Source organism: Mesorhizobium ciceri biovar biserrulae, assembly GCF_001618845.1.
Classification (GTDB): Bacteria; Pseudomonadota; Alphaproteobacteria; order Rhizobiales; family Rhizobiaceae; genus Mesorhizobium; species Mesorhizobium ciceri.
On the sequence record NZ_CP015064.1, the window covers coordinates 6120648 to 6175920 of the forward strand.

The window sequence follows — 55273 nt, forward strand, 5'->3', positions numbered from 1 at the left end:
CTGAAGCAGATCCTGACCGGGTTCGGGCTGGGGCGCGCAAGGGTCGGCGTCGACCTCGATTTTGTTCCCGCCGCCGATTTCTCGGTCATGCAGGCGCTGCTGCCAGCCTGCACGATGGTCGACGGCTCGGCCGTGCTCGACAGGTTGCGGGCCATCAAGTCGCCGCGCGAGATCGACCTGCTGCAGCAAGGCATCATCCTGTCGGAAGCCGGGCTGGAGCGGCTGCAGGTCGATGCGATGGCCGGCATGCGCCAGGCCGATCTCATTGCCCTCTACCGGCAAGGTGTCGCCACGGCCGCGGCCGGACTGTCCCATCCGGTCCAAACGGCCGAATATGTGACGCTGGGCGCTCGGGCCAAAGATGCCGATGCGAAAGCGATGCCTGGCGATCCGCTGAAGTGCGACATGGTCTGCACGGTCGGCGGCTACGCCTCCGACATGTCGCGCAACTTCACCTTCGGGCCGCCATCCGCCGAGCAGGCCGAACTGCACGCCATTGCCGAGCGGGCCTTTGACGACGGGCTGGCGTCCCTTGTTGCGGGAACCACGCTCGCCCACGTGCATCGCGGCGCCACCGACAGCCTGGCGCGGCAAGGGCTGCGCACCTACCGCCGCGGCCATTTCGGCCATGGCGTCGGCCAGTCGGTGTTTTCCGAACAATGGCCGTTCATCGCCGCCGACAGCGATGTCGTGATCGAAGCCGGCATGGTGCTGGCCTTCGAGATCCCGCTCTACATAGACGGCCTCGCCAGCTTCAATCTCGAGGACCAGTTCCTGATCACGCCGGACGGGCCCAAGCCGATGAACAGGCTGCCGCGACGGCTGGAGAGGATTGGATAGCGAGGCGGGTCACTGCAGGGACAGCGCTCTACGCCCCCCTTGCCCTACCGGGCATCTCCCCCTCAAGGGGGGAGATTGGCAGCTTCGCCGTCTCGCCCACCTTACCGTGTAGATGATTTGGCGAAGGCTGTTGAGCGCGTAATCTCCCCCCTTGAGGGGGAGATGTCCGGCAGGACAGAGGGGGGCGCCACGGAACTCGGCGGTGGGCTGCCAAGCACCTAACCACTCACCGCCGGCCTTCTCCCCCTCCACGGCATCTCTTGCTCCAGCTGCGCCGACGCGGCCAGCACCGTTGCCTCGTCGCCGTAGCGGCCGACCAGCTGCACGCCGATCGGGACGCCGTCTTTCGACCAGCCGAGCGGCAGCGAGATCGCCGGCTGGCCGGAGATGTTGAAGGGAAAGGCAAACACCGCGTCCGTCCATTTGGCATTGTAGCGGTCGATATCGGTTTCCGACATGTCGTAATAGCCGAGCGGGCGCGGCAGCTGCGTCAGCGTCGGGGTGATGAAGAGATCGTAGGCGCCAAGGTCGCCGACGATGTCGCGGCCGACCTGCCTGAGCTGCTCGACATCGGAGATGTGCCTGGTGCCGCTGGTCGCACGGCCACGCTCGATGATCGCAAAGGTCACCGCCTCGACATCGCCCGGTGTCACCGGCCGCCCCATCACCGTTTCAAGGTAGTCGAAGGTCGCCGCCGTCTGCACGCAGGTCATGTTGGTGTAGGTCTTCCACACAGCATCGGCGTCGAGCGGCATGTCATGCTCCTCGACATGGTGGCCGAGCCGCTCGAGCGTCCCCACGGTCTCCAGCACCGCCGCCTTCACCTCCGGATCGATCGCGGTGCCGTTGGGCGGCGTGACGGAAAAGCCGATGCGCAGCTTCGTTGGCGCCCGCGCCGACAGGCTGAGCCAGCTGCCATCAGGAACCGGCGGCGTGTAGGGGTCGCCCGGCAGCGCGCCGGCGACCGCGTCGAGATAGGCCGCCGTGTCACGCACCGTGCGCGAGCAGCAAAGAAAATAGGCGCCGCCATACCAATAGTCGCCGAACGGCGCGAGGCTGACGCGGCCGCGCGACGGCTTCAGGCCGACGATGCCGCAGCAGGAGGCCGGGATGCGGATCGAGCCGGCGCCATCGCTGGCTTCGGCGATCGGCACCATGCGCGAAGCAATCGCCGCGGCCGCTCCGCCGCTGGAGCCGCCGGGCGTGATGCCTTCCTTCCACGGGTTCTTCGTCGCGCCGTAGAGCTTTGGCTCGGTGGTGATCGACCAACCGTTCTCCGGCGCGTTCGACTTGCCGACCAGCACCAGCCCGGCCGCCTTCATGCGGCGAACCACTTCGGTGTCGAAATCGGCGACGACATCTTTCAGGTAGAATGAGGAGTTGGTGTTCGGCGCCCCGGTCCAGGACGAGGCCAGCTCCTTGAGCAGGAATGGCACGCCGGCGAAGGGCGCTGATGTGTCGACCGTCTGCGCCTGGGCGCGCGCCATGTCGTAGAGGCGATGGATGACCGCATTGAGCGTCGGGTTGAGCCGATCGACCAGCGTGATCGCCGCTTCTACCAGCTCCGCCGGGGTAACGTCGCCGCGCTTCACCAGCGCCGCAAGGTCCAGCGCGTCGGACTCGGCATAGGTTTTCAGCAGACTGTCGGTGACGGCGGCCATATCTCTCTCCTTCGGCGGATAGCTTGTGTTGATGCTGCTCCTGCGGAGAACTGTATTGGGGCATCGGCCCCCTCACCCAGCCTCCGCTTCGCTCGGCTGACCTCTCCCCGAGGGGAGAGGAGACTTGCAGCGCCAGCGCCACCCTCTTCTCCCCAACGGGGAGAAGGTGGCCGCGAAGCGGCCGGATGAGGGGGCTGGCGCGACTTCAGGCCAGGTCGATGGTCCGCCCCAGTGCGATGCTCTGCTCGGCGGCCAGCACGATGCGCAGACTGTTGACCGCCGCATCCATCTGCTCGGTGAGGTCGAGATCCTCGCGGATGGCGCGCAGGAAGAAGGCCTGCTCGCGATCGCACAGTTCCTGGTGGCCGGGTTCGTCCTCCATGCTGACGATCTCGTCGGGTTTGGAGAAATTCTTGTCGCCGTCGACAGCGGCATAATGGATCTTCAGCGCATCGGTCTTGGTGTGGCGGTCGATGTCGGCGGAATTCGAAACCTCTGCCAGCTCGGCAACACTGCTTGCCTGCTGGCCGGCGACGATCGACACCGCGCCCTTGGGGCCGACGACGTCCTTCACGAAATAGGCCGTCTCGCTCATCATCGGGCCCCAGCCCGCCTCGTACCAGCCGACCGAACCGTCATCGAAGGTGACGTGCAGATGGCCGTAATTCTGCTTGTCGGCTTCCGCCCAGAGCTTGGCGCCGATGCCGTGCACGCGCACCGGCTTGGCGCCAGTCAGCTGGCACATGACGTCGACATAGTGGACGCCGCAATCGACGATCGGGATCAGCGAATCGATCAGGTTCTTGTGCCAGTGCCAGGCGCTGCCGCTGCTCTGCTGGTTGAGGTTGAGCCGCATCACCAGCGGCTTGCCGAGCGTCTTGCCGACCTCGATGAACTTGATCCACGACGGATGCACGCGCAGAATATAACCGAGCACCAGCTTGCGGTTCTTGGCCCGCGCCGCCGCGACCACCTTCTCGGCATCCTCGTTGTTGGTGGCGAGCGGCTTTTCCATGAACACATGGCAGTTGGCGGCGATTGCCTTCAGCGCGTATTCGGCGTGGGTGTTCGGCCAGCTGTTGATCGAGACGGCGTCCGGTTTTGTTTCCTTCAGCGCCTGGTCGAAATCCTCGTAGAGGGGGTAGCCGGCTAATTCTTCCGGAATCTTCGTGTTGCTCTTGATCGACCGGCTCATGATGCCGACGATCTCGAAACCGTCGAGCCGGTGATAGGCGCTCGCATGCGACGCACCCATATTGCCGAGACCCACCACCAGCACTTTCACCTTGTCGGACACCGAATATCTCCCAGGTTTTGATTGAATTGTGCGCGGCGATCGGTTGCCGCTCGTATGTCTATTCGAGACAATCACCTCAGGTCAGCGCCGCCGCTCATTGCCCGGCCCTTTCCTCTCCCCCGTCGATCGGGGGAGAGGTGTCGAGCGAAGCTCGACGGAGTGGGGGTCGACCCTCGCCGCGCGCCTGAGGTCTCTTGCTCGTCAGATTGTGCCTGTCTTGCGGCGACTGCGCGTTTGACGAACGCCTTCCCCCACTCCGTCGCCGCTTCGCGGCGCCACCTCTCCCCCCTCCGGAGGGAGAGGAAAGGAGCCAAGGCAGGGTAATGGAGGGCGGCGCCGACATGACCCGTTGCGCAGCCCTACTTCACCGCCGAATCGAACAGATGCGCCTTGATCTTCTCGACATCGAGCGCGGCAAAACCTTCCGACAGCTTGACGCCGTCGGCATCGGCCTTGACCTTGGCCTTGTCGAAATCATTGGCCGGGCCGATCAGATCGTTGGTGCAGACATCCTCGGCCTTCACCGGGGCGGTGATCTGGCCGATCTTGTGGATTTCGTCGAAGAAGCCCTGCCAGCTCGCCATGTCGTGCGAGCCCCAGCCGCCGCGCTTGTCCATGTCGCCGCGGAAAACGTTGATCTGCTGCAGGATCGAGGTGGTGCCGAGCTCCGGCCCGAGATTCTTGGCCAGCGTCGGGAACTGCTCGAACACCGCTTCGACCGCCGCGCGTGGATTCTGGTAGCCGAATTCGAGGCCCATCGCCCAGCCGCGCAGGTACTTTTCCAAAAACGCCTTGCGGTCGGAATCCTCGAGATCGGCGGCACGCACGACGAAGGTGTTGGCCGGCAGCTTCGAATTCTGCACGCCGAGCCAGTATTCGAAGTCGAGCCCCTTGGCGATCCATTCGGCGCGCAGCCCTTCCCACGACAGGGCGGCGTCGCCCTGGCCGCCGGCCAGCGCCGTTCCCCAGGTCGGCCAGCCGGCCTCGACATATTTCACCTTCTTGATGTCGACGCCCTGCGCGGCCAGCAGCGGGTCGGTGATCGACTGCCAGGCGGCAGAGCCGAGCAGGATGGTCTTGCCTTCCAGCTTCTTCAGGTCGTTCGATCCCTCGCCCTTGCGGAAGGCGATGCTGAACGTGTCGCGCGCGCCCATATGGAACACCGACTTCAGCTTCATGCCGTTCTGGATGGCGAAGGAGAACACGCCGGGCGACGGGAAGCCCATATCGGCCTGGCCGACATCGACGAACTTCACCGTCGCGGTGCCGTCCGATGGTCCCGGCTGCATGTCGGTGTCCAGCCCGTCGAAATAGCCGGCCTTCTTGGCCGCCCAGTAGGGATAGTCGTCGAGCACTTCGAGCGTGCCGCGCGGCGAGATCCAGGTGAATTTTCCGTAGGGTTCGGCCCTGGCCTTCAGGCCGGTGGCGCCAAGCGCCGTCGCCGTCACCAGCCCGGCGCCGGTGACCTGCAGGAAGTAGCGGCGGCTGATCCCCGCCGGGTTGATCGAGTTCTCTTTGGTCATGGCATTCCCCTTTTTGTTTGATGTCAGTCTCTTGCCGCCCGCCTCCCGGGCGCCGTCATATCCCTGTGTTCAAGCCTCCCAGCTCGCCCATTTCTTGCCGATCAGGAAAAACAGCACGTAGATCAGGATGCCGAGCGTCGACAGGATCAGCACCACCGCGAAGAACTGCGGCATCTGGATCATCGACGAATAGGTGGTCAGCCGGTTGCCGAGGCCGAAACCGCCGCCGACCATTTCCGCGCCGACCGCGGTCAGCAGGCCGAAGATGGCGCCGATCATCAGCCCGACCAGGATCATCGGCAGCGCCATCGGCGCACGGATCTTCCAGAAGATCTGCAGGGTGCTGGCGCCATAGGAACGCGCCAGCGCAATCTTGGCGCTGTCGACGCGGCGAAAGCCTGTCGCCGCATTGATCATCACCATCGGCCCGGCGGCCAGTGCCACCGCGATGATGCGCGGCGTGTAGCCGAAGCCGAAGCGCAGGATCAGAAGCGGCACCAGCGCCAGCATCGGCGTGGTGACCAGAAGCAGGATGTAAGGCGCGACGATCTTCTCTGCGAACGGGAATTGGGTGATGACGGCGGCCAGCACCAGGCCGATGATGGCGCCGATGGTGAAGCCGGACACCAGCTCGACCAGCGTGTAGCCGAGATGCGGCGCGATCAGCGGAAACTCGTCGAACAGCGCATAGGCGATCGAGCTCGGCGGCGGCATGATATAGAGCGGCACGTGGAACAGCCGCAGCGCCAGTTCGATGCCGCCGATGATGATCACCGCCACGGCAAGAATGGCCGCCACCTCCTTGCCCGACTTGATGCCGGGGCCGCTGGCGAAGGCGGAAAGGTTGGTCAGGCTGACCTCATGGCCGTCGCCCGCCTTGGCGCCCGACTTGGACTTTGAGAATTCCGGAATGGCATCGCCCCCGCTCACGGCCTGATCCTCACGATTTCGGCGCTCGGGCGCTCCGGCGCTTTTGGCCGCGTGCGTTCGCCGACAATGTCCATCTTGATCCGGTTGGTGAGGTCGAAGACCTCCTTCGTCGCCATGATCTCCAGCGAACGCGGCCGTGGGAACGGCACGCGGTATTCCTTGGCGACGCGGCCAGGCCGGGCGCTCAGCACCACCACCCGGTCCGAGAGAAAAATCGCTTCCTCGATGCTGTGGGTGATGAAGACGATGGTTGTCTTGGTGTCGAGCCAGATCTCCTCGACCAGCCGGTTCATCTCCTCGCGGGTGAAACTGTCGAGCGCGCCGAACGGCTCGTCCATCAAAAGCACCGAGGGCTTTAACGCCAGCGCCCGCACGATCGCCGCGCGCTGCTGCATGCCGCCCGACAGCTCGCGCGGAAACTTGCCGCCGAAGCCATCGAGCCCGACCCGGTTGAGCAGATGCGCGATCCACGCCCGGTCCGGCTTCTCGCCCTTGATCTCGAACGGGAAGCGGATGTTGGCGTCGAGGTTGCGCCACGGCAGGAGGTTCGCCTCCTGGAAGACGATGCCGATATCGGGATGCGGACCGGTGATGGCCTTGCCGTCGAGCCGGATCTCGCCACTGGTCAGGCTGTGCAGGCCCGACATCGACCACAAAAGCGTGGTCTTGCCGCAGCCGGAAGGGCCGACGATCGAGACGATTTCATTGACGCTGACATCGAGGCTGCAGCGGTCCAGCGCCAGCAAGTCGCCGGAGGCCGTGTGATAGATCTTGGTCGCTGCCTGCACGCCAAGCTTCGGCTTTTTTGCATCGCCCGTGTTCATCTGCCCCCCGGGAAGATTGCGCGATGATCCATTGGCTCATCCCCAGCGAAAATCAGTCTGTAACTATCCTACTTTCCTGTCAAGCACCGACGATAGCAGCCGTATCACGAAAATCGATTAGTATACCTATCATGTTGTTTTAATGTCTGTTTTACGGCCTTGAAATGCATGTTGCTTTCCTACATACTTCGGAACTGACGCAGACCGGAGAGGAACGGAGGAAGGTGAGCTTTCCCCAACGACACGCTGCGGTTGCGATCCGGTCGGGCACGTGGAGCCAGGGCGTGCAAACATGCTAAGACGACAGCCTCGCAACCCAGGGAAAGACCAGGACCCCATGACCGACGCTGGCAGCCAGGACGAGCCTGTTCCAGGCCCCGATACCGAGGGACGCGATCCTGTCCGGCGCATCCCCGACATCATCTCGCTGGTCAAGGATTCCTACAGCGAATTGCGCCCGGCCGAACGGCGTGTCGCCGATGTCGTTCTCGACGACGTCAAATATGCCGTCGACGCCTCCAACGCCGCCCTTGCCCAGCGCGCCGGGGTCAGCGAACCGACGGTGACCCGGTTCTGCCGCGCCATCGGCTGCGAGGGCGTGCGCGATTTCAAGCTGAAGCTGGCGCAGAGCCTCGTCGTCGGCGCGCTCTACCTGGCCAAGTCGCCTTCCGTCAGCAATGACAATGGCATGCCGTTCTGGAACGCCGTGTTCGGCGAGGCGCGCCGGGCGCTGCAGGAGGCCGAGCGGCAGCTCGACCCGGCCCAGCTGCAGAAAGCCGCCGAGCTGATCGCCAAGGCGCGCCAGGTCACGGTCTTCGGCCTCGGCGGCAGCTCCTCGGCGCTGGCGCAGGAAACCCAATACCGGCTGTTCCGCTACGGCATCACGGTCAGCGCCCAGTGCGATCCCTATCTGATGCGCATGACCGCCTCGACGCTCAAGCCCGGCGATCTGGTGATCGCCATTTCGGCGACGGGACGCACCCGCGAGGTGATCGAGGCCGTCGAGCTCGCCAAGCATTACCGCGCCAATGCGATCGCCGTGACCGCGCCCGACACCGAGCTCGCCCGCACCTGCGACGTCAGGTTGACGGTGGCGGTCCCGGAATATCCCGACACGCTGAAGCCGACGGCCTCGCGCTTCGCCTTCCTGGCGGCGATCGACCTGCTGGCGGTGGCCTCCGCCTACAAGCTCGACGGCTCGGCCCGCGAGACGGTGCGCCGCATCAAATACAACGCCCAGATCCACCGCACCGGCAAGGAGATGGAGCCGCTCGGAGACTAGCTCCCTTCTCCCCGTTGACGGGGAGAAGGTGCCGGCAGGCGGATGAGGGGCAGCGCCGAGTTCGACAGTTGCCATTCCAACACAGATTAGACGCACGCAGGAAGAGGAAAGAAATGCTCGAAATAGCACCATCGAAACAGGCAGCCGCATGGCTCGAATCCCTGGCGCAGGCGCTCGCAGCCGGCGACGCTGCGGCGGCGAGCAACCTGTTCGTCGACGATTGCTACTGGCGCGATCTCCTGACCTTCACCTGGAACATCACGACCATGGAAGGCCGCGCGGCGATCGCCGACATGCTGGCGACGACGCTGGCGACGGCCAAGCCGAGCGCGTGGCGGCTGACCGGCGAGGCGACCTCGGACGACGGCACCATCGAGGCCTGGTTCAGCTTCGAAACCGTGGTGGCCAGGGGGGAGGGCATCATGCGGCTGCGCGACGGCCGCTGCCGGACATTGTTCACGGCCATGGCCGACCTCAAGGGCTTCGAGGAGCGCAAGGGCGCGGCGCGGCCGCTCGGCGTGCGCCACAAGGCCGATCCCCAGCGCGAGACCTGGTCGGAGGCGCGGGCGCGCGAGACACGCGAACTCGGCACTGATGAACAGCCCTACTGCCTGGTCATCGGCGGCGGCCAGGGCGGCATCATGCTGGGGGCGCGACTGCGCCAGCTCGGCGTGCCGGCCATCGTCATCGAGAAGAATGCCAGGCCGGGTGACTCCTGGCGCAACCGCTACCGCACGCTCGTGCTGCACGATCCGGTCTGGTACGACCATCTGCCCTACATTCCCTTCCCCGAAAACTGGCCGGTGTTCACGCCCAAGGACAAGATGGGCGACTGGCTGGAAATGTATACGCGCGTCATGGAGCTCAACTACTGGGTCGCCACCAAATGCCTCAGCGCCAGCTATGACGAGGCCGAAAAAGTCTGGACCGTGGTCGTCGATCGCGTCGGCCGGCAGATCACGCTGAAGCCCAAGCACATCGTCTTCGCCACCGGCGCCTACGGCCCGCCACGGCGGATCGATCTGCCGGGTGCCGGCCGGTTCAAGGGCGAGTTGCTGCACTCCAGCCAGTATGCCAGCGGCGACAAATTCCGCGGCAGGAAAGTCGCCGTCATTGGCGCTGCAAGCTCCGGCCACGATGTCTGCGTCGACCTCTGGGAGAGCGGCGCCGAGGTCACCATGATCCAGCGTTCGCCGACGACAGTGGTCAAGTCGGACACGCTGATGGAAGTCGGCTTCGAGATCTTCTCGGAAGACGCACTGGCGCGCGGCATCACCACCGAGAAGGCCGACATGATCGTCGCCTCGACGCCGTTCGCGCTGGTGCCCAAGGGCCAGCAGGCGCTTTACGAGGTGATCAAGGCGCGCGACGCGGCCTTCTACGACCGCTTGCGCGCCGCCGGCTTCGCCATCGATTTCGGCGACGACGAAACCGGCCTTCTGATGAAGGCCTACCGCACCGGCTCCGGCTACTACATCGATGTCGGCGCCTCCGACCTGATCATCGACGGCAAGATCGGCATCCGCAGCGGCGTCGCCATCAAGTCGCTGACCCCGAGCGGCATCCTGTTCGAGGACGGCAGTGAACTCGCCGCCGACGCCATCATCGCCTGCACCGGCTATCAGTCGATGACCGAGAATGTCGCCGCGATCGTTTCGCGCGAAGTCGCCGACAAGGTCGGCCCGTGCTGGGGCCTTGGCTCCGGCGTCAAGGGCGACCCCGGCCCCTGGCAAGGCGAGCTGCGCAACATGTGGAAGCCGACCGCCCAGGAAGCGCTCTGGTTCCACGGCGGCAATCTGGCGCTGTCGCGCTTCTATTCGAAATATGTGGCGCTGCAGATCAAGGCGCGGATGGAAGGCATTGAGACGCCGGTTTACGGGGCGGTGAGCAACGCCGGGTAAAGTCGACCCCCATTCGCCAAGCGCACAGTCCCAAGACAGGCACAAGCTGGCGAGATCAGCTAGTCGTGCCGATGCCCAAAGTGCCTCGCCGCAACCTCGACATGGGTATGCGCGGCATGCGCCACAAACCGCTCAGTCTCGCTGACATCGTTGACCGCATCGTTCGGCCACCAGGTGCCGCCGATAACGATGCCTTCGCACACCAGCCTCTGGTCAGCGACCAATGACGCGCCGACCGCGTCGACGAAGGTGAAGCGGCCCGGGCGCTGACGGAGCACGGCGACGTCGCCGACCGTGCCGATGGCCAGTGTGCCCAAGTCAGGCCGCGCGATCGCCTGCGCCGGCGCTTGCGTGGCGGCGCGCAGGACCTCGACCAGCGGCATGCCGAGCGCCAGGAGCTTCGACATGCAGACGAGGATGTCGAAGGCGGGACCGTCGACGCAGTAGAGATGCACGTCGCTCGAGATTACGTCGGGCGCCAGCCCTTCTTCGAGCATGGCGCGGGCGACGGCGAAATCGAATGAGCCCATGCCGTGGCCGATGTCGAAGATGACGCCGCGCTCGCGCGCCAGCCGCATGTCGGGCCGCACCGCGCCGGAAGCGAACACCGGCGCATTCGGGAAAGGCCGGAAGCAATGGGTGAGAATGTCGCCCTTGCGCAGGCGCGGCAGCACTTCCGAGCGGCCGGGCGGCGGTTCGTCGATATGCGCCATCAGCGGCAGGCCGGCCTGGTCGGCGGCCTCCAGCGCCAGATCCACCGGCGCGATGCCGCTGGTGCCGCCGGCATGCTTGCCCGAGCGAACCTTTACGCCGACCACGACATCGCGGTGCTCGCGCACCGCAGCCACAACCTCGCGCGGTTCGCAGAGCCTGAGATCGCTGCACTCGCCCACCGACACCGTCTGCGAGAAGCCGAAAATGCCGGCAAAGGAAATGTTGACATAGGCCAGGATGCGAACCTTCGAGCGCTCCATGACATGGTGGCGGAAGCCGAGGAAATTGCCGGCGCCCGCACTGCCGGCATCGATGAAGGTGGTGGTGCCGCTCTTGGCGGCCAGCCGGTCGGCATCGACGCCAAGCGACGTGCCGCCCCAATAGACGTGGCTGTGCAGGTCGACCAGGCCCGGCGTGACGATGCAGCCGGCGGCATCGACGATCTGCGCGGCGCTGTCCGCCGGGATATCGGCGTCGACCGCGGCAACGCGGCCATTGGCGATGGCGACATCGCGCAGCGCGTCGAGGCCAGCGGCCGGATCGATCAGCCGTCCGCCCTTCAGCAGGAGGTCGAATTGCATGGGGTAACCTCCGCTCGTTGCTTTGCTTACAGAGGCCGATAGGCGACCGCCTCGACCTCGATCTTGATATCGATCATCAGCCGCGATTCGACCGTGGTGCGGGCCGGCGGGTTCTTCGGAAAGTGCCTGGCATAGACCGCGTTGAAGGCGCCGAAATCGCGCGCGTCTTCCAGCCACACGGTGGTCTTCACCACATCGTCCATGGTGCAGCCGGCCAGCGCCAGCGCGGCCTTGACGTTGGCGAGCACCTGCTCGGTCTGTTCCGATATGCCGCCCTTGACCACGATGCCGTCGCTGCCGACGGGAACCTGGCCCGAGACATAGACGAGATCGCCTGCCCGCACGGCGGGCGACAGCGGCACATGGGACGTTCCAAAACACTGTTTCGGCAAGGGACAAGCCTCCTCTGAGACAGGACGGGGTGCCATTGCGGCGCCCGCTTCGATCGACATTTACGCCGATCCGGCCGATCCTCATAGGGGCCTTGTTGGAAAGCAACATTCTTGGAAATCTGCGTTGCTTTATTACAAGAGCCCTTGCATCGTACGCGCTGACGGGCGGCTTGGAAGCCGCACCGCACAGACGCATTTGCCAGAGCGGAGACACCAGCAATGACCTACGACAAGAACCCGTTTCCATCAGGCGATGCCGATCGCCACGCGCTCTGGGAAATGCTGGTGCGGCGCGACATCGACGCTTTCATCGGCCAGGACTGGGCCATGGTCGAGGATGATTTCGTCGCCGAGAGCTTCTTCGGCATGCATGCGCATTTCCTGCACAACGCCGACGCCTGGCGGCTGCAGTTTCCAAGGCTCGACGTCTATCGCGACGAATGGCTGCGCCAGGCCAAAGAGACGGCGGCGACCAAATTCGCCGAGCCGCTGCGCGAGGCGCTGTTTCGCGTCACCAACATGCGAGACATCGACGTCGACGGCGACCGCGCCGTGCTGCACAAGAAGTTCGACGGCTCGGTCGCCAAGGCGGACGGCAGCGTCGACCGGCTGAAATGGCAGACGCTGTATTTCTGCAGCAAGGTCGGCGGCAGCTGGAAGATATCAGGCTTCGTCGGCTACATGCCGCATCCGCTCGGCAGCTAGAGCCAGCTGATCAGTAGAGCGTGACGAAGGCCGGAAACAGCATGCCGGTCGCCCGGAAATGCTCGACCAGTTCGATGGCCGGGAAGATGGCGAGGAAATAGAGCCCGTCGAAAAACGTGCGCTTCAAAGCCCGCGTCGAGAACTGCAGTTCGTCATCGTCGCGGTAGAGCAGCGGGTTTGGCCAGAACCGGGGCGTGCTCTTGGTGTAGGCAAGATAGGCTGGGCCGAACTTGCCGAGCAGAAATTCGGCTTCCTTGCGCGCCGTGACGCGAAAGATGAAAAAGCTGGCAAGGCCCAGCGCCACGGCCGTCATCAGCGAGCCGTAGAGCAATCCAATGCCGACCGCGCCGACCGTCGAGAAGAAATAGAGCGGGTTCTGCGTGGTCGAGAACGGTCCCGTCGAGACCAGTTCCTCGTTCTTCTTGCCGCCGACATAGAGAATGCTCCACAGCCGCCCGACGACACAGACGAGCACCAGGCAAAAGCCGAAGAATTCGAGCGTTTCGTGCCCGTCGGAGCCCTCGCTCAGCCCCGGCTTGGTGAGAAACAGCAGCAACACCGCCAGCGCCGCCGCAACCCGCACGAAGATCAGGCGCTTGCGCTGGTCGAAGGCCTGGGAAACCGGCTTGAGGGTAGCGTAGGTCATTTGGTGTTTCCTGGGGCACTGACGAGTGCCCGTGAGCAATGGGCATGACATTGATGGCGGATGAAAGGCGCACGCCCTCTATCGGCGCAGCGCCGGGCGTTCGTAAAGGACTTTGCGCGGCCCACGCCCATTCTTACGAATTTGTATGCCGCCGGACAGGCCGGCGTGAACTCGTTTGCTTACGCTGCGCGGATCGCCACCGCCGCAACCGTCGACCTCAGGACTTCAGCCATGCTCGCGCCCAACAGGCAACAACCCGCCCCACCGAGCCACAACAGGGTTCCCGACGTCACTCTCGATTTCTGGGTGATCAAGTTGATGGCGGTCACCACCGGCGAGACCGCGGCGGACTATCTTGCCGACACGATCGGACTTGGGCTGACCGTCACCTCGCTGATCATGACCGGCATCCTGATCGCTGCCCTCGTCCTGCAGTTTGCGCAGAAGCGTTACGTGCCGTGGGCCTACTGGCTGGCGGTGGTGCTGATCAGCATCGTCGGCACCCTGGTGACGGACAATCTCGTCGACACTTTCGGCGTGCGCCTGCAGACCACGACCATCGCCTTCTCGGTTGCGCTCGCCGCGACATTCGCGGTCTGGTACGCCAGCGAACGGACGCTGTCGATCCACACCATCTTCACCACCAGGCGCGAAATCTTCTACTGGCTGGCGATCCTCTTGACCTTCGCGCTCGGCACCGCCGCCGGCGATCTCGTCGCCGAAAGCTTCGACATGGGCTACCTCACCACAGGCCTGCTGTTCGGCGGCGCCATCGCGCTCATCGTGCTGGCCTACTGGCTGCTCAATCTCGACGGCATCCTGGCCTTCTGGCTCGCCTATATCCTGACGCGGCCGCTCGGCGCCTCCTTCGGTGACCTGCTGTCGCGATCGGCCAGGCATGGCGGCCTGGGCTTCGGCACCATCTTCACCAGCCTGCTCTTCCTCGGCTGTATCATTGCGCTCGTCCTGCACATGACCCTGAAGGGGACAACCGACGAAGCCGATGAACTGTTGCTGGACCTGGACTAGGTGCAGGGCGGATGCGCTAGCATTGACAATTGCCGAAAACCCCACCGCTTCGGCCAATCGTGAACGTTCTAGCGCCACCATCCCTGCGCCTTCGTGACATCCTAGGAACAAGCCCGTGCCGGTGATAGCCTGTCCATCTCGGCAACGGACCGGACCTTTCATGCGACTGCTTCTCGTCGAGGACGACCACAGGACGGCCGACTATATCGTCAGGGGACTGACCGAGGCCGGCCATGTCTGCGACCTCCTGCGCAACGGCCATGACGGGCTGTTCGCGGCGACCCGGGGCAAATACGACGTGATCGTCGCCGATCGGATGATCCCCGGTCTCGACGGCCTGTCGATGGTCAAGGCGGTGCGCGCCGCCGGCGTGCGCACGCCGGCGATCTTCCTCACCTCCGTCGGCGGCATCGACGACCGCGTCGAGGGGCTCGAGGCAGGCGGCGACGACTATCTGGTCAAGCCCTTCGCCTTTTCCGAACTCCTCGCCCGCATCAACGCGCTTGGCCGGCGGCCGGCGGCGCAGGAGCAGAAAACCGTCCTGCGGGTCGCCGACCTCGAAATGGACCTGATCATGCGCCGCGTCACGAGGCGGGGCCAGCCGATCGACCTGCAGCCGCGGGAGTTCAGCCTGCTGGAAGTGCTGATGCGCGGCGAAGGCCGCGTCATCACCCGCACCATGCTTCTGGAGCGTGTCTGGGATTTTCATTTCGATCCCAGGACCAGCGTCGTCGAGACCCATATCAGCCGGCTGCGGGCCAAGGTCGACAAGCCCTTCGAAACCCAGCTCATCCACACCGTCCGCAACACAGGCTACAGCCTGCACGCGCCATGACCGGAACCTGGTCCCGCCTGCTGCGCAGCACGCCATTCCGGCTTGCCCTGACCTTCGCCTTCCTGTTCGTGCTGGCCTTCGTCCTGTCTGGCGCCATCGTCTACCAGATGATGAGCGCCGATCTTGCCGAGCGGCTCGACGACACCATCAAGGAAACCTACGCGGTCGTCGCCGCGACCTATGCCGAGAACGATCTCAAGGAGCTGGTTGAGACCGTCGGCAGCCACTCCCTGCGCAGCCTCAAGAAGGAGCAGCTGTTTTCGCTGACCGACGCAACGGGCAATCGCCTGGCCGGCAACTTCACCGCCGCGGGGCTCCCCGACGGCTTCTCGATGTTCGACACCGAAATGCCCGGCGTGCCGCCCGGCGCCGAGTACCGCGCCTATTCCGGCCCGGTCGGCGGCAACACGCTGACCGTCGCCTTCAGCCTTTCCGAGACGGAGGAGCTGGAGAGAATCGTGCTGATGAGCTTTGGCTGGGGAACCCTGATCATCACCGGGCTGGCGGTCGCCGGCGGCGCCCTGCTCGCCTCGCGCGTCCAGCGCCGTCTCGACGGCATCGCCGCCACCATGGTGGATGTCTCGCATGGACGGCTGGACACCCGCATTCCGCTGACCGGCAAGGGTGACGACATCGACATCGTCTCCAGCCAGGTCAATGCCGCGCTCGACCGCCTGTCGGCGCTGGTCGAAGGCATGAAACAGGTCAGCGCCAACATCGCCCACGATCTGAAGACGCCGCTCAACCGGTTGCAGATGATCCTCGACACCGCGTCGGAAAAGAACCTGTCGGGCCGGAAAATCGCCGCTGAACTGGCGGAGGCGCATGCCGAGAGCCTGCAGATCAACGAGACCTTCGATGCCCTGCTGCGCATCGCGCAGATCGAGGCCGGCGCCCGCCGGGCGCGGTTCACCGATGTCGATCTGGGCGAGGTGCTGCAAACCATCGCCGAGATCTATGCCGATGTTGCCGAGGACGACGGAAAGTCGCTGTCGTTGGCGCAACCACAGGAAACGACGGACCGGATCCATGGCGATCGCGAGCTGCTGACGCAGATGTTCGCCAATCTGGTCGAGAACGCGTTGCGCCATTGTCCATCGGGCACGACGATAAAGCTGTCGGTAGCGCGCCAGGACGAACGCGTCGTTGCGGGCGTCGCCGACAACGGTCCCGGCATTCCGGCGGCAGAGCGCGAGAAAGTGTTCCAGCGGCTCTACCAGCTGGACCACAGCCGCTCGACATCAGGCAGCGGCCTCGGGCTCAGCCTTGTCCGGGCCATAGCCGATCTGCACGGCGCATCGATCACGCTCGAGGATTGCCGACCGGGACTTGCGGTGGTGGTGCGTTTTCCGCTGGCTATGGATTAGCCGGCGAAACGGCTGGTGCTGTTCAAGCCCAGCTTGGGTTGAGAGGTCCCCTCACCTATCTATCCGCGTCGACAGGATGATCGATGACAGCGTCCGCTCGACTCCGTCCATGGCGCCGATCTGGTCGAGCAGCATGTCGAGGTCGCGGATCGATGGCGCGTCGACGATGACGATCATGTCGAAATTGCCGCTGACCGAATGCAGCGTCCGGACCGTCGCCAAACCGCGCAGGCCGCGCACCACCTTGTCGGCAAGCTTGGGCGTCACGGTGAGCAGCACATGCGCCCGCACCAGCCCCTGCTCATAATCCGGCGCCAGCCGCACGCCGTAGCCTGATATGATGCCGCGCTGCTCCAGCCGTTCGATCCGGCTCTGCACGGTTGTCCGCGAGACGCCAAGCCGCCGCGCCAGCTCGGCGGTCGAGGCGCGCGCATTCTCGCGCAGCAGCGAAAGCAGGGTCTGTTCGGCATCGCTGAGCATTTCGACGATTCTTCTCGGCGGACTGACCAATCAATGGGTTCGTTTCGTACAGAACCACGCTTCCTTTCGACGGGCAAGCTGCGAATCTGTGCTCACAACCAGTGAGGGATTTGTCATGAAGAAAATTGTCGTTGTCGGCGCCGGCAAGATCGGCTCGACCATTGCCGAGATGCTCGCCGCCACGGGAGATTATCAGGTCACGCTCGTCGACCGCTCGGCAGCACAGCTCGCTGCTGCCGAAGTCCCGGCCACGGTTGCGACGCTGGAGCTCGACATCGAAGCATCCGGCACGCTTGAAGCCGCACTCGCCGGCAAATTCGCGGTGCTCAGCGCCGCTCCCTTCCATCTGACCACCCGCATCGCCGAGGCGGCGGCCAGTGCCGGCGTGCACTATCTCGACCTGACCGAGGATGTCGTCTCGACCCGCCGCGTCAAGGAACTGGCGCGTTCGGGCAGAAGCGCCTTCATTCCGCAATGCGGCCTGGCGCCGGGCTTCATCTCGATCGTCGCCAACGATCTCGCCAGCCGCTTCGATTCTCTGGAAAGCGTGCGCATGCGCGTCGGCGCTTTGCCGCAATATCCCTCCAATGCGCTGAACTACAATCTGACCTGGAGCACCGACGGCGTCATCAACGAATATTGCGAGCCCTGCGAGGCGATCGTCGAGGGCGAGCTGGTCGAGGTGCCGCCACTGGAGGAGCGCGAGGAGTTCTCGCTCGACGGCGTCACTTACGAGGCATTCAACACCTCCGGCGGGCTCGGCACGCTGGCCGAGACGCTGAAGGGCAAGGTGCGCACGCTCAACTACCGCACCATCCGCTACCCCGGCCACGCCGCGATCATGAAGGCGCTGCTCAACGACCTCGGCCTGCGCCATCGCCGCGACGTGCTGAAGGACATTTTTGAAAGCGCCCTGCCGGCGACATTGCAGGACGTCGTCATCGTCTTCGTCACCGTCTCCGGCCGCAAGAACGGCCGCCTGCTGCAGGAGACCTACGCCAACAAGGTCTATTCCCAGCGTATCGGCCAGGTGGTGCGCAGCGCCATCCAGATCACCACGGCGTCCGGCATCTGCGCCGTGCTCGACATGCTGGCCGACGGCAGCCTGCCGGCGACCGGCTTCATCAAGCAGGAAGACATCGCGCTGGACGCATTTCTAGCCAACCGTTTTGGCCGCGCCTATGCCCAGCACGAAATGGTGAGCCGGCTGGCGGGGTGAAGCGCATAATCTCCCGCTTGAGGGGGAGATTAGCATCGAGCTATTTCCGCAAGACCATCGGCCGCCCAAGCAGAAACCGGACAAAATTGCCGGCGTTGCGCGAGGCCTTGGCCGAAGTCTGCGGCATCTGCTTTTGCGTAGTCTCTTTTCGAGCCGGCGCGCGCGCATTTGTCTCGGCACCGGGCCGGCCCACGGTGAAAGCCGGCTCGGCGACCGGCTTGCCGCGCAAGACATTGGCTGCATTGTTGTCATGAATGACGATGCACCATTGAGCCTCCTTCGAGGCCGCCCCGACAGTGTTGAAACGCGTCGCCATCTTCGTGTGCTCGTCGCAATAGACCCCGTTCATGGACGGTGATCGCTTCTCGACCAGAGTGCCGAAGGCCGACGTTGGATATTCGTGCTGCGTGTAGTGGTTGGTTGCCGCATCGAAATTCTGGCCGTGCGGAAAGGCGATATAGAGCGGTTGCTGGTTCACCTCGCCCTTGGCGATTTCCCGGCGCGCGTAGAAATCGACACGCTCCATGAAGGTCGGCGCCAGCGCGTCATCGCTGTCGAGCCGAGTCAGCAAAACAAATTCGGCATCCGTGTCGCTTTGGACAAACGCATTGAAGGCGACATTGTAGTTCTCGCCGGCCTTGATGAGAACCGGCCTGACATCAATCCCGGCCGCGCAGCCGCAGACGATCCGGATGTAGTTCTCATGTGTTTCGGAATCGAACGCAATCAGGACCGTAAAGTCCTTCTGCGACTGGCCCTCGAGCGACGGCGCGCAATAGGTGTCGAACAGCGCCAGCCGCTCGACCAGCCACACCGGGTCGAGATTGGCTCTGCCGTGTCCATTCCATTGGCTCGGCATGAAGCCGGTGGCGGTGTTGTAGCGAATCGCCACGTATTTCTTCAGGTCGGTGCTCATGGGAGGAGACTAGAGCATGATCCCGAAGGGTGGAATCCGGTTCTCGGAAAACATGGTACGCGGCACTTTCCCGCCAATCGCTTTGGTCGCGCCTAGATGAGCGGCTGGCGAGTTGATCGATGGGCTGGCGAGGGAAGGAAGAGAGCTGGCTCGAACAGGTTCGCCCCTTTCCTCAAATATGCAGCGCGTGTCCCAGCGCCTTCAGCGCTGCTTCCTGGAATCCCTCGCCCTGCGTCGGATGCGCGTGGATGGTGCCGGCGATGTCCTCCAGCCGCGCGCCCATCTCCAGCGCCAGCCCGAACGCCGCCGCCAGTTCCGACACACCCTGCCCGACCGCCTGGATGCCGAGCACCAGATGGTTGTCGGCGCGGGCCAAGACGCGGACAAAGCCGTCCTCGCCCAGCTTCGTCATCGCCCGGCCGTTGGCCGCGAACGGGAACATGCCGATCTTGATCTCGCCGCCGAGCGCCTTGGCTTCTTCCGGCGAAAGACCAGCGGTCACCAGTTCGGGATCGGTGAAGCAAACGGCGGGTATCGAACGCTTGTCCCAGCTGCGCTTGTGGCCGGCAACGATCTCGGCGACCATCTCGCCCTGCGCCATCGCCCGGTGCGCCAGCATCGGCTCGCCGGTGACGTCGCCAATGGCGAAGATGCCGCGCATCGAGGTGCGGCACTGGTCGTCGATGCGGATGAATTTGCCGGCCATGTCGAGGTCGATCTGCTCGAGCCCCCAGCCTTCGGTCACCGGCTTGCGGCCGACCGTCACCAGTATCTTGTCGGCTGGGACCTTGACGCTCTTGCCGTCCGAGGTCTCGACCAGCAACGCGTCACCCTTGGTTGAAAGCCCCTTGGCCTTGGCGCCCAGCATCACCTCGACGCCGAGCGCGGTGAGCCGCTTGACCACCGGCCGGGTCAGCTCCGCATCATACTGCGCCAGCACGCGCGGCAAGGCCTCGATCACGGTCACCTCAGTGCCCATCTTGGCAAATGCCATGCCGAGTTCCAGCCCAATATAGCCGCCACCGACGACCGCGAGATTTTTCGGCACGTCGCTGAGCGCCAGCGCCTCGGTGGACGAAATCGCCCGACCGCCAAACGGCAGGAACGGCAGCTCCACCGGCGCCGAACCGGAGGCGATGACGATCGTTTCGGCCCGGATCACCTGCACGCCCGTCTCGGTCTCGACCGCGACCGTCTTGCCGTCGCGAAAGCTCGCCCAGCCATGCACGGTTTTCACGCCTGCCTTCTTGAGCAGGCCGGCGACGCCACTGTTGAGCCGGCTGACGATGCCATCCTTCCAGGCGACGGTCCGGGCAAGATCGAGCGTCGGCGCGGTGACCGAAATGCCGAGCGGGCTCTTGCCGCCCGCCATGTGCGACACCTTCTCGAACTCCTCCGCCGCATGGATCAGCGCCTTGGACGGGATGCAGCCGACATTGAGGCAGGTGCCGCCCGGCTTGCCGGCCTCGACGATCACCGTATCGACGCCGAGCTGTCCGGCCCGAATAGCGCAGACATAGCCGCCCGGCCCGGCGCCGATGACGAGCAGCTTGCAGGAGATTTCTTTCATGATGGCACGCTCTTTCTGGTGGCGAAGGCCCCCTCATCCGGCCGCTTCGCGGCCACCTTCTCCCCGGTGGGGAGAAGAGGCGAGCACAGACGCCGGCGACCTCCTCTCCCCTCGGGGAGAGGTCGGATTGCCCCGAATTGCCCTTCGCAATTCGGTTTTGGCAATCCGGGTGAGGGGACCCTTGCGACCGTTCTCATCCCCTCAATCCACGAAAATCAGCGCCGGCGTTTCCAGCAGCGTCTTGATCCGCTGGATGAACACCGCCGCATCCCACCCATCGATCACCCGATGGTCGAAGCTCGACGACAGGTTCATCATCTTGCGCGGCATGAACTGGGTGCCGTCCCACACCGGCCGCACCATCATCTTGTTGACGCCGACGATCGCCACTTCCGGATGGTTGATGACCGGCGTCGTCGCCACGCCGCCCATGGCGCCGAGCGAGGTGATGGTGATGGTCGAGCCGGACAGCTCGTCGCGTGTTGCCGTGCCGGACTTGGCCGCCTCGGCCAGCCTGATGACCTCGGCGCCGCAATCCCAGATGTCGCGCGCCTCGGCGTGCCTGACCACCGGAACCACCAGCCCCGACGGCGTCTGTGCGGCGATGCCGATATGGATGCCGCCATGCTGATGGACGATGCCGGCCTCGTCGTCGAACAGGGAGTTGAGATTGGGCTGGTCCGCGATCGCCTTGACCATCGCCCGCATCAGGAACGGCAGCAGCGTCAGTTTCGGCCGCTCCACGCCAGGACGCTTCTCCTTGTTGAGCGCCGCGCGCAATTCCTCCAGTGCGGTGACGTCGATCTCCTCGACATAGGTGATGTGCGGAATGCGCGATTTGGACAGCGACATCTTCTCGGCGATCTTGCGCCGCAAGCCGACCACCTTGATATCCTGCACAGCATCGTTGCGGGCGAGGCCGGATGCCTTTGCGACCTGCGGCCCGCGCGCCAGGAACGCTTCGATGTCCTCATGGCCGATGCGACCGGCCGGACCGGATCCGGCAACCTGCCTGAGATCGATGCCGGCTTCTTTTGCCCGCAGACGAACGGCCGGCGACGCCAGCGGTCTTTCGCCTTCAGGCCGCGGCGCGCCGGGGACGGAAGGCTGCGCCGTGCTTTTCTGTGAGGCTGCCGGTTTCGCCTTGGGCTCGTCGCTCTTTGGCGATGTCTTCACGACCGGCGCAGCAGCCTCGGGCTTCGGCGTCGGAAGTTTTGCCGGAGGCTCAGCGGACACCGCTTCCGCTTCGGCGCCTTGCGGCTTGGCGTTGCCCTCGCCCGCCACCTTCAGCCGCACGATGGGCGAGCCGATGGCCACCGTGTCGCCGATCTCGGCGCCCAGCCACAGGATCTCGCCATCGATCGGCGAGGGGATTTCAACCGTCGCCTTGTCGGTCATGACGGCGGCGAGCACAGTGTCCTCGCGGACGATATCGCCGACCTTGACGTGCCATTCGACCAGCTCGGCCTCGGCGACGCCTTCGCCGACATCGGGCAGCTTGATGATGTGTTCGCCCATCTCAGGCTCCCATGGTTTCAAGCAAGGCACGGCCAACGCGGGCGGGACCGGGAAAATAATCCCACTCCTGCGCATGCGGATAGGGCGTGTCCCAGCCGGCAACGCGAGCAACCGGCGCTTCGAGGTGATAGAAACAGTTTTCCTGCACCAGCGCCGACAGCTCGGCGCCGAAGCCCGAGGTCAGCGTCGCCTCATGCACGATGACGCAGCGCCCGGTCTTTTTCACCGAGGCGACGATCGTATCGAGATCAAGCGGCAGCAGGGTCCTGAGGTCGATGACCTCGGCATCGATGCCGGTTTCTTCGACAGCCGCCTGCGCGACATAGACCATGGTGCCGTAGGCGAGCACGGTGAGGGCCGAGCCTGCCCTGCGGATCGCCGCCTTGCCGAGCGGCACCGTGTAGTGGCCGTCGGCCACCTCGCCCAGCTCATGCTTCGACCAGGGCGTCACCGGCCGGTCGTGATGACCATCGAACGGACCGTTGTAGAGCCGCTTCGGCTCGAGGAAGATCACCGGATCCGGATCCTCGATCGCCGCGATCAAAAGCCCCTTGGCGTCATGCGGGTTGGACGGCACCACCGTCTTCAGCCCCGACACATGGGTGAACAGCGCCTCAGGGCTCTGGCTGTGCGTCTGGCCGCCAAAAATGCCGCCGCCGGTCGGCATGCGCACCACGATCGGGCAGGTGAAATCGCCGTTGGAGCGGTAGCGCAGCCGTGCCGCTTCCTGGGTCAGCTGGTCGTAGGCCGGGTACATGTAGTCGGCAAACTGAATTTCCACGCACGGCTTCAACCCATAGGCGGCCATGCCGATGGCCGAGCCGACAATGCCGGATTCGTTGATCGGCGCATCGAAGCAGCGGCTCTTGCCGTATTTGGCCTGCAAGCCCTGCGTGCAGCGGAAGACGCCACCGAAGAAGCCGACATCCTCGCCGAACACGACGACTTTCTCGTCGCGCCCCATCGACACATCCATGGCATCGCGAATGGCCTCGATCATGGTCCGTCTCGGCATGGCTTCAGACTCCCGCCTGTTGTCGCTGGCGTCTGAGATGCGGCGGCATTTCGGCGTAGAGCCCTTCGAACATGTCGCGCGTCGACGGCTTGCCGCCGGCATGCAGCGTGCCGTGGCCTTCGGCTTCCTTCTGCGCCGCGATAACCGTGTCGAGGATTTCCGCCTCGGCCTGCGCGTGCCGCTCGTCCGACCAGACGCCGAGCGCGATGAGATGGTTCTTCAGCCGCACGATCGGGTCGCCGAGCGGCCAGGCGTCGGATTCGGTCTTCGGCCGGTAGGCGGACGGGTCGTCCGAGCTCGAATGTGCGCCGGCACGGTAGGTGACATATTCGACCAGCGTCGGCCCGAGATTGCTGCGCGCCCGCTCCGCCGCCCATTTGGCCACGGCGTGGACGGCGAGGTAGTCGTTGCCGTCGACGCGCAGTGACGGGATGCCGAAGCCGAGGCCCCTGGCCGCGAACGTGCCCGAACCGCCGCGCGCGATGCCTTGAAAGGTCGAGATCGCCCACTGGTTGTTGACGACATTGAGCACGACCGGCGCCTTGTAGGTGGAGGCGAACACCAGCGCCGAATGGAAATCGGACTCGGCCGTCGAGCCGTCGCCGATCCACGCGGCTGCGATGCGCGAATCGTTCGATATCGCCGAGGCCATCGCCCAGCCGACCGCCTGGATGTACTGCGTCGCCAGATTGCCGGAGATCGAGAAGAAGCCGTGCTCCTTCGACGAATACATGACCGGCAATTGCCGGCCCTTCAGCGGGTCGGCTTCGTTGGAATAGATCTGGTTCATCATCGTGACCATCGGGTAGCCATCGGCAATCAGCAGCCCTGCCTGGCGATAGGTCGGAAAGTTCATGTCGCCCGGCGCCAGTGCCTTGCGGAAGGCGCAAGCCACAGCCTCTTCGCCCAGATGCTGCATGTAGAACGAGGTCTTGCCCTGCCGCTGCGCCATCTGCATGCGCGCATCGAAGGTCCGCAGCGTCATCATGTGGCGCAGGCCGGTGAGAAGCTCGTCGCTGGACAGCAGGCCGGCCCACGGGCCGACGGCCTCGCCAGTGCGGTTCAGCACGCGGATGATCGAGAAGGCATGATCGCGGATGCTGCGCGGATCGACATCGATGTCAGGACGCGGCACCGAGCCGGCCTTGGGGATCGGCACATTGGAAAAGTCAGGCGTGCCACCCGGCCGCACTTCCGGCTCCGGAACGTGGAAACGCAACATCCCAGCATCGGCCATGACCTTTGTCCTCCAATGTTGCCCGGAACAGATATTTGCATATCTGCGCCGCCAGTGCGAATTCGTCGGGTAGCCTGCGGACGTCGGTCCCGGCCACGCCGGCCGATCCAGCCTCCCGCACCCAAGATGAAGATATGTCCGCGAAATTTCTTGTCGATGTTGGGCGGTGGCGCGCAATTAGAGGGAAGGTTGGGCGAGGTTTGCCGGCAGATAAGGTGATTGGGCGACGAACTCGCGCCTTTCCTCTCCCCCGTCGATCGGGCGAGAGGTGTCGAGCGAAGCTCGACGGAGTGGGGGTCGACGGTTCGCCCAAGCTGGATGCCGCCCCCACATCATGCTAACCAACCCGCCATGGCACAGAAGAAAGCATATGAGGTCGATGGCTGGCTCGCGAAGCCGGACCAGCGGATCTCCATCGTCCTGCTTTACGGCCCCGATCGCGGCCTCGTCTCCGAGCGAGCAAAGGCCTTTGCCGGCAAGACCGGCCTGCCGCTCGACGATCCCTTCTCGGTGGTCAGGCTGGAGGGGTCGGAGGTTGACCGCGACGAGGGCCGGCTGCTCGACGAGGCCCGCACCGTGCCGATGTTTTCCGACCGGCGCCTGCTGTGGGTGCGCAATGCCAGCGGCCAGAAGGCATTGGCCGACGACGTCAAGGCGCTGACGGCCGAGCCCGCGCGCGATGCGATCATTCTCATCGAGGCCGGCGACCTCAAGAAAGGTGTCGGCCTGCGCGCCATCGTCGAGGCGGCCGACAACGCCATGGCCCTGCCTTGCTATGCCGATGAAGCCCGCGACATCGACACCGTCATCGACGGCGAACTGGGCAGGGCCGGCATGTCGATGACCATGGAAGCGAGACAGGCGCTGCGCCGCAATCTCGGCGGCGACCGGCTGGCCTCGCGCGGTGAGATCGAGAAGCTTGTGCTCTACGCCCATGGCCAGACCGAGATCGGCCTGGAGGAGGTCAAAGCGATGTCAGGTGATGTCTCCGGCGCGTCTTTCGACGACGCGGTCGACGCGCTTCTCGAAGGCAAGATCGGCGACTTCGACACCGCCTTCACCCGCCATTGCCAGTCCGGCGGCCAGCCCTTCCTGGTGCTGTCCTCGGCAATGCGGCAGTTGCAGCAGATCCAGATCATGCGCGGCCAGATGGAGTCCGGCAACCGCAACGCCGCCACGGTCGTTGCCGCCGCTCGCCCGCCGGTGTTTTTCTCGCGACGCAAGCTGGTGGAGAAAGCGCTGGAGCGCTGGAGCACCGAAGCGCTCGGCCGCGCACTGACCCGGCTGCAGACGGCGGTGCTGCAGACCAGACGGCGGCCGGATCTTTCCGTGGCGCTGGCAAGACAGGCGCTGCTTGGCATTGCGGTGGAGAGCAGCAGGTTGGCGCAGAGGTAGGAGAGCGATCCTCCTCTTCTCGGCACCGAGCGCTGCCTCCATCGGTCAATTCATTGTCATGGCGCCCACCTGCTGGAAGGTTGGCAGCGCCTGTGGAAAGACCAGCACCGCCGCGCCGTAAAGAAGCAGAGCGATACCCGACACCTTTGCGATCCCACCTCCTGACGGGAGGGTCTTTTCCGCAAAGATCAGCAAGGTGACCACGGCCATTGCGGCGACGTTCATGATCCCGAGAGGAAAGAGGGCGAGAAACAAAAGCCAGCAGCAGCCCAGGCAAAAAAGTCCATGCTCCAGGCCCATGCGAACCGCACCCCAATAACCATCGCGCCATGAGGTCAGGATGAAGCCAATCGGCGTGCGGCATTTGGCCAGACACAGATCTTTCAGTGGGGAGAGTTGATAGGCGCCCCCAATCATCAGCAGCGCGCCGCCGATACGCGCGGCCGTCGCAGCGGACAATCCCACATGCCCGGCAAGCATCTCCGCACCCGCCGCACCGGCAAAGGCGATAACGCCCATCACGCCCCAAACCAGCATATACCCGGCCACGAACACCCAGCTCGAGACAAAGGTCTCGCCCCGGCTCTGTTTGCCGGCCTGGACCTTGTGAAACGTCAGGATCATGGACGCGGCCGTCGGAAACATCATGGCAATCATCATGATCATCCAGATGGCAAGAAACAGCGGCGCCTTCATACCCATGGTGAGTGCGTACATTTCCATGCGCATGTCCGCATCCATGCCCATCTGCTGCCAGACAAGCAGGGTCCACGCCGCCGCAGCGATAGCGATCAGCAGCGCGAGAATGATGTATCGCTGCAACGTCGGGGCCATGGACGAGGTCGTTCCGTGCTACGCTGCCAACGGCTACTGCTGCCCAGACCAATTGATCGGGGCGTAATGTCCGTTTCGGCGGGAATTGTCCCAGCTCATGCCATGATCGCTGAATGTACTGCCTTCCGCCCCCATCGCCAGGGCGAGCCAATCGGGATTGACAGGATGGCCGGTGGCCGCCCACATCTGCCCGTCCTCGCGCATTGTCGGCAGCGGCTCGACCGCCATCTGCATGACGCCCGCAATCTCCGCCGACCGCTTCTTGCCGTCTATCCGGTAGCTTATCGGCACCTTCTTGGCGCCAAGATTCGTGCCAATCATGGGTGCCAGCACCGCCATAGGGCCGCCCGCAGCGCCGGTGAAGATGGCACCTAGCGCCTCTGTTTGCCTGTCATCGGCCCGTTCGTCGATATAGGCGGCGGCCGTCCAATTGCCGTTTGCCATAGGACCCGGCGTGTGAGCGACCATCGCGACACTGAGCCCATCCAATCGAACGTCGCCGTAGTTGCCCGTATTGATATGAAAGACCAAACCGACGTCGCAAACACCTTTCGTCGGCTTCGATGTCAGCTGCGCGTTGGTGGACAGCAGACAAGGACATACGACATCGCAGCTACAATTTTCGAAGTAACTTCCGGACAATTGCCAACGGACTGCCATTTGCACCTCCCACTTGCGTCAGGCGCGTCGGCATATCGCATTGGCGGGGCGGTGCCATTTCACGACTGTTGTAGGAACGGCAAATAGCCCCCGCCTCGACTGACCGGCACGCTAGGGCACATAATTTAAGCCATATCTAATATAGGTTACGCCGTTGCCTGGCACTGTCAAGCCGCGAGCGGCAGGGCTGGCGGCAGGCGCTGCTTGGGATCGCGGTTGAGAGCGCGAGGCTGGGGAGCGAGCCTGATCTCCCCCTCGAAGGGGAGATGTCGAAGGCGACAGAGGGGGCCGCCGCGCGTGGGGCGCTGACCTCTTCTTCGTTCCCGCAGGGGCCCGGCGCTTGATGAGGGGCGACCCCCTCTGGCCTGCCGGCCATCTCCCCTCAAGGAGGGAGATTCGCGGCGTCACCGATTTCGCCAATCACCAGCGCCCCAAAAGGAAAAGGCCGGCCAAACGGCCAGCCCCTTTCCACATGCGCAATCTCCGGCCTCAATATATTTCGCCGGCTAACTAACGCTCCTGCTTCAGCCTTCTGCACAGCTCATCAAGCTGCTCCAGCGACCGGTATGAAACCCGCAAAGTGCCGCCCTTGCCCTTGTGATCCACTGACACAATCATGCCGATCGTATCGGTCAACAGCTTTTCCAGCGCCAGCGTATCGGCGTCCTTCTGCTCCGGACTTGGCGCCGGCTTGGCTTCCTTGGTGCTGCTGGTGCCGGCCGGTATCTGGGCCAGCGCTTCGGCCTGGCGCACCGAAAGGCCCTCTTCGACGATACGCTTGGCAAGGCCGGCCGGATCTTCCGCCGTCACCAGCGTGCGGGCATGGCCCGCCGACAGCGCGCCGTCGACCAGCATGTCGCGGATCACGTCCGGCAGCTTCAGGAGCCTGAGCGTGTTGGCGACATGGCTGCGGCTCTTGCCGATCACCTGGCCGAGATCGGCCTGGGTGTAGCCGTGCTCATCGATCAGTTGCTGATAGCCAAGTGCTTCCTCGACCGCATTGAGGTCGGTGCGCTGGACGTTTTCGATGATCGCCAGCTCGAGCGCGGTGCGGTCGTTGACCTCGCGGATGATGACCGGGATCTCGGACAGCCCGGCGCGCTGTGCCGCCCGCCAGCGCCGCTCGCCGGCGATGATCTCGTAACGGCCGGCCTGTGCCGGCGAAGGGCGCGCCACCACCGGCTGGACGACGCCGTGTTCGCGGATCGACTGGGCAAGGTCGGTCAGCTCGGCGTCGCCGAAATGCCGCCGCGGATTCTTCGGATTGGGGGTCAGGAACTCGATCGGCACCTTGCCGTCGGCGCTCATGCCTGGTTTTTCAGGCGCAGCTGGGCGATCGATCTCGCCGATCAGCGCCGCCAGCCCACGCCCCAGTCTCTTTCTCGAAAGGTCTTCGCTCATCTTTATTCCAGGTTCCGGATCGTTTCGGTATCGAATCGGCTCTTTAGATTGCAGGGAGTCTAATCAAGCGGCGCGTAACTTGCGCTCGCGGCGGATCACTTCCGACGCCAGTTGCAGATAGGCCTGGCTGCCCGAGCATTTCAGATCGTAAAGGATCGCCGGCTTGCCGTAGGACGGCGCCTCGGACACCCGCACATTGCGCGGGATGACGGTCTCGTAGACCTTGTCGCCCATATGCGCCCGCACATCCTGCACCACCTGGTTGGCGAGATTGTTGCGGCCGTCATACATGGTCAGCACGATGCCTTGGATGGTGAGATCCGGATTGATCGAGCGGCGCACCTGCTCGACCGTCTCCAGCAACTGGCTGAGGCCTTCGAGCGCGAAGAACTCGCATTGCAGCGGCACTAGAACAGAATCGGCCGCAGCCATTGAATTCAAGGTCAAAAGGTTGAGCGAGGGCGGGCAATCGATCAGCACATAGCCGAAAGGTGCGCCGCGCTCGGTCGCGGCGCTCAGCGCATTGCGCAGCTTGAGCACCCGGTCCGGCGCCGAAGCGATTTCCATTTCGATGCCGAGCAGGTCGAGCGTCGACGGCACGATCGACAGGCCAGGCACCGCCGTCGGAATAGCCGCGGCTTCCAGCTCCAGTTCGCCGGTCAACACGTCATAGGACGACACGGTCCGATCCTTGCGGTCGATGCCGAGGCCGGTGCTGGCATTGCCTTGCGGATCGAGATCGACGATCAGCACCTTTTCGCCGATCGCGGCCAGCGCTGTCGCCAGATTGATGGCGGTGGTGGTCTTGCCGACACCGCCCTTCTGGTTGGCTACGGTGATGATTCGGGGGCCATTCTTCATCATGGGTCTATGCCAGAAGTTCATTTTGGGTCGCCAAAGTGTCTGACAAATCGCGGATCAGACAGGTTGCAGGTTGGACAATTCCAGGATGACGCCGCCAGGGTCGGTCACACTGGGATGTTCTACCAGATCGAATGACCATCGGTTAACGCTTTCTTGCACTTCGGCGCGGTAATCCCGGCCTTTGTGGAACAGGCCGCGCGCGCCTGATGTCAGCCATGGCGCCGACAGGTCCAGCAAGGTCGAAAGCGAGGCCAGCGCCCGCGCTGTCACGATTTGCGGTGTCGAAACAAGTGCATGGCTTTCATCGATACGGCGCGCCACGACCCGCGCCGGCAGGTTGAACTGGCCGACGACGGTCTGCAGGAACGACGCTTTTTTGCGATTGCTTTCAACCAGATCGATGCTAGCGCCGGCGCGCTCGGCCAGCAGGAAAGCCATGACAAGGCCCGGAAATCCGCCGCCAGAGCCGAGATCCACCCAGCGTGTGGCCTGAGGCTCTATGCGCGCGAGCTGCGCACTGTCCAGTATATGACGCTGCCAGACATCGCCCGACGTCGATTGCGCGACGAGATTGATGCTGCGATTCCATTTCTGGAACATCTGCTCGAACGCCACCAGCCGATAGAATGTTTCACGTGAAACCGGGCCTGCCGCGTCCTGCAGGCTCTCTAGGGACATAGAACTCACGCAACATCCCTTTGTGGGCGCCTGGCGCTCTCCGCATGGCGGACATGCGCGACAATGATCGCCAGCGCCGCCGGCGTCATGCCCTCCATGCGCTGGGCATCGGCGATGGAGCGCGGCCGCCGCGCCTGCATCTTCTGCTTCAATTCGTTGGACAGTCCCGGCACGCCGGCGAAGTCGACCGTCTCGGGGATCAGCCGGCTCTCCTCGTGCCGGATCTGGGCCACATCCGTCTTCTGGCGATCGAGATAGACCGAATATTTCGCCTCTGTTTCGAGGCGTTCCGCCGTCTTGCTGTCGATCGCCGCGAATCGCGAATCGATGCGACCCAGCCAGGCGACATCGACATCGGGATAGGACAGCAATTCATAACCGGAGCGGCGCACGCCGTCCCGGTTGATCTCCAGCCCGTGACGCGCCGCCTCGTTGGGCGTCATGGTGAGCGATTTCGCCAGCTCCCGCGCTTCATCGAGACTCTGCATGACTTGCCCGTAGCGCTGCATCCGCTGCGCCGAGGCAATCCCCAGCCTCTCCGCCAGGGGCGTCAGCCGCTCATCCGCATTGTCGGCGCGCAGCGACAGCCGGAACTCGGCCCGCGAGGTGAACATCCGGTAGGGCTCCGCGATGCCGCGGCTGGTCAGATCGTCGACCATCACGCCGATATAGGCCTCGGTGCGGCTGAGCACGATCTGCTCGCTCCCCGCCGCCCGCCGCGCCGCATTGAGGCCGGCCAGCAAGCCTTGCCCGGCCGCTTCCTCATAGCCGGTCGTGCCATTGATCTGCCCGGCGAGAAAGAGGCCACTAATGCGCTTCGTCTCCAACGTCTGATGCAATTCGCGCGGATCGACATGATCATATTCAATGGCATAGCCGGGCTGCAGCATGACGGCCCGCTCCAGCCCCGGAATGGTTTTCAAGATGTCGAGCTGCACGTCTTCGGGCAGCGAGGTCGAGATCCCGTTGGGATAGACCGTATCGTCGCCGAGCCCTTCCGGCTCCAGGAAAATCTGGTGCCCGTCTCGGTCACCGAACTTGACGATCTTGTCCTCGATCGACGGGCAATAGCGCGGCCCGACCCCTTCGATCGAACCGGAATACATGGCCGAGCGGCCGAGATTGGCGCGGATCAGCTCATGAGTCGCGGTCGTCGTCCGCGTAATGCCGCAATCGATCTGCGGCGTCTCGATGCGGTCGGTCATCAGCGAGAACGGCACCGGATCCGCATCCGCCGCCTGGCTTTCCAGCGACGCCCAATCGATGGTCCGGCCATCGAGCCGCGGCGGCGTCCCGGTCTTCAGCCTTCCAAGCTTGAAGCCGGCGCGGTCCATCGTCGCCGACAGGCCGAGGCTCGCCTGCTCGTTCATGCGGCCGGCGACGATCTTCTTCTCGCCGATATGGATAAGCCCGCGCAAAAAAGTCCCGGTCGTCAGAACGACCGCGCCACAAGCCAGGCGCCGGCCGTCGGCCAGGAGAACCGCCGTGATCTGCCCGTCGGCGATCTCGAAGTCCAGAACCTCGCCTTCGACCACGTCGAGATCGTTCTGCTGCCGAATCGCTTCCTGCATGGCAAGGCGATAGAGTTTTCTGTCGGCCTGCGTGCGAGGCCCGCGCACCGCGGGACCCTTGCGGCGGTTGAGCAGGCGGAACTGGATGCCGGCCGCATCCGCCACGCGCCCCATTAAGCCGTCCATGGCATCGATCTCGCGCACCAGATGACCCTTGCCGAGCCCGCCGATCGCCGGGTTGCACGACATGACCCCGATAGTGTCGAAACGCAGCGTCACCAGGGCAGTCCTGGCACCGGCGCGCGCGGCAGCGCTGGCCGCCTCGCAACCAGCATGGCCGCCGCCCACCACAACCACATCATAGTGATTGGTCATCACAAACTTCCCGGATTCGAATGATTGAGGGACACATGTCCCCGCGGAGCGGCGCTGTCAAGAAAACTCCGCGACGAGTTTCACGTGAAACAGAGCGGGGGTGCAACTGCAGCCATGTTTCACGTGAGTCACGCCGCCGGTCTATTATTCTCCGGCTGAGGTTCCTTACCGCCAGGGTTTCATAGTTTTCTCCTGGCTTGGCATTGGCCGAAGCCCTCAACTTCGTCATCCTAGGGCGGAGCAGGAGCGAAGCTCCGTAGCGGAGACCCTAGGATCCATGCCGCGACCTTGACCGTAGGGTGCAGCGGCACAGAATCCTGCACCGTGGCGGCTGCTTTGATGTCGCGGCATGGATCCTCGGGTCTGCGCCGCGTCGCTGCGCTCCTTGCTCCGCCCGTGGATGACGAAGTCATGGGCGTTCCACCAAATTAGCAAGGCACGCTCATCAAAGTGTAGCATCCAAGCCGTCAAGCCATAGGGAACCTGGTTCCTACCGACCGACCCAGTGTTTCACGTGAGTCATTTCCCAATACAAAACTGCGAGAAGATCACGTCCAGCATGTCCTCGACGTCGATGGCGCCGACGATTCGGCCCAGGCGGTCGGCGGCAAGCCGCAACTCCTCCGCGCGCAACTCCTGCCCAACAGAACGGCCATCGGTGGCGCGAAGCAGATGACGGTTGGTCTCGCCAAGCAATTCGACGTGGCGAAGGCGCGACGGCAGGACATCGCCGACGCTGCCGGCTGCCTCCGCCGCCCGCTGGCCGATTTCCGCCAGCAGTTCCTCCACGCCCGTCCCGTTCTTCACTGAAATGACAAGGTCGTAATCCTCCGTCGCGTCGCTCGCCGCGCGGCTTTCCAGCAGATCGAGCTTGGTGCCGACACGTAAGATCGGCGCTTCGGTCGGCAGCAGTCCAATCTCCCTGGGATCGGCGACATCCCTAAGCAACAGCAAGAGATCGGCGCCATGCGCCTTGGCCCTCGCCTTGTCGATGCCGATCGCCTCGACCTTCCCCGGCGCATCGCGCAACCCGGCCGTGTCCGTGAGCCTCACACGCAGCCCCTGAAGATCAAGTGTCACTTCAAGCAGGTCGCGGGTCGTGCCTGGTTCATCCGTTACTATAGCGGCATCGCGCCGCGCCAGGGCGTTGAACAGACTCGACTTACCGGCGTTGGGGGGACCGAGGATGACGACCTCGAATCCATCGCGAATGATCTCGGCGGCGCGAAACCCGGCGATGTGCCGGTCGATCTCGTCGATCATCGTTCTGACATCAGACCAGACCGCATCCGAAACGGAACCAGGGACGTCTTCCTCGTCGGCGAAATCGATCTCGGCCTCGATCATGGCGCGGGCATGGATCAGCCTGCGGCGCCAGCCGAGATAGAGTTCGCTCTGTACGCCGTCGGCATTCTGCACCGCGAAGCGCCGCTGCGCCTCCGTCTCGGCATTGACGAGATCGGCCAGCGCCTCGGTTTCGACCAGGTCTACCTTGCCGTTCAGAAAAGCGCGACGCGTGAATTCGCCCGGTTCCGCGTGCCTGACGCCGCCAAAACCGGTCATCGTCTCCAGCATTTTTGCCACAACGGCACGGCCGCCATGAACGTGGAATTCCGCGACATCCTCGCCGGTGAAACTGGCCGGACCGGGAAAGAACACAACCAGGCCGGTATCGAGCAATGTCCCGTCAGACGCCCTGAATCGGCGCAGAGCCGCCGCGCGGTCCTTAACCATAGTCCCAGCAATCGTTTCGACCACGAATCGAGTCTGCGGGCCGGAAATTCGGATGACGGCGACGCCGGCAGGCAGCCGGCCGCTCGACAGCGCTACAATGGAATCGCCTGAAATCATTTGCCCGCTCTACCGAACCGCCCTAGCTTCACGCCTATCAGCCAATCGCACCCGAGTTTGCCCAGTGACGCTGCCCGCGCAAAACCTGCTTGCCGAAGAAGCCAGCCCCTATCTGCAGCAGCACAGCGGCAATCCCGTCCACTGGCGGGCCTGGTCGCCGGCTTCGCTCGAAGAGGCGAAAGCGCTGGATAGGCCGATCCTGCTCTCGGTCGGCTATGCCGCCTGCCATTGGTGCCATGTCATGGCGCATGAAAGCTTCGAAAACGATGGCGTCGCCGCCGTCATGAACCGTCTGTTCGTCAATATCAAGGTCGACCGAGAGGAGCGCCCGGACATCGACCAGATCTATATGGCGGCGCTGTCCTCGATGGGCGAGCAGGGCGGCTGGCCGCTGACCATGTTCCTGACCCCGGACGGCAAGCCGTTCTGGGGCGGCACCTATTTTCCGCGCGAGCCGCGCTACGGCCGCCCCGGCTTCATCCAGGTGATGGAGGCGGTGGACAAGGCGTGGCGGGAGAAGCGGGCGGGCCTCAACCAGAGCGCCGACGGCCTGACGACGCATGTCGAGGCACGGCTCGCCGGTTCGCATGCCAGAATCGTGCTCGACCGCGCCACGCTGGCGGAATTGGCCAAGGGCATCGACGGCATGATCGACCGTGATCTCGGCGGATTGCGCGGCGCGCCTAAATTTCCCAACGCGCCGTTCATGCAAACGCTGTGGCTGTCCTGGCTTCGCGACCGCAATGCCGCCCATCGCGACGACGTCCTCAACAGCCTCGAGCAGATGCTGCGCGGCGGCATCTACGACCACATCGGCGGCGGGCTCAGCCGTTACTCCACCGACGCCGAATGGCTGGTGCCGCATTTCGAAAAGATGCTCTACGACAATGCCCAGCTCCTCCGCTTCTGCAACTGGGCCTATGCCGCAAGCGGCAATGAATTGTTCCGGCTGCGAATCGAAGAGACGATCGGCTGGCTGCTGCGCGAAATGCGCGTCGACGGCGGCGCTTTTGCCGCCAGTCTCGATGCCGACAGCGACGGCGAGGAAGGTCTGTTCTACACCTGGAGCCGCGACGAGATCGAAGCCGCCCTTGGCGACGATTCCGCATTGTTTTTCAAGCACTTCACGCTCTCCAGCCCGCATGGCTGGGAAGGCAAGCCGGTCGTCCACCAAACGCTGTCCCAGCAATCGCAATATGTGATCCACCGCGAAGAGATCAGCGCGCTCAAGACGAAACTTCGTGCTGTCCGGGAAAAGCGGGTCAGGCCCGGTCTTGACGCAAAGACCCTCATCGACTGGAACGGCCAGATGATCGCAGCGCTTGCCGAGGCCGGCCGGGCGCTGGCGCGGCCTGACTGGATCGATGCGGCGGCAAAGGCCTTTGCCTATATCAGCTCTGGCAGCCGCGACGGCCGTTTGCCGCATTCGATGCTCGGCGCCAGAAAACTGTTCCCGGCTTTGTCCAGCGACTATGCCGCCATGACCAATGCCGCGATCTCTCTGTTCGAGGCCACCGGGGATTGGAGCTATGTCGACCAAGCCGGCCAGTTTGTCGGGCAGCTCGAGCATTGGCACGCCGACGCCGAGAAGACAGGTTACTACCTGACTGCTTCCGACAGCACCGACGTGCCGATCCGCATCCGCGGCGATGTCGACGAAGCCATTCCGTCCGCCACCGGCCAGATCATCGAGGCGCTGGTCAGGCTCGCCTCCGTCACCGGCAATCTCGAGCTGCAGGAGAGAGCCTGGCACGTCGCCGAGCATGCCGCCGGCCGCGCGACGCAGCAGGCCTATGGCCAGGCCGGCATCGTCAATGCCTGCGCGCTGGCGATCGAGCCGCTCAAGCTGGTGTTGGTGGATGAGTTCACAGATCCAAAGCTCGTTCCGGTTGCGAATCGAAACCCGGACCCGTGTCGCGTCGACATCGTCGTGCCGATCGGTACGGCAGCGAATCGACCCTTGCTGCCCGGTGGAATCCTGCCGCCGACCGACAAGGCAGGTGCATGGTTGTGCACGGGGCAGGTTTGTTTGCCGGCGGTGACGGATGCTGAAGAGCTCGAGCGATTGTTGCGACGGCGATAGTTTTGCTAACCGCCGGCGAGAGACGCCCCCTCTGGCCTACCGGCCGATCTCCCCCTCAAGTGGGGAGATCGGCAGCTTCGCTGTTCCGCTCACCTTACGGCGTTGATAATTGCCGAAAGCGACCAAGGGCGTAATCTCCCCCTAGAGGGGGAGATGCCCGGCAGGGCAGAGGGAGGCGCGAAGGATCGCTACCCCATCCCCTTACGTGTTCATCGAATCGAAGAAATCCGCATTGGTCTTGGTCTGCTTCAGCTTGTCGATCAGGAACTCGATCGCGTCGGTGGTTCCCATCGGCGCCAGGATGCGGCGCAGCACGAAGATCTTCTGCAGGTCCTGCTTGGAAACCAGCAGGTCTTCCTTGCGGGTGCCGGACTTCAGGATGTCCATGGCCGGATAGATGCGCTTGTCGGCGACCTTGCGGTCGAGCTGGATTTCGCAGTTGCCGGTGCCCTTGAACTCTTCGAAGATGACTTCGTCCATGCGGCTGCCGGTATCGATCAGCGCGGTGGCGATAATGGTCAGCGAACCGCCTTCCTCGATGTTGCGGGCGGCGCCGAAGAAGCGCTTCGGCCGCTGCAGCGCGTTGGCGTCGACACCACCGGTCAGCACCTTGCCGGATGACGGCACGACGGTGTTGTAGGCGCGGCCGAGACGGGTGATCGAATCGAGCAGGATGACGACGTCGCGGCCATGTTCGACCAGGCGCTTGGCCTTCTCGATGACCATTTCGGCGACCTGCACGTGGCGCACCGCCGGCTCGTCGAAGGTCGAGGAGATCACCTCTCCCTTCACCGAGCGCTGCATGTCGGTCACTTCTTCCGGCCGCTCGTCGATCAGCAGCACGATCAGATAGCATTCCGGGTGGTTGGCGGTGATCGAGTGGGCGATGTTCTGCATCAGAACCGTCTTGCCGGTACGCGGCTGCGCGTTGATCAAGGCGCGCTGTCCCTTGCCGATCGGCGCCACCAGGTCGATCACACGGGCCGAGATGTCCTTGGTGGTGACATTCTCGATCTCCATCTTCAGCCGCTTGGTCGGATAGAGCGGCGTCAGATTGTCGAAGTGGATCTTGTGACGGATCTTCTCGGGATCGTCGAAATTGATGGTGTTGACCTTGAGCAGCGCGAAATAGCGCTCGCCCTCTTTCGGGCTGCGGATCGGCCCTTCGACCGTATCGCCGGTCTTCAGCGAAAAGCGCCGGATCTGCGACGGTGAAATATAGATGTCGTCGGGACCTGGCAGGTAATTGGCGTTGGCGGAGCGCAGGAAGCCGAAACCGTCCTGCAGCACCTCGACCACGCCATCACCGATGATCTCGATCTCCTGGGCGGCCAGCTTCTTCAGGATCGCAAACATCAGCTCCTGCTTGCGCATGACGCTGGCGTTTTCGACCTCGAGCGATTCGGCATAAGCGATCAGCTCTGGCGGTTTCTTGTTCTTGAACTCGGCGAGTTTCATTTCTTGCATAGACGGACCTTGAATAGATGGAGTCTGGGTAGGCTTTGGGAAAATATCGGCGGGATGCGACAAATGCCGAGCGCGGCCGAAAACAACGAGGGGCGGCGCATGACGGGAAGGAAGACCCGTCTTTTATCGTCGGTCGGGTGAAAGAGCAAGCTGCGTTTTGCATGGCCTATGAAGGCCTAAACGCATCAATGCCTGTCGCAGTCTCCTGGCCGTTTTTGGGCGACATGCATCAGAACGGCTTGACCACCACCAGGATGACGATTGCGATCATCAGCAATGTGGGGATCTCGTTGACCATCCGCCAGTGCCTGGCCGGTTTTTCATTACGGTCCTCGGCGAATTTGCGCACCGCACCGGCCAGATAGCCATGCATGGCCGACAGCAAAAGCACCGCTCCGATCTTGGCGTGCAGCCAGCCGCCCTGGAAACCGAAACCCTTCCAGGCGAGCCACAGGCCGAACACCCAGGTGACGATCATCGCCGGGTTGATGATGCCGCGCAGCAGGCGCCGCTCCATCACCTTGAAGGTTTCCGACTGCACCGAGCCCTTCTCGGCATCGGCGTGGTAGACCAGCAGCCGCGGCAGATAGAGCATGCCCGCCATCCACGAGATGACGGCGAGGATATGGATCGCCTTGGCCCAGGGGTAGAAACTGTCGGGTGCCGCGAAATACAAAAGCGCGGTGAAAACGATCAGCACGGCGATACCTGATATCATGCGCATCATCGCCTGGCCGGTGCTGTTCGTGTTGTTCATCTGAGCCATCAGCGTGTCGCGCTCCGCACCTGTTTCACCATCGCCTCGACATGGGCGATCGGCGTCTCCGGCGTGATGCCGTGACCGAGGTTGAAGATCAGCGGACCGTCTCCCAGTGCTCTCAGGATCGCCTCGACGCCATCGGACAGCGCCTTGCCGCCAGCCACGAGCCGCAAGGGATCGAGATTGCCCTGAACCGCACCCGAGCGCTGCAATTCCTTCGCCGCGATCAGGGGCACCGTCCAGTCGATCCCCAGCGCCGTCACGCCGGTCTTCTGTCGATAGGTCCGGTAGCGCGCACCGGCGCCCTTGGGAAAACCGATGATCGGGACATCGGGATAAACCGCCCGCACCCGGCCAACGATCTCGGCCATCGGCTGAACGCAGAACAAATCGAAAGTTTCGTCGTCCAGCACGCCGGACCAGGAATCGAAAATCTGCACCACATCCGCGCCCGCCTCGATCTGGCGGATGAGATAGGCGGCCGAATGTTCGGCAAGCACCTTCAGCAATCGTTGAAAGGCCACCGGCTCGCGATAGGCAAAAAGCCGCGCCGGCGCCTGGTCGGGCGTGCCATGGCCGGCAATCATGTAGGTCGCCACCGTCCACGGCGCGCCGCAGAAGCCGATCAGGGTTGTCTCGTCGGGCAATTTGGCCCGCAACCGGCGAACCGTCTCGTAGACCGGTTCGAGATTCACGTGAAACACCTTGCCCTCCAGAGCCAGAATCTCCGGCGCGGTGATCGGCGTCAGCAGCGGCCCTCTGCCCTCTTCGAAGCGGACGTCACGGCCAAGCGCATGCGGAACGACAAGGATATCGGAAAACAGGATCGAAGCATCGAAGCCGAAGCGCTCGATCGGTTGCAAGGTCACTTCGACGGCAAGGTCGGGATCATAGCAGAGATCGAGGAACGAGCCTGCTCGCCTGCGTGTCTCCCGATACTCCGGCAGATAACGCCCTGCCTGACGCATCATCCAGAGCGGAGGCGGAAAATGAGCCTTGCCCTTCAGGACATCCAGCATGATCCGGTTCTGGGGCATCGAGCGCTCGCTTCTCCCGGCGTCTTCTAAAATCAAAGATTCTTATATCTAAGATTCTTCTGATTCTAAGAGTCTGTTGGTTCTGGTGATTGCCACCTGTCCCGCTTTGCCCCGGAAAACACCAGCCAACATATTGTCGCGTGCTTCTTTTTCCCAGATGTAGGGTTCTGGGGATAGGTCGGAATCGATCAATCGAGTCAAAGCGTTAGGCGGAGCGGTGAAAGGCAGGTCCTGTGGACGGACTGTAGGCGAAAAAAGCCGTCCCCAAACTTGTCCCCAGTCGCCCGACGAAGCTGACAGCGCATCGAATTGTGGACAAACTGCCATCTGATACAGTCGCCTCCGACCGACCCCTCTTTTCATCCCGCTTTATCCACAGAAGCCCACAGCCCCAGGTGACCCCCTGTGAACAAACCCCAGAGCTTCTTCCACCTGCACCTGATTTCCGACGCGACCGGCGAAACGCTGCTCGCCGCCGGCCGGGCGGCTTCGGCACAATACAAGGATGCGCGCGCCATCGAGCATATCTATCCGCTTATCCGCACCGAAAAGCAGGTGGCGAAGGTGTTCGAGGACATAGAGGAAGAGCCGGGCATCATCCTCTATACGGTCGTCGACCAGAAGCTGGCGCGCGGCATCGACGAGCGCTGCGCGGCCATGGGCCTGCCCTGTGTGTCGGTGCTGGAGCCGGTGCTGACCGTGTTCCAGTCCTATCTCGGCACCCCGGCCGGCCGCCGCGTCGGCGCCCAGCATGTTCTCGACGCCGAATATTTCCGCCGCATCGACGCGCTCAATTTCACCATGGACCATGATGACGGCCAGCTGCCGCTCAACATGGACGATGCCGATGTCGTGCTGATCGGCATTTCTCGCACGTCGAAGACGCCGACCAGCATCTATCTCGCCAACCGCGGCATCAAGACCGCCAACATCCCGATCGTGCTCGGTGTGCCGGTGCCGGAAAGCCTGGTTGCCGCCAGCAAGCCGCTGATCGTCGGGCTGATCGCCACCGCCGAGCGCATCTCGCACGTCCGGCAAAACCGCATCCTCGGCAACAGCAGCTCGTATGAGGCATCAGACTATGTCGACCGCGCGGCGATCAGCGAAGAGCTCGCCTACGCCCGCAAGATCTGCACGCGCCATGGCTGGCCGATGATCGACGTCAGCCGCCGCTCGATCGAGGAAACGGCGGCGGCCATCGTTGCCCTGCGGGGGAAGAATAGATAGGGCAGGTAAGATAAGTGAGCACCAGCACCCCTCATCCGACCTCGCTTCGCGAGGCCACCTTCTCCCACAAGGGGAGAAGGAAGAACGTGGCACCGTCGTCTCCGCAAGATACCGCCAGTTGGCGATTTGCAGCGGCGTACGCGCGGGACTTCCCTTCTCCCCTTGTGGGAGAAGGTGGCCGAGCGAAGCTCGGTCGGATGAGGGGTGCGTGACGGAGCGCCAACATGGGTGAATCAGCATGATCGAAAAACTCATCCTTGCTTCCGGCAGTCCGTTCCGCAAGGCGATGCTGGTCAATGCCGGCGTCGATGTCGAGGCGGTGCCGGCCGATGTCGACGAGCGCGCGCTCGAGTCGCCTTTGCAGGATAGCGGTGTCTCGCCCGAGGACGTCGCCCTGGTGCTGGCCGAGGCTAAGGCGACCGAAGTCAGCGAGCGCAGGCCGGGCGCCCTGGTGCTGGGCTGCGACCAGACGCTGTCGCTCGGCGACGAGGTGTTCCACAAGCCGGCTGACATGGAGGGTGCCCGCCGTCATTTGCTGGCGCTGTCGGGCAAGACCCATCAGTTGAACAGCGCCGCCGTGCTGGTTCGCGACGGCAAGGTTCTGTGGCGGCATGTCGGCATCGCCTCGATGACCATGCGCAAGCTCGATCCCGCCTTTATCGGGCGCCATCTCGCCCGTGTCGGTGCCAAGGCGCTGGGAAGCGTCGGCGCCTATCAGATCGAAGGCGAAGGCATTCAATTGTTCGAGAAAATCGAGGGCGATCATTTCACCATTGTCGGCCTGCCGCTGTTGCCGCTGCTGGCCGAACTGCGAGACCTGGGGGCGATCGATGGCTGAGGCGTCGAAAAAAGCCTTCGTGTCGGGCCATCCGGTCAAGCATTCGCGCTCGCCGAAGATCCATGGTCACTGGCTGGCCAAACATGGCATCGACGGAAGCTACCAGGCCATCGATGTCGCGCCGCAAGACTTTGCCGTGTTCGTGGAAACATTGCAGGCAAACAATTACCGCGGCGGCAACATCACCATCCCGCACAAGGAAGCGGCCTTCGCATTGGCGGAACGCCGCGATCAGGCGGCGCAAGAAATCGGCGCCGTCAACACGTTGTGGTTCGAGGACGGCGTCCTGTGGGGCGGCAACACTGACGGTCACGGCTTTGCCGCCAACCTCGACGATCATGCACCGGGCTGGGCAAGCAAGGGTCCGGCGGTGGTGCTCGGCGCCGGCGGCGCGTCGCGCGCCGTCATCCATGCGCTGAAGGAGCGCAGCGTTGCCGACATCCGCATCGTCAACCGTACTCTGGCCCGAGCGCAGGAATTGCGCGATCGTTTCGGCACCGGTGTCTCGGCGCATGGCATGGCGGCGACCAACGAACTGCTCGGCGATGCCGGCCTGCTGGTCAACACCACCGCGCTCGGCATGCATGGCAATGAAGGCCTGTCGGCGGATCCCGCCCGGCTGCCCGACCATGCCATCGTCACCGACATCGTCTATGTGCCGCTGGAGACGCCGCTGCTCGCGGCCGCCCGCGCGCGAAATCTGAAGACGGTCGACGGTCTTGGCATGCTGCTGCATCAGGCCGTGCCTGGCTTCGAGCGCTGGTTCGGCATCAGGCCGCGGGTGACGGCCGAACTCCGGGCCCTGATCGTCGCCGATCTGGTGCCGAAGCCATGATCGTGCTCGGCCTCACCGGCTCGATCGGCATGGGCAAGTCGACCACGGCAAAAATGTTTGCCGAGGCCGGCGTGCCGGTCCATGATTCCGACGAGACGGTGCATCGCCTCTACGCGGGCAAGGCAGCCCCCCTGGTCGAGGCCGCCTTTCCCGGCACCACATCCGCCGGCGTGGTCGATCGTGCCAAACTTGGCGCGCGCGTGCTCGGCGATGCCGCGGCGCTGAAGCGGCTGGAGACCATCATCCACCCGCTGGTGCGCGCCGATGCCGATGCCTTTCTGGCCAGGCATCGTGGATCAGGCGCGCCGATCGCCGTCCTCGATATCCCCCTGCTGTTCGAAACCGGCAGCCGCAACCGCGTCGACAAGGTCGTCGTCGTCACCGCCCCGGCCGAGACCCAGCGCGAACGCGTGCTGGCACGGCCCGGCATGACGGAGGAAAAGCTGGCGTCGATCCTGGCCAAGCAGGTGCCGGATGCGGAAAAGCGCCGTCAGGCCGATTTCATCGTCGACACCGGCCAGGGGATGGACGCCGCGCGGGCGGAGGTCGCTGCAATCATCAGCCAGCTGATAGGGGTTGGCAAGCCAGGTGGTTGAGCCCACCGCTCGACCGCCAGCTGTCGATGTGAGAGCCGCTTATCTGCCTGCCGGCTTCGCTCGACACCTCTCCCCCGATCGACGGGGGAGAGGAAAGGTGCAGGGCGATGAGGGGCGGCGCAAACCTGTGCGATTGCCCTGGCCATCATAGTTTCTCATTGCCATTTTGTTCCGCTCTCACGATTCTGCTCCTTTGGAGCGACTGATTCGATGCGTGAGATCATCTTCGACACGGAAACCACCGGCCTCGATTCGCGCGACGACCGCGTGATCGAGCTGGGCGGCGTCGAACTGGTCAACCGTTTTCCGACCGGCAGGACCTTCCACCACTACATCAACCCGCAAGGCCGCGCGATCCATGTCGAGGCACAGGCGGTGCACGGCATCAGCGCGGCGGACCTCGCGGGCAAGCCGACCTTTGCCGAGATCGTGCAGGAGTGGCTGGACTTTACCGACGGCGCCAAGCTGGTCGCCCACAACGCCACTTTCGATGTCGGCTTCCTCAACGTCGAATTCGGCCGGCTGGGTCACCCTGTCATCGACAACGGCGTCGTCGTCGACACGCTGGCGCTGGCGCGCCGCAAGCACCCGATGGGTCCTAATTCGCTCGATGCACTCTGCCGGCGCTACGGCATCGACAACACCAAGCGCACCAAGCACGGCGCCCTGCTCGATTCCGAATTGCTGGCCGAGGTCTATATCGAGCTGATCGGCGGCAAGCAGGCGGCCCTCATCCTCGACAGCGCCACCGCGCCGGCCCAGGGCGAGAATGTCCGCCAGATCGAAATCGTCGTCGCCCCGCGCCCGGCGCCACTGCCGCCGCGCGTGACAGAAGCCGAACGTGCCGCGCACGCCGGCATGGTCGGGACATTGGGTGAAAAGGCGCTGTGGCTGAAGGTTCTCGGGAATTAAAATCGTCCCGTTGGCGATCCTTGGCGCCCCCCTCTGCCCTGCCGGCGCCTCAATCGTCCCGCCCAAAACAAAAAACCCGGCGCAAGGCCGGGCTTTTCACAATCCGTGGCAGGCAGCCCTCAGCTCACCTGGACCTTCGACGACGCCTGGTCCTCCGCCAGCTTCTGCTGGAACATCTGCGCGAAGTCGATCGGGTCGAGCATCAGCGGCGGGAAGCCGCCATTGCGGGTTGCCTCGGCGATGATCTGGCGGGCGAACGGGAACAAAAGACGCGGGCATTCGATGAACAGGATCGGCAGCATGTGTTCCTGCGGAAAGCCTGCGATGGCGAACACGCCGCCATAGACCAGCTCGACATTGAACAGCACTTCCTGGTCGAAGGACGCCTTGGCGTTGAGCGTCAGATTGACGTCGAACTGCTTGTCGGAGAGCGGGTTGGCGTTGACGTTGACATTGATGGCGATGCCCGGCGCCTTGTCGCGGCCGCGCAGCGAATTCGGCGCGCCGGGGCTTTCGAAGGACAGGTCCTTCACATATTGCGCCAGAACGTTGAGCGACGGCTGCGCCGCATTGCCGTTTCCGTTGGCTGCGCCGACCGGCGCGTCATCTTTGCTGGCCATAAGCCTTGTCCTCTTGCCTGGGCAGCGTCGCTGACCGAATTGAAATCGGGCGTTCGCTACCATGGCGGGGATGACAAGACAAGGTTTGCCGCCTTGCTTCCCGGCTGCGGCATGGAGATGGGACGGCGCGTTAATCGTCCTTCAGGCGGCGCCACGGCGAGTTGTGATCCGGGCCGCGCTTCAGATCGTCCTCGCGCGAATAGTCGCCGTCTTCGAGGTCGATGACTCTGTCGCGCTGGCGGCCACGAAAACCGCCGGTCGAGAAATCGGTGGCGACGACAATGCGGCCCTTGAACCGGCTCCAGGCAAAGTCGCGCAACGGCGGCAGGAACAGCAGCAGGCCGATAATGTCGGTGATGAAGCCGGGGATGATCAGGAGGATTGCCGCAACCACGATCATGGCGCCGTGCGCAAGGTGGCGGCTGGGGTTCTGGCCGGCGGCCATCTCGTTGCGGATGCGGGCCATGACACCAAAACCCTGGTATCGGAGCAAAAGCACGCCGGCGATGCTCGAGGCCAGCACGAGGCCTACCGTCGCCAGCGCGCCGACCTCGCGGCCGACGATGACGAAACCGGCAATTTCCAGCAGCGGCAGTGCAAGGAGAAAGAAGGGAAGCAACGAAACGCGCAAGTCTTGCCAACCTTTTTCGATCGTTATGACCGTTTTGATTGTTTTGGCCGCCAACTGGCAATCGCCGCTGGCACCGAGGCTGTTAGATAGGTATGCCTGCCTTTGATTTGAATGATTGCGCCTTGCGTTCTATATGCTTTGAATGTTGAACGCTATGCGACCGCGGCCGTTAGGCCGGACGGTCCGGCCACAGGGCAGGGATTGATTGGCGGAAGATATGGGATTCTTCGACTTCGGCACGATTTTCTTCCTGATTGCGGCGGTGGTCATCTTTTTCCAGCTGCGCAATGTGCTGGGCCGCCGCACCGGCAGCGAACGGCCGCCCTTCGATCCCTATTCGGCGGCTCGCACCAGCGACAAGGATGCCGCCCAGAAATCCGAAAACGTCGTCTCGCTGCCGCGCAAGCGTCCGCCAGGCGAGCCGGCTCCCGACGCCTATGCCGCGATCGACGCTTTCGCCAAGCCCGATACCGACCTCAACAAGGGCCTGCGCACGATCAAGGACAATGATCCGTCCTTCGAGCCGAAGGGTTTCGTCGACGGCGCCAAGATGGCTTACGAGATGATCGTCATGGCCTATGCCGACGGCGATCGCAAAACGCTGAAGAACCTCTTGTCGCGCGAGGTCTATGACGGTTTTGTCGCCGCCATCGGCGAGCGCGAGGCCAAGGCGGAAAAGATCCAGTCCTCCTTCGTCGGCATCGACAAGGCCGATATCGTCTCGGCCGAGATGAAGGGCGGCGAGGCGCATGTCACGCTGCGCATCATCAGCGAGCTGATTTCGGCGACCCGCGACAAGGCCGGTGCCGTCATCGACGGCGACCCGGAAACCGTGGCCGAGGTCAAGGATGTCTGGACCTTCGCCCGTGACACGCGCTCGCGCGATCCGAACTGGAAGCTCGTCGCCACCGAGGAAGAAGACTAGGGAATACGCGGCGAGGCTCCGGTGTCGCTATCGCCTCTTTTTGTCGAGAAAGCCTTCGGCGATCTGCCCGGCTGGAACGATGACGACCATTCGGCGGCCTTCGCCGCCTTTCGGCGCTCGGCCTTCCATGTCCTGACCAAACCCTATCGCAGCGGCGCGCTCGGCGTCGACTTCGACGCCTTTGCGGATGCCTACGCCGAGGCCCGGACCGTTTCGCCGGCGAATCGGTCGCCGGTTTTGACCCGCGGGGAGGCCCGCGCCTTCTTCGAGCGCCATTTTGTGCCGGCGCTTATCCCTGCCGAAAATGGGCTCGTCACCGGTTTCTATGAACCGCAGGTCGAGGCGTCACCGGTGCGCACGGACCGGTTTTCGGTGCCGCTGCTGTCGCGCCCGGCCGATCTCGTCGATATCGATGACGCAAACCGGCCGCCGGGCCTGGACCCCTATCTCGCTTTCGCGCGCCAGACGCCGAACGGGCCGGTCGAATATCATGACCGTGGCGAGATCGAGCGCGGCGCGCTTGATGGCAAGGGCCTGGAAATCGCCTGGTTGGCCGACAAGGTCGATGCCTTCTTCATTCACGTGCAAGGTGCCGCACGCCTCGCCATGACCGACGGCCGGCTTGCCCGCGTCACCTATGCCGCCAAATCCGGCCAGCGCTTCACCGGACCCGGCAAGGTCCTGAGCGAGATTGGCGAGATCCCGCTGGCGGAAGTGACGATGCAATCGATCCGCGCCTGGTTCAAGGCGCATCCGGACCGCGTCGACGAGATCCTGTGGCAGAACCGCTCCTACATCTTCTTCCGCCACGCCGATGTCGAGGACGTTGCCCTTGGTCCGATCGCCGCCGCCAAGGTGCCGCTGACGCCGGGCCGCTCGATCGCCGTCGACCGCCTGCTGCACACATTCGGCACGCCCTTTTACATCGACGCGCCGACGCTCGCCGCCTTCGACGCAAAACCATTCCGCCGCCTGATGATCGCGCAGGACACTGGCTCCGCCATCACCGGGCCGGCGCGGGGCGACCTGTTCGCCGGTTCGGGCGATGCCGCGGGCGAGATCGCCGGCGTGGTCCGCAATGCCGCGGATTTTTATGCACTGGTGCCGCGCGCGCTCATTGCGGGTGCGGTCCGATGACCCGACGCCCGGACAAGCTCAGCGAGGACGACCGGGTTCTGTGGAACCTGGTGGCGCGCACGGCCAAGCCGCTGAAGGGGAAATTTGCCGTCGATATCCCCGAAATTCCTGCCGAGGCCAAGCCAAGCCAGTCGCAGCCCGCCCAGCCCGTCGCCAATGTCGCAGGGACCGCGAAGCCGAAGGCGCAGCATGTCACGCACCGCCTCGACGAACCGACGCTGGACAAATTGTCGAAGGGCCGGCTGCCGATCGAGGGCCGCGTCGATCTGCACGGCATGACGCAGGACGAGGCCTACTCGCTGCTGTTCTCGTTCCTGCACCGGGCGCATGCCGGCGGCGTCCGCTATGTCCTGGTCATCACCGGCAAGGGCTCGTCCTCCGGCGGCGATGGCGTGTTGCGGCGCGCCGTGCCGGCCTGGCTGTCGACGCCTGCCTTCCGGCCGCTCGTCTCCAGCCACGACCATGCCGCCCGCAATCATGGCGGTTCGGGTGCGCTCTATATCCGCCTGCGGCGGGTCCGTTCATGAGGACGGGGGCATGACTCCGTTCGGCGAGAAGCTGCGGACGCTGAGAAGCGAACGCGGTGTCCGCCAGAAGGACATGGCGGCGGCGATCGGCGTCAGCGCCGCCTATCTGTCGGCGCTCGAACATGGCAGGCGCGGCGCCCCGACCTGGACGCTGATCCAGAAGATCATCGGCTATTTCAACATCATCTGGGACGATGCCGAGGAACTGGCGCGGCTGGCCGAGGCCTCGCACCCGCGTGTAAAACTCGACACGTCGGGTCTTTCCCCCGCCGCCACCGAGCTCGCCAATCTGCTGGCGGAAAACATCGAGAAACTCGACGAAACCGAGCTTCGCCGCATCACCGCATCGATCCGCGCGGCGTTGAACCAGCGGCCGTAGCCTGACGGTCCGCGCCGGTACAAGTTCGCCTGCCTCACGAGGACACTGCCCGCCGGCGGCCCGCCGGCGGGCAAAGTGGTGAGATCATTTCTTGCCGGCGGTGCCGCCATTTCCACCCCGGCCATGGTCGCCGTGGTCGTGGCCATTGTTTCCGCCGCCCAGGCAGTCCGACGCCCCGGCATCACCGCAACAGCGGCCGGCCCAGAGGTCGTTGAGGTTGGTTTTGGCACAGCTGGTGGTCTGATCGGCCATGGCGGATCCGGCCATGCTCGACACCGCGATAGCGGCAAGAAGGGTGTTTCGCAGAAAAGCAGTCATCTGAAGTCTCCATGGTTGGTTTCGGTTCACGGCTGTGTGTCGCTGGCCGGAGCGAAATGGTTCACGGAGAAATGCGAATTCTGGCGGAGGGCCCATCGATTTCGTCATCCACGGGCGGAGCGGACGCGCAGACCCGAGGATCCATGCCGCGAGTTGCGAGCGTCGCGACGGGGCAAAAGATCTGGTGATGACGGTATGACGATTGCAGGCGCCTGTTCCTGCGCCGCAGCGTTCTTCATCGGCATCACGGCATGGATCCCGGGGTCTTCGCGACGGAGCTTCGCTCCTGCTCAGCCCTGTGATGACGAAGCGTTGGATGCCGCCCCTAGGGAAGCCGCCGTTGCCGGTGCCTACTGAACCGCGCCGACCAGAACTTGCTGGCCACCGCGGATCGAGACCCAGCGGCCGGTGTTGTCGATCGCCTGCCGCTTGAGGAAGCGGTAGCCGGTCGCGTCCCATGGCTTGACCTTGTCGGTCAGATTGTCGAGCACATAGTCGCCGTCGTCGGTGCGCACCGTCAGCACGGCGTGGCCCTCGCCGTCGGGCTTGCGCACGACAGTGATCAGAAGATCGGCAAGCGAGATGCTCATGCGCGAAAGCTGGCGCCGCTTTTCCAGCACATAGTCCTCGCAATCGCCGACGCCCTTGTCGGGATAGGCCCAGACCTCGTCCTTGCCGTAGATGTCCATGTCGCTCATCGGCTTGACGGCGGCGTTGACCCTGGCGGTGACATTGAGAAGCTTGCGCATCAGCGCGTCGGTCATCGGAGCCGGCGCCAGATTGGCCGGGCGGATCGAGCACTCGCCCGGATGCAGCTTGCAGAAATCATAGTGGCCGATCGGCTGCGAGGTGAGCCCCCCGGTCGCCATCGCTCCACCCGCCAAGGCCGGTGCCACCCAGCCCGCCGTCATTGCCAGCCCGGCCGCCACATACACGCGCAGCCGTCGCGCCATCGATGAGGAAATCATTGTCCCCGCTCACCCTTTGTTATTAACGAAAGGTTAAGGGGGATTTACAGTCCGTGTCAATTACGACGACGGTCGGATTGTCGGCATGGTTACCCGAGGGGCTGGACAGCGGCACTTGTGCAACAGAACCAGCCAGCCAGCCGGCTTTTACCGGTCAATCGCATGGCTTGTCGCCGTTAAGCTTGGTTTTATGCAAATCATCGTCCCAAAACCCGCAATTTTGGACGACGTGCATTATCTCTTGGCGGCGCGGACCAGCTTCGGCTTCGCCGCGACACGCTCCTGGCGGCCGTAGCTGGTGATAAAGTCGACGATGCGCGGCACGATTTCGGAGCGGAAGCGAGAACCGTTGAACACGCCGTAATGGCCGACCGCCGGCTGCATGTAGTGGGCGTGCCGCTCAGCCGGGATATTGGGGCAAAGATCATGCGCCGCCTTGGTCTGGCCAAGGCCTGATATGTCGTCGTTCTCGCCTTCGACCGTGAACAGCGCGACGTTGCGGATCGCCGACGGATCGATCCTGGTGCCGCGATGCGTCATCTCGCCCTTTGGCAAGGCCTGCCGCACGAAGACGGTGTCGACGGTCTGCAGGTAGAATTCGGCCGTCAGGTCCATGACCGCCAGATACTCGTCGTAGAAATCGCGGTGCTTCTCGGCATTGTCGCCATCATGCTTCACCAGATGCATGAAGAAGTCCTTGTGGGCGATGATGTGGCGATCGAGATTCATGCTCATGAAGCCGGACAGCTGCAGGAAGCCTGGATAGACCTCGCGGCCGAAGCCTGGCACCGGCCACGGCGCATGCATCACGACATTGTCGCGGAACCAGTCGATGCCTTTTTCCTGCGCCAGCAGATTGACCGCGGTCGGGTTGCTGCGCGTGTCGATAGGCCCGCCCATCAAGGTCATCGTCGAGGGCACGAACGGGTCGCCCTTGGATTCCATCAGCGCCACGGCGGCCAGCACCGGCACGGAAGGCTGGCACACCGCCATCACATGCGTGTCCGGCCCCAGCGTGTGCAGCATGTCGATGACATAGTCGATGTAGTCGTCGAGATCGAATTGGCCGTCGGCAAGCGGCACCATGCGGGCATCGACCCAGTCGGTGATGTGCACGTCGGCATAGGGCAGCATCGCTTCCACCGTGCCGCGCAGCAGCGTCGCATAATGGCCAGACATCGGCGCCACGATCAGAAGCTTCGGATCGGGCTTGCGCCCGGCGGGGACAGCGCGCTCGAAGCGCACGAGATTGCAGAACGGCTTCGACCAGACGGTCTTCTCGGCGACCTCGACGCTCTTCCAGTCGACCACGGTCTTGCTCAGGCCGAAGGCCGGCTTGCCGTAGCGGCGCGTGGTGCGCTCGAACAGTTCGGCCGTCGCCGCGATCGAACGGCCCCATTGCGTGTGGGAAAACGGATTGAGCGGATTGGAGTAGAACATCCGCACCGCGTCGGCATAGAGGCGCGCCGGCTGCAGGGCGGCGTGGTTCATCTCATAGAGCTGGTAGAACATCGAGAAACCCCGCTGCTGCCTGCGACCGAAGGGACGACGAGCAGCGCCGAGCCTAAATGTCTCGCGGGGAAGTTAACAACTAATTGCTGCGATGCAATACGTCACGCTGCGTGACCAATGCTTCTTTGGTTCAAGGCCATGGAAATCGGGCCGAACGGCGCCAGCCGGCTCAGTGTGCGGCTGCGAAATGTGTAGGTAGTGTGTCCGGCCCTTGCCGGACACAGGAAGCTCTAGACGCGCGCCATGCACACGGAAGTGTGGCCGGAGCCGATGAAGCCGAGCTGGCCGGCCGCGCCCTTCGACAGGTCGAGCACGCGTCCCTTGATGAACGGACCGCGATCGTTGATGCGCACGACGACGCTGCGGCCATTGTTCTTGTTGGTCACCCTGAGCTTGGTGCCGAAAGGCAAGGTGCGATGCGCGGCGGTCATCGCCGACGGGTTCATGCGCTCGCCCGAGGCGGTTCTGGAGTGCAGGGCGTACCAGGAGGCGCGGCCGCACTGGGCGGCGGCGGTCGCCGAAGAAGCGCCGACCATCAGGCCAGCAGCGATCGTTACCGCGACAATCGCGGTCTGTTTTGGGTTCTTCATATTTGGGGGATGGCTCCGTTTTTGACAGACCCCAGCCGTTAGGTGCCAAATAAGGCGGGAAATGCGGCAGTGATCTGGCGGTTCCGTGGCAATGGCACACGTTTGGAGTCGCTGGGTAACAGTCTGTCAGGGATTTTCCGGCACGCGATGATCAATCAACGATGATCTTTGTGTTGCTATCGGGCATCCGTTTGACAAGATCGAACATTAATATCCAAGTAGAGCTCGGCGCGGCCGGGCCACTTCCTTTGGCTCTTTTATCGCGGTCCCGATGCTGCAACCAATCGACTTCAAAAGGGAGATCCGGCAATGAGGCTGACCAAAAATCTGCTGGCGTTGATTGTGCTTGCCGTCGGCGCGCTGTGGTCGCTGCAAGGCATCGGCGTTGTCGGCGGCAGCTTCATGACCGGCCAGTCGCAATGGCTCTATATCGGCGTCGTCACCATGCTGGTCGGGCTGATCGGGTTGGGGTGGGCGAACCGGTCAAGCGGGTGAGCTTGATGAAAGGTCGACCCCCACTCCGGCCCTTCGGGCCACCTCTCCCCCGATCGACGGGGGAGAGGAAAAGCGCGAGCTCGCCGACCTTGGCTCCTTCCTCTCCCTCCGGGGGAAGAGGTGACGCTGCGAAGCAGCGACGGAGTGGGGGAAGGCGGTCCTCGAGGGCCCTGCCCCCGGCCCTACCCGAATAGCCGATCCAGAATCTTGCCCTCCAGCCGGGCCAGCTCCACCGAACCGCGCCGGCGCGGCCGTTCCACGGGCACATCCAGATCGAGCGCGACCCGGCCTTCGCTGATCACCACGACCCGGTCGGCGAGCGCGACCGCTTCGGCGACATCATGCGTGACCAGCACGGCCGTGAACTTCTGCGCGATCCAGATGCGTTCCAGAAGCTGCTGCATCTCGATGCGGGTCAGGGCGTCGAGTGCGCCGAGCGGCTCGTCGAGAGCCAGGATCTGCGGGTGGCCGACCAGCGCGCGGGCCAGCGCCACGCGCTGCTTCTGACCTCCGGACAGCACCGAAGGCCATTCGTCGGCCCGGTCGGCAAGCCCGACCTCGCCGAGGATGTCGAGCGCGCGGTGCCTCGCTTCGCTACCGGTGGCGATGCCGGTCAGCCCGACCTCGACGTTTTCCACCACGCTGGCCCAGGGCAGGAGCCGTGGCTCCTGGAACATGAAGCGCGTGCGGCTGTGTCCTTCCTCTTCGACGCCGAAGGACAGCGATCCCGATGTCGGCCGGTCGAGCCCGGCCAGAAGCCGCAACAGCGTGCTCTTGCCGCAGCCGCTCTTGCCGATGACGGCAAGGAACTGCCCGGCCGGCACGTCCAGGTCGATGCCGTCGAGCACGGTCTTGTCGCCGAAGCGCTTGCCGGCATGCCTGAAGGCAAAGGCCCGCTGTCCTTCGACGGAGCCGATCGGCCGCACCGGCGTGGCGACGAAGGAACGGGCTGCGGTCAGGCTGGCGGCGGTCATGGGCAATCTCTCATCCGTTCTGGAAGGCCGGATGCCAGCCGAGCGACAGCCGCTCGAGCAGGCGGGCGAGGCTGTCGGCGAGCTTGCCGAGCAGCGCATAGATCAGGATCGACAGCACGACGACATCGATCAGCAGGAATTCGCGCGCCTGCATGGCCATGTAGCCGAGGCCCGAACTGGCCGAGATGGTTTCGGCGACGATCAGCGTCAGCCACATGATGCCCAGGGCATAGCGCAGGCCGACGAAGATCGCCGGCAGCGCGCCGGGCAGGATGACGCGGAAGAACAGGGCGCGCCGGTCCATGCCGTAGACGCGGCCCATCTCGACCAGCTGTGGGTCGACGCTCTGGATGCCGAGCAGCGTGTTGACGTAGATCGGAAAGAACACGCCGAGCGCCACCAGGAACAGCTTGGCTTCCTCGTCGATGCCGAACCACAGGATGACCAGCGGGATCAGCGCCAGATGCGGAATGTTGCGGATCATCTGCAGCGTCGTGTCGGTCAGGCCGCGGCTGAGCGTCGACAGCCCGTTGGCAAGGCCAAGCGCAAAACCGATCGAGCCACCGACGGCAAAGCCGGCAAGGGCGCGCGCGGTCGAGACGCCGATGTTGCGGATCAGTTCGCCCGACAACGTCAGCCGCCAGAAGGCCTCGGCGACCGCGCTGGGCGCCGGCAGCACGTTGGCCGGCATGAAGCCGGCGCGGCTGGCAATCTCCCAGCCGGCAATCACCAGCGCCGGCAGCAGCCAGCCGGTGGCGTTGCTATGCAGGCGCGTGGAAAAGCTCATGACGAAGCCTGCAGGCGGTTGGCGCCATGGAAGCCGACCGAGAATTCGTTGGCGATGTTCTCATGCGCCCGCTGCCGCCTGGTGCCGAGCCCGAGTTTCGGAAACAGAAGCTCGGCGACGCGGTAGGCCTCCTCGAGATGCGGATAGCCCGAGCCGATGATGGTATCGATGCCGATCGCCTGGTATTCGCGGATGCGCCCGGCGATCTGTTCCGGCGTGCCGACCAGCGCCGTGCCGGCGCCGCCGCGCACCAGCCCGACGCCGGCCCACAGATTGGGCGACACCACCAGCCTGTCACGGCGGCCGCCATGTAGCTCCGCCATGCGGCGCTGGCCGACCGAATCCATCTGGTTGAGGAAGCGCGCCTGCGCGTTTTCGATCTGGGCGTCGGTGACATGGCTGATCAGCCGGTCGGCGGCGCGCCAGGCTTCGTCCTCGGTCTCGCGCACGATGAAATGCAGCCGGATGCCGAAGCGCAGTTTTCTGCCGCGCAGCGCCGCCTTTGCGCGCGCCGCGGCCAGCTTCTCGGCGACCTGCGCCGGCGGTTCGCCCCAGGTCAGATACATGTCGACGAGGTCCGCGGCGAGGTCCTGGCCCGCATCCGACGATCCGCCGAAATAGAGCGGCGGCCGTTCCTGGTGCGGCAGAAGGTCGAGGCGGCCATTTTCGACGCGGTAATATTTGCCGTTGAAATTGACCCGCTCGCCGGACACCAGGCCGCGCCAGATGGTCAGGAATTCATGCGCCTGGGCATAGCGCTCGTCATGCGGCAGGAAGACGCCGTCGCCGGCGAGCTCGGTCGGGTTGCCGCCGACCACGACATTGAGCAGCAGGCGGCCATTGCTCAAGCGATCGAGGGCGGCGGTCTGGCGTGCGGCGAAAGTCGGCAGCGTCACGCCCGGCCGCAGCGCGACCAGGAACTTCAGTTTTTCGGTGAGTGTCGCGAGGCCCGTCGCGGTGATCCAGGAATCCTCGCAATTCTGGCCGGTCGGCAACAGCACGCCGGGAAAGCCGAGCCGGTCGACCGCCTGCGCGATCTCCTTGAAGTAGCCGAATTCGGGCGGCCGCTGCTGCTCCTCGGAACCGAGATAGGAGCCGTCGCCATGCGTCGGGATGAACCAGAAGAAATCGAGCGGTGCGGTGCTGGCAGGCGCGGTCATGTCTGGCACAGTCACGGGCGGATCTCCTGGAGATATGGGTGCGAACGCAAATCGCGCCGGGCGTTCTCATCCGGCGCCGTCAGGGGACAAGTCAGTTGCCGGGTGCCGTCCACACCGCGTCGGAGATGCGGACCGCGTTCGGGATCAGCCCGAGCTTGAAGAAGCGGTCTGCGGTCGCCTGCTGGCCGGCGATGATCTCGTCGGTGATCGGGAAGACGCCGAATTTGGTGCGGTTGGCGGCGATGATCTGCGCGTCGAGCGGCACGCCGGTCACCTCATGCAGCGCCGCGGCCACCTTGTCGCGGTTCTGGTCGGCCCATTTCGCCGCCTCGCCCAAGGCTGATATCGTCGTGGTGACGGTTTCGGGATGCGCCTTGGCGAAGTCCTTGTTGGCGAGGAAATAGGTGTTGACCTTCAGCACCTCGCTGGAGCGGGCCAGCACAC

The 55273-nt window shown here is 64.1% G+C and carries 54 protein-coding genes (2 of these 54 only partly in view); 20 read left to right on the plus strand and 34 right to left on the minus strand.

The annotated features are described in order from the left end of the window. A protein-coding gene (locus A4R29_RS28940) for a M24 family metallopeptidase (RefSeq protein ID WP_063173403.1) crosses the window boundary here: on the plus strand, window positions 1-840 show its 3' portion. It extends 399 nt beyond the left edge of the window; only the last 840 of its 1239 coding nucleotides appear in the window; its start codon lies off the left edge, out of view; it ends in the stop codon at window positions 838-840. A gap of 218 nt (window positions 841-1058) precedes the next feature. Here A4R29_RS28940 and A4R29_RS28945 read toward each other — a convergent pair whose 3' ends face one another. The 5 genes from A4R29_RS28945 to A4R29_RS28965 all read right to left on the minus strand — a co-directional run bounded on the left by A4R29_RS28945 (window position 1059) and on the right by A4R29_RS28965 (window position 7075). Then, complete coding sequence (locus A4R29_RS28945) at window positions 1059-2501, minus strand: amidase (RefSeq protein ID WP_063173404.1); 1443 nt, start codon at window positions 2499-2501, stop codon at window positions 1059-1061. 205 nt (window positions 2502-2706) lie between these two features. Continuing rightward, a complete protein-coding gene (locus A4R29_RS28950) occupies window positions 2707-3798 on the minus strand; it encodes a Gfo/Idh/MocA family protein (RefSeq protein WP_063173405.1) in 1092 nt (363 codons plus the stop codon). A 359-nt stretch (window positions 3799-4157) separates the two neighbouring features. Further along, complete coding sequence (locus A4R29_RS28955; protein ID WP_063173406.1) at window positions 4158-5321, minus strand: ABC transporter substrate-binding protein; 1164 nt, start codon at window positions 5319-5321, stop codon at window positions 4158-4160. Between the two features lie 69 nt (window positions 5322-5390). Further along, entirely contained in the window at window positions 5391-6251 is an 861-nt protein-coding gene (locus tag A4R29_RS28960) for an ABC transporter permease (protein ID WP_013528757.1), read from the minus strand. Beyond that, window positions 6248-7075 (minus strand): ABC transporter ATP-binding protein, encoded by an 828-nt coding sequence (locus A4R29_RS28965; RefSeq protein WP_024504068.1) that lies wholly within the window; start codon window positions 7073-7075, stop codon window positions 6248-6250. Before A4R29_RS28965 ends, A4R29_RS28960 begins: the two co-directional genes overlap by 4 nt. 337 nt (window positions 7076-7412) lie before the next feature. Between A4R29_RS28965 and A4R29_RS28970 the strand changes: the two genes are divergently transcribed. Continuing rightward, the gene (locus tag A4R29_RS28970) at window positions 7413-8357 is read left to right on the plus strand and encodes a MurR/RpiR family transcriptional regulator (protein ID WP_024504069.1); all 945 of its coding nucleotides are present in this window, start codon (window positions 7413-7415) and stop codon (window positions 8355-8357) included. A gap of 113 nt (window positions 8358-8470) precedes the next feature. Next, window positions 8471-10258, plus strand: a complete 1788-nt coding sequence (locus A4R29_RS28975; RefSeq protein WP_063173407.1) for a flavin-containing monooxygenase — start codon at window positions 8471-8473, stop codon at window positions 10256-10258. Window positions 10259-10317: 59 nt separating this feature from the next. Here the strand turns inward: A4R29_RS28975 and A4R29_RS28980 are convergent, their stop codons facing one another. After that, complete coding sequence (locus A4R29_RS28980; RefSeq protein WP_063173408.1) at window positions 10318-11553, minus strand: amidohydrolase/deacetylase family metallohydrolase; 1236 nt, start codon at window positions 11551-11553, stop codon at window positions 10318-10320. 26 nt (window positions 11554-11579) lie between these two features. Further along, window positions 11580-11981, minus strand: coding sequence for a RidA family protein (locus A4R29_RS28985; RefSeq protein WP_063173830.1), 402 nt, complete (start codon window positions 11979-11981; stop codon window positions 11580-11582). Between the two features lie 183 nt (window positions 11982-12164). Between A4R29_RS28985 and A4R29_RS28990 the strand changes: the two genes are divergently transcribed. Next, window positions 12165-12650 (plus strand): hypothetical protein, encoded by a 486-nt coding sequence (locus tag A4R29_RS28990; protein ID WP_024504073.1) that lies wholly within the window; start codon window positions 12165-12167, stop codon window positions 12648-12650. Window positions 12651-12660: 10 nt separating this feature from the next. Here the strand turns inward: A4R29_RS28990 and A4R29_RS28995 are convergent, their stop codons facing one another. Then, on the minus strand, window positions 12661-13296 hold the full coding sequence (locus A4R29_RS28995; protein WP_063169592.1) for a methyltransferase family protein: 636 nt from the start codon (window positions 13294-13296) through the stop codon (window positions 12661-12663). Between the two features lie 231 nt (window positions 13297-13527). Between A4R29_RS28995 and A4R29_RS29000 the strand changes: the two genes are divergently transcribed. The 3 genes from A4R29_RS29000 to A4R29_RS29010 all read left to right on the plus strand — a co-directional run bounded on the left by A4R29_RS29000 (window position 13528) and on the right by A4R29_RS29010 (window position 16527). After that, complete coding sequence (locus A4R29_RS29000) at window positions 13528-14325, plus strand: COG4705 family protein (RefSeq protein WP_024504075.1); 798 nt, start codon at window positions 13528-13530, stop codon at window positions 14323-14325. 160 nt (window positions 14326-14485) lie between these two features. Beyond that, window positions 14486-15160 carry a winged helix-turn-helix domain-containing protein gene (locus tag A4R29_RS29005; protein WP_013528748.1) on the plus strand — a complete coding sequence of 225 codons (675 nt, stop codon included), beginning with the start codon at window positions 14486-14488 and terminating at the stop codon, window positions 15158-15160. Further along, window positions 15157-16527, plus strand: a complete 1371-nt coding sequence (locus A4R29_RS29010) for a HAMP domain-containing sensor histidine kinase (protein WP_063173409.1) — start codon at window positions 15157-15159, stop codon at window positions 16525-16527. The genes A4R29_RS29005 and A4R29_RS29010 overlap by 4 nt, the downstream gene beginning before the upstream one ends. A gap of 51 nt (window positions 16528-16578) precedes the next feature. Here A4R29_RS29010 and A4R29_RS29015 read toward each other — a convergent pair whose 3' ends face one another. Further along, window positions 16579-17007 carry an Lrp/AsnC family transcriptional regulator gene (locus tag A4R29_RS29015; RefSeq protein ID WP_013528746.1) on the minus strand — a complete coding sequence of 143 codons (429 nt, stop codon included), beginning with the start codon at window positions 17005-17007 and terminating at the stop codon, window positions 16579-16581. A gap of 115 nt (window positions 17008-17122) precedes the next feature. Here A4R29_RS29015 and A4R29_RS29020 point away from each other — a divergent pair, with 115 nt between their 5' ends. Further along, window positions 17123-18226 carry a saccharopine dehydrogenase family protein gene (locus A4R29_RS29020; protein WP_024504078.1) on the plus strand — a complete coding sequence of 368 codons (1104 nt, stop codon included), beginning with the start codon at window positions 17123-17125 and terminating at the stop codon, window positions 18224-18226. A gap of 40 nt (window positions 18227-18266) precedes the next feature. Here the strand turns inward: A4R29_RS29020 and A4R29_RS29025 are convergent, their stop codons facing one another. From A4R29_RS29025 to A4R29_RS29045, 5 genes are all read right to left on the minus strand, one after another. Then, complete coding sequence (locus tag A4R29_RS29025; RefSeq protein WP_024504079.1) at window positions 18267-19142, minus strand: glycosyltransferase; 876 nt, start codon at window positions 19140-19142, stop codon at window positions 18267-18269. Between the two features lie 172 nt (window positions 19143-19314). Further along, on the minus strand, window positions 19315-20712 hold the full coding sequence (gene lpdA, locus A4R29_RS29030) for a dihydrolipoyl dehydrogenase (protein WP_063173410.1): 1398 nt from the start codon (window positions 20710-20712) through the stop codon (window positions 19315-19317). Window positions 20713-20913: 201 nt separating this feature from the next. Next, window positions 20914-22230: a dihydrolipoamide acetyltransferase family protein gene (locus A4R29_RS29035; protein WP_063173411.1), complete on the minus strand. Its 1317-nt coding sequence runs from the start codon at window positions 22228-22230 to the stop codon at window positions 20914-20916. Between the two features lies 1 nt (window position 22231). Then, the gene (locus A4R29_RS29040; RefSeq protein WP_063173412.1) at window positions 22232-23245 is read right to left on the minus strand and encodes an alpha-ketoacid dehydrogenase subunit beta; all 1014 of its coding nucleotides are present in this window, start codon (window positions 23243-23245) and stop codon (window positions 22232-22234) included. A gap of 4 nt (window positions 23246-23249) precedes the next feature. Then, on the minus strand, window positions 23250-24482 hold the full coding sequence (locus A4R29_RS29045) for a 3-methyl-2-oxobutanoate dehydrogenase (2-methylpropanoyl-transferring) subunit alpha (protein ID WP_063173413.1): 1233 nt from the start codon (window positions 24480-24482) through the stop codon (window positions 23250-23252). A 351-nt stretch (window positions 24483-24833) separates the two neighbouring features. Here A4R29_RS29045 and holA point away from each other — a divergent pair, with 351 nt between their 5' ends. Further along, window positions 24834-25877: a DNA polymerase III subunit delta gene (holA, locus tag A4R29_RS29050; RefSeq protein WP_024504082.1), complete on the plus strand. Its 1044-nt coding sequence runs from the start codon at window positions 24834-24836 to the stop codon at window positions 25875-25877. A gap of 45 nt (window positions 25878-25922) precedes the next feature. Here holA and A4R29_RS29055 read toward each other — a convergent pair whose 3' ends face one another. The 7 genes from A4R29_RS29055 to mnmE form a co-directional block, all read right to left on the minus strand. Further along, window positions 25923-26711, minus strand: coding sequence for a DUF2182 domain-containing protein (locus A4R29_RS29055; RefSeq protein WP_027162841.1), 789 nt, complete (start codon window positions 26709-26711; stop codon window positions 25923-25925). A gap of 33 nt (window positions 26712-26744) precedes the next feature. Next, a complete protein-coding gene (locus A4R29_RS29060; RefSeq protein WP_024504084.1) occupies window positions 26745-27371 on the minus strand; it encodes a DUF1326 domain-containing protein in 627 nt (208 codons plus the stop codon). A gap of 510 nt (window positions 27372-27881) precedes the next feature. Further along, on the minus strand, window positions 27882-28772 hold the full coding sequence (locus A4R29_RS29065) for a ParB/RepB/Spo0J family partition protein (protein ID WP_013528737.1): 891 nt from the start codon (window positions 28770-28772) through the stop codon (window positions 27882-27884). 63 nt (window positions 28773-28835) lie between these two features. Next, entirely contained in the window at window positions 28836-29636 is an 801-nt protein-coding gene (locus A4R29_RS29070; protein ID WP_082827509.1) for a ParA family protein, read from the minus strand. Between the two features lie 54 nt (window positions 29637-29690). Beyond that, window positions 29691-30323 carry a 16S rRNA (guanine(527)-N(7))-methyltransferase RsmG gene (rsmG, locus tag A4R29_RS29075; RefSeq protein WP_063173414.1) on the minus strand — a complete coding sequence of 211 codons (633 nt, stop codon included), beginning with the start codon at window positions 30321-30323 and terminating at the stop codon, window positions 29691-29693. Next, complete coding sequence (gene mnmG / locus A4R29_RS29080; protein WP_027162836.1) at window positions 30320-32200, minus strand: tRNA uridine-5-carboxymethylaminomethyl(34) synthesis enzyme MnmG; 1881 nt, start codon at window positions 32198-32200, stop codon at window positions 30320-30322. The genes rsmG and mnmG overlap by 4 nt, the downstream gene beginning before the upstream one ends. A gap of 519 nt (window positions 32201-32719) precedes the next feature. Beyond that, window positions 32720-34051, minus strand: coding sequence for a tRNA uridine-5-carboxymethylaminomethyl(34) synthesis GTPase MnmE (mnmE, locus tag A4R29_RS29085; RefSeq protein WP_063173415.1), 1332 nt, complete (start codon window positions 34049-34051; stop codon window positions 32720-32722). Between the two features lie 64 nt (window positions 34052-34115). On the opposite strand from mnmE, the gene A4R29_RS29090 reads away from it, so the two are divergent. Continuing rightward, a complete protein-coding gene (locus tag A4R29_RS29090) occupies window positions 34116-36134 on the plus strand; it encodes a thioredoxin domain-containing protein (RefSeq protein WP_063173416.1) in 2019 nt (672 codons plus the stop codon). Window positions 36135-36335: 201 nt separating this feature from the next. Here the strand turns inward: A4R29_RS29090 and rho are convergent, their stop codons facing one another. The 3 genes from rho to hemE form a co-directional block, all read right to left on the minus strand. Then, window positions 36336-37601 carry a transcription termination factor Rho gene (gene rho / locus A4R29_RS29095; protein ID WP_013528732.1) on the minus strand — a complete coding sequence of 422 codons (1266 nt, stop codon included), beginning with the start codon at window positions 37599-37601 and terminating at the stop codon, window positions 36336-36338. A 229-nt stretch (window positions 37602-37830) separates the two neighbouring features. Continuing rightward, complete coding sequence (hemJ, locus tag A4R29_RS29100; protein ID WP_063173417.1) at window positions 37831-38367, minus strand: protoporphyrinogen oxidase HemJ; 537 nt, start codon at window positions 38365-38367, stop codon at window positions 37831-37833. Next, complete coding sequence (gene hemE, locus A4R29_RS29105) at window positions 38367-39398, minus strand: uroporphyrinogen decarboxylase (protein ID WP_063173418.1); 1032 nt, start codon at window positions 39396-39398, stop codon at window positions 38367-38369. The genes hemJ and hemE overlap by 1 nt, the downstream gene beginning before the upstream one ends. Before the next feature lie 405 nt (window positions 39399-39803). On the opposite strand from hemE, the gene A4R29_RS29110 reads away from it, so the two are divergent. The 5 genes from A4R29_RS29110 to dnaQ all read left to right on the plus strand — a co-directional run bounded on the left by A4R29_RS29110 (window position 39804) and on the right by dnaQ (window position 43806). Next, the gene (locus A4R29_RS29110; protein ID WP_013528729.1) at window positions 39804-40625 is read left to right on the plus strand and encodes a pyruvate, water dikinase regulatory protein; all 822 of its coding nucleotides are present in this window, start codon (window positions 39804-39806) and stop codon (window positions 40623-40625) included. 238 nt (window positions 40626-40863) lie between these two features. Beyond that, on the plus strand, window positions 40864-41463 hold the full coding sequence (locus A4R29_RS29115; RefSeq protein ID WP_063173419.1) for a Maf-like protein: 600 nt from the start codon (window positions 40864-40866) through the stop codon (window positions 41461-41463). Then, window positions 41456-42298 carry a shikimate dehydrogenase gene (locus A4R29_RS29120; RefSeq protein WP_063173420.1) on the plus strand — a complete coding sequence of 281 codons (843 nt, stop codon included), beginning with the start codon at window positions 41456-41458 and terminating at the stop codon, window positions 42296-42298. The genes A4R29_RS29115 and A4R29_RS29120 overlap by 8 nt, the downstream gene beginning before the upstream one ends. Continuing rightward, window positions 42295-42894: a dephospho-CoA kinase gene (coaE, locus tag A4R29_RS29125; RefSeq protein ID WP_063173421.1), complete on the plus strand. Its 600-nt coding sequence runs from the start codon at window positions 42295-42297 to the stop codon at window positions 42892-42894. The genes A4R29_RS29120 and coaE overlap by 4 nt, the downstream gene beginning before the upstream one ends. Window positions 42895-43104: 210 nt before the next feature. Next, the gene (gene dnaQ, locus A4R29_RS29130) at window positions 43105-43806 is read left to right on the plus strand and encodes a DNA polymerase III subunit epsilon (protein ID WP_063173422.1); all 702 of its coding nucleotides are present in this window, start codon (window positions 43105-43107) and stop codon (window positions 43804-43806) included. Between the two features lie 119 nt (window positions 43807-43925). On the opposite strand, the gene secB is transcribed toward dnaQ, so the two are convergent. Both secB and A4R29_RS29140 read right to left on the minus strand, forming a co-directional pair. Continuing rightward, window positions 43926-44426 (minus strand): protein-export chaperone SecB, encoded by a 501-nt coding sequence (gene secB / locus A4R29_RS29135; protein WP_013528724.1) that lies wholly within the window; start codon window positions 44424-44426, stop codon window positions 43926-43928. Between the two features lie 130 nt (window positions 44427-44556). Next, complete coding sequence (locus A4R29_RS29140) at window positions 44557-45057, minus strand: FxsA family protein (protein ID WP_013528723.1); 501 nt, start codon at window positions 45055-45057, stop codon at window positions 44557-44559. A gap of 217 nt (window positions 45058-45274) precedes the next feature. On the opposite strand from A4R29_RS29140, the gene A4R29_RS29145 reads away from it, so the two are divergent. Genes A4R29_RS29145 through A4R29_RS29160 form a run of 4 tightly spaced genes read left to right on the plus strand, consistent with a single transcriptional unit; the run spans window position 45275 to window position 48025 of the window. Beyond that, window positions 45275-45982 (plus strand): Tim44/TimA family putative adaptor protein, encoded by a 708-nt coding sequence (locus A4R29_RS29145; protein ID WP_027161247.1) that lies wholly within the window; start codon window positions 45275-45277, stop codon window positions 45980-45982. A 21-nt stretch (window positions 45983-46003) separates the two neighbouring features. Beyond that, window positions 46004-47119, plus strand: coding sequence for a murein transglycosylase A (gene mltA, locus A4R29_RS29150; protein ID WP_063173423.1), 1116 nt, complete (start codon window positions 46004-46006; stop codon window positions 47117-47119). After that, window positions 47116-47646 (plus strand): Smr/MutS family protein, encoded by a 531-nt coding sequence (locus tag A4R29_RS29155; protein ID WP_024502221.1) that lies wholly within the window; start codon window positions 47116-47118, stop codon window positions 47644-47646. The genes mltA and A4R29_RS29155 overlap by 4 nt, the downstream gene beginning before the upstream one ends. 10 nt (window positions 47647-47656) lie before the next feature. Then, window positions 47657-48025, plus strand: a complete 369-nt coding sequence (locus A4R29_RS29160; RefSeq protein ID WP_013528719.1) for a helix-turn-helix domain-containing protein — start codon at window positions 47657-47659, stop codon at window positions 48023-48025. A gap of 84 nt (window positions 48026-48109) precedes the next feature. On the opposite strand, the gene A4R29_RS29165 is transcribed toward A4R29_RS29160, so the two are convergent. From A4R29_RS29165 to A4R29_RS29180, 4 genes are all read right to left on the minus strand, one after another. Then, window positions 48110-48343 carry a hypothetical protein gene (locus A4R29_RS29165; protein WP_013528718.1) on the minus strand — a complete coding sequence of 78 codons (234 nt, stop codon included), beginning with the start codon at window positions 48341-48343 and terminating at the stop codon, window positions 48110-48112. A 350-nt stretch (window positions 48344-48693) separates the two neighbouring features. Next, entirely contained in the window at window positions 48694-49311 is a 618-nt protein-coding gene (locus A4R29_RS29170) for a transglutaminase-like cysteine peptidase (protein ID WP_063173424.1), read from the minus strand. A 234-nt stretch (window positions 49312-49545) separates the two neighbouring features. Beyond that, the gene (locus A4R29_RS29175) at window positions 49546-50823 is read right to left on the minus strand and encodes a polyhydroxyalkanoate depolymerase (RefSeq protein WP_063169608.1); all 1278 of its coding nucleotides are present in this window, start codon (window positions 50821-50823) and stop codon (window positions 49546-49548) included. Window positions 50824-51053: 230 nt separating this feature from the next. After that, window positions 51054-51413 carry a septal ring lytic transglycosylase RlpA family protein gene (locus tag A4R29_RS29180; protein ID WP_013528714.1) on the minus strand — a complete coding sequence of 120 codons (360 nt, stop codon included), beginning with the start codon at window positions 51411-51413 and terminating at the stop codon, window positions 51054-51056. A 309-nt stretch (window positions 51414-51722) separates the two neighbouring features. Between A4R29_RS29180 and A4R29_RS34705 the strand changes: the two genes are divergently transcribed. After that, window positions 51723-51908 (plus strand): hypothetical protein, encoded by a 186-nt coding sequence (locus A4R29_RS34705; protein WP_063173425.1) that lies wholly within the window; start codon window positions 51723-51725, stop codon window positions 51906-51908. A gap of 182 nt (window positions 51909-52090) precedes the next feature. On the opposite strand, the gene A4R29_RS29190 is transcribed toward A4R29_RS34705, so the two are convergent. The 4 genes from A4R29_RS29190 to A4R29_RS29205 form a co-directional block, all read right to left on the minus strand. Continuing rightward, window positions 52091-52882, minus strand: coding sequence for an ATP-binding cassette domain-containing protein (locus A4R29_RS29190; RefSeq protein WP_063173426.1), 792 nt, complete (start codon window positions 52880-52882; stop codon window positions 52091-52093). 10 nt (window positions 52883-52892) lie between these two features. Next, window positions 52893-53669 (minus strand): ABC transporter permease subunit, encoded by a 777-nt coding sequence (locus tag A4R29_RS29195; RefSeq protein ID WP_063173427.1) that lies wholly within the window; start codon window positions 53667-53669, stop codon window positions 52893-52895. Then, window positions 53666-54829: an FMNH2-dependent alkanesulfonate monooxygenase gene (gene ssuD / locus A4R29_RS29200; RefSeq protein WP_063173428.1), complete on the minus strand. Its 1164-nt coding sequence runs from the start codon at window positions 54827-54829 to the stop codon at window positions 53666-53668. Before ssuD ends, A4R29_RS29195 begins: the two co-directional genes overlap by 4 nt. Window positions 54830-54920: 91 nt before the next feature. Further along, window positions 54921-55273, minus strand: partial view of a sulfonate ABC transporter substrate-binding protein gene (locus tag A4R29_RS29205; protein ID WP_145923790.1) — the final stretch only. 601 nt of this gene lie beyond the right edge of the window; 353 of the gene's 954 nt are visible here — the last part of the coding sequence; the start codon falls outside the window, past its right edge — the gene reads right to left on this strand; it ends in the stop codon at window positions 54921-54923.

What these genes read in the sequence shown, in the direction of transcription:
- A4R29_RS29045 (WP_063173413.1), bottom strand. Translation starts at nt 24,482, where the DNA reads ATGGCCGATGCTGGGATGTTGCGTTTCCACGTTCCGGAGCCGGAAGTG.
- A4R29_RS28985 (WP_063173830.1), bottom strand. Translation starts at nt 11,981, where the DNA reads ATGGCACCCCGTCCTGTCTCAGAGGAGGCTTGTCCCTTGCCGAAACAG.
- A4R29_RS34705 (WP_063173425.1), top strand. Translation starts at nt 51,723, where the DNA reads ATGAGGCTGACCAAAAATCTGCTGGCGTTGATTGTGCTTGCCGTCGGC.
- hemE (WP_063173418.1), bottom strand. Translation starts at nt 39,398, where the DNA reads ATGCCCCAGAACCGGATCATGCTGGATGTCCTGAAGGGCAAGGCTCAT.
- A4R29_RS29060 (WP_024504084.1), bottom strand. Translation starts at nt 27,371, where the DNA reads ATGGCAGTCCGTTGGCAATTGTCCGGAAGTTACTTCGAAAATTGTAGC.
- A4R29_RS29015 (WP_013528746.1), bottom strand. Translation starts at nt 17,007, where the DNA reads ATGCTCAGCGATGCCGAACAGACCCTGCTTTCGCTGCTGCGCGAGAAT.
- A4R29_RS29020 (WP_024504078.1), top strand. Translation starts at nt 17,123, where the DNA reads ATGAAGAAAATTGTCGTTGTCGGCGCCGGCAAGATCGGCTCGACCATT.
- A4R29_RS29180 (WP_013528714.1), bottom strand. Translation starts at nt 51,413, where the DNA reads ATGAAGAACCCAAAACAGACCGCGATTGTCGCGGTAACGATCGCTGCT.
- A4R29_RS29155 (WP_024502221.1), top strand. Translation starts at nt 47,116, where the DNA reads ATGACCCGACGCCCGGACAAGCTCAGCGAGGACGACCGGGTTCTGTGG.
- A4R29_RS28965 (WP_024504068.1), bottom strand. Translation starts at nt 7,075, where the DNA reads ATGAACACGGGCGATGCAAAAAAGCCGAAGCTTGGCGTGCAGGCAGCG.
- A4R29_RS29025 (WP_024504079.1), bottom strand. Translation starts at nt 19,142, where the DNA reads ATGAGCACCGACCTGAAGAAATACGTGGCGATTCGCTACAACACCGCC.
- A4R29_RS29160 (WP_013528719.1), top strand. Translation starts at nt 47,657, where the DNA reads ATGACTCCGTTCGGCGAGAAGCTGCGGACGCTGAGAAGCGAACGCGGT.
- mnmG (WP_027162836.1), bottom strand. Translation starts at nt 32,200, where the DNA reads ATGACCAATCACTATGATGTGGTTGTGGTGGGCGGCGGCCATGCTGGT.
- dnaQ (WP_063173422.1), top strand. Translation starts at nt 43,105, where the DNA reads ATGCGTGAGATCATCTTCGACACGGAAACCACCGGCCTCGATTCGCGC.
- A4R29_RS28995 (WP_063169592.1), bottom strand. Translation starts at nt 13,296, where the DNA reads ATGACCTACGCTACCCTCAAGCCGGTTTCCCAGGCCTTCGACCAGCGC.
- mnmE (WP_063173415.1), bottom strand. Translation starts at nt 34,051, where the DNA reads ATGATTTCAGGCGATTCCATTGTAGCGCTGTCGAGCGGCCGGCTGCCT.
- A4R29_RS29055 (WP_027162841.1), bottom strand. Translation starts at nt 26,711, where the DNA reads ATGGCCCCGACGTTGCAGCGATACATCATTCTCGCGCTGCTGATCGCT.
- A4R29_RS29175 (WP_063169608.1), bottom strand. Translation starts at nt 50,823, where the DNA reads ATGTTCTACCAGCTCTATGAGATGAACCACGCCGCCCTGCAGCCGGCG.
- A4R29_RS29195 (WP_063173427.1), bottom strand. Translation starts at nt 53,669, where the DNA reads ATGAGCTTTTCCACGCGCCTGCATAGCAACGCCACCGGCTGGCTGCTG.
- A4R29_RS28990 (WP_024504073.1), top strand. Translation starts at nt 12,165, where the DNA reads ATGACCTACGACAAGAACCCGTTTCCATCAGGCGATGCCGATCGCCAC.
- A4R29_RS29005 (WP_013528748.1), top strand. Translation starts at nt 14,486, where the DNA reads ATGCGACTGCTTCTCGTCGAGGACGACCACAGGACGGCCGACTATATC.
- A4R29_RS29040 (WP_063173412.1), bottom strand. Translation starts at nt 23,245, where the DNA reads ATGCCGAGACGGACCATGATCGAGGCCATTCGCGATGCCATGGATGTG.
- A4R29_RS29120 (WP_063173420.1), top strand. Translation starts at nt 41,456, where the DNA reads ATGGCTGAGGCGTCGAAAAAAGCCTTCGTGTCGGGCCATCCGGTCAAG.
- A4R29_RS29115 (WP_063173419.1), top strand. Translation starts at nt 40,864, where the DNA reads ATGATCGAAAAACTCATCCTTGCTTCCGGCAGTCCGTTCCGCAAGGCG.
- A4R29_RS29065 (WP_013528737.1), bottom strand. Translation starts at nt 28,772, where the DNA reads ATGAGCGAAGACCTTTCGAGAAAGAGACTGGGGCGTGGGCTGGCGGCG.
- A4R29_RS28970 (WP_024504069.1), top strand. Translation starts at nt 7,413, where the DNA reads ATGACCGACGCTGGCAGCCAGGACGAGCCTGTTCCAGGCCCCGATACC.
- secB (WP_013528724.1), bottom strand. Translation starts at nt 44,426, where the DNA reads ATGGCCAGCAAAGATGACGCGCCGGTCGGCGCAGCCAACGGAAACGGC.
- A4R29_RS29165 (WP_013528718.1), bottom strand. Translation starts at nt 48,343, where the DNA reads ATGACTGCTTTTCTGCGAAACACCCTTCTTGCCGCTATCGCGGTGTCG.
- A4R29_RS29145 (WP_027161247.1), top strand. Translation starts at nt 45,275, where the DNA reads ATGGGATTCTTCGACTTCGGCACGATTTTCTTCCTGATTGCGGCGGTG.
- A4R29_RS29000 (WP_024504075.1), top strand. Translation starts at nt 13,528, where the DNA reads ATGCTCGCGCCCAACAGGCAACAACCCGCCCCACCGAGCCACAACAGG.
- holA (WP_024504082.1), top strand. Translation starts at nt 24,834, where the DNA reads ATGGCACAGAAGAAAGCATATGAGGTCGATGGCTGGCTCGCGAAGCCG.
- rho (WP_013528732.1), bottom strand. Translation starts at nt 37,601, where the DNA reads ATGCAAGAAATGAAACTCGCCGAGTTCAAGAACAAGAAACCGCCAGAG.
- A4R29_RS28955 (WP_063173406.1), bottom strand. Translation starts at nt 5,321, where the DNA reads ATGACCAAAGAGAACTCGATCAACCCGGCGGGGATCAGCCGCCGCTAC.
- hemJ (WP_063173417.1), bottom strand. Translation starts at nt 38,367, where the DNA reads ATGGCTCAGATGAACAACACGAACAGCACCGGCCAGGCGATGATGCGC.
- A4R29_RS29070 (WP_082827509.1), bottom strand. Translation starts at nt 29,636, where the DNA reads ATGATGAAGAATGGCCCCCGAATCATCACCGTAGCCAACCAGAAGGGC.
- ssuD (WP_063173428.1), bottom strand. Translation starts at nt 54,829, where the DNA reads ATGACCGCGCCTGCCAGCACCGCACCGCTCGATTTCTTCTGGTTCATC.
- coaE (WP_063173421.1), top strand. Translation starts at nt 42,295, where the DNA reads ATGATCGTGCTCGGCCTCACCGGCTCGATCGGCATGGGCAAGTCGACC.
- A4R29_RS28945 (WP_063173404.1), bottom strand. Translation starts at nt 2,501, where the DNA reads ATGGCCGCCGTCACCGACAGTCTGCTGAAAACCTATGCCGAGTCCGAC.
- A4R29_RS29170 (WP_063173424.1), bottom strand. Translation starts at nt 49,311, where the DNA reads ATGATTTCCTCATCGATGGCGCGACGGCTGCGCGTGTATGTGGCGGCC.
- A4R29_RS29010 (WP_063173409.1), top strand. Translation starts at nt 15,157, where the DNA reads ATGACCGGAACCTGGTCCCGCCTGCTGCGCAGCACGCCATTCCGGCTT.
- A4R29_RS28975 (WP_063173407.1), top strand. Translation starts at nt 8,471, where the DNA reads ATGCTCGAAATAGCACCATCGAAACAGGCAGCCGCATGGCTCGAATCC.
- A4R29_RS29035 (WP_063173411.1), bottom strand. Translation starts at nt 22,230, where the DNA reads ATGGGCGAACACATCATCAAGCTGCCCGATGTCGGCGAAGGCGTCGCC.
- lpdA (WP_063173410.1), bottom strand. Translation starts at nt 20,712, where the DNA reads ATGAAAGAAATCTCCTGCAAGCTGCTCGTCATCGGCGCCGGGCCGGGC.
- A4R29_RS28980 (WP_063173408.1), bottom strand. Translation starts at nt 11,553, where the DNA reads ATGCAATTCGACCTCCTGCTGAAGGGCGGACGGCTGATCGATCCGGCC.
- A4R29_RS29190 (WP_063173426.1), bottom strand. Translation starts at nt 52,882, where the DNA reads ATGACCGCCGCCAGCCTGACCGCAGCCCGTTCCTTCGTCGCCACGCCG.